The following is a 57671-nucleotide window of genomic DNA, read 5'->3' on the forward strand; positions in this document are numbered from 1 at the left end:
CCCCCCGGCCCGCCGCCCCCCCCCCCCCCCCCCCCCCCCCCCCGCCCCCCCCCCCCCCCCCCCCCCCGCGCGGGCCGGGGGGGGCCGTTCCCGTGGGTCCCCACCCGCGGACGCCGCCCACCGCCGCACGACGGGACCGCCGCCGGCCCTGGCGGTCCCCACGGGACGGCCCTCGAGGCCCCGCACGGTGCCAGCCCCCTCCCCACGCCGGGGCGGGTGCAGAGGCCCCGTCCCGGGGACGGCCGAGGGCGGCTCCCCGGCGCCCGCGCCCGGGGAGGCAGGGACGCCCCCGGGTCCCGGGCCGCGTCCGGTGTCGGCCGGAGCCGGCCCCCGGGGACGTCCGCCGGCGTGCACCGTGCCCGGGACGCCGACGACCCGTCCTCCGCAGGCGGAGGACGGGTCGTGGTGTGCGGTGGCCGGCGCACCGGCGGGTCCTACGCGGGGACCTCGGACTCCTCGGCGCGCAGCCGATCCCGGGAGCCGCCCTCCGCCAGCAGCGAGACCGCCGTGAACAGCAGGAACGCCACGCTCGCGTCGAACAGCCCGCTCTCCAGCACGCTGCGGCCGAGCAGGAAGACCAGCAGGCCGAGGAACAGGACGCGGTGCGCGCGCGGCGCCTCGAGCACCCCGCGCAGGCTCCAGAGCACCCAGCCGCCGCCGAGGAGGACGCCGACCCAGCCGGCCTGCACGAGCAGCGAGACCCAGCTGCTGTCCAGCGGCTGGGTGTCCCAGTACTGCCCCTGGACGCGGATGATCTTGACCGAGAGGCCGCCGCCGACGGCGGTCTGCCACTGGGAGTCGGCCCAGTCCAGCGCGGCCCGCCAGGCGATGAACCGCGAGCCGAGGGTGCTGGTGCCGTCACCGCCACGGGAGACGAACCCGGCCACGGCCCCGGTGGAGACCACCGTGACGGCCGCGGCCCCGGCCAGCACCAGGCCGCCGACGACGAGGCCGACCCGGGGGCGCCGGATGTGGAGCGCCATGGCGGCCACCCCGAGCACGAGCATGAGCAGGGCCGTGCGCGAGCCGGTCGCCCACACGACGCCGGACAGGACCGCCGCGGTGAGGGCGGCCCGCACCCCCGCCCGGCCGACGACCGTGCGCCAGGCGACGTACAGGACCCCGGTCGAGGCCAGCAGCGCCAGCTCGTTGGGGTCGATGGCGGGCACGCCGCCGGCCAGCCGCCCGTCGGTGTACGAGGGCAGCCCGGTGACGGCGGCGACCAGCGCCACTGCCACGCACGCCCGCACGACCGCCGTCAGCACGTCCACCGCGGACACCGCCCGCAGCAGGAGGAGGACGGTGGCGCCCAGCAGGGCGACGCGGACCGCCACGACTCCCCCGGCGACCAGGTGGCCCGCGGTGAGCGCGCCCAGGACCGTGCAGGCCAGCAGCAGGCCCAGCCACCACACCGTCCCGGTCCCCACCCGCCGGCGCGGGCCGGCCTGGGCGAGGAGGAAGGCCAGGGCCAGGGCCAGGACGCTGACGCACGCCTTCGCGACGACGACGGGGTCCAGCGACCCGGTGAAGTACTCGCCGCGGCGCCACCCGACGCTGCCGACGACCACGAGCAGCGCGGCGAGGGTCACCAGGGACCGCGACCGGGTGCGCGGCGGGACCGCGGGCGGCCGGTGGTCGGGCCGGACCGGCGCGGGGACGACCGCGGTCACCGGGCGACCGCCCCGGCTGCGGCCCGCGGCTCCGCAGAGGCGGCGCGTTCCGCGCGGACCTGCGGCACGAGCAGCGTCCGGCGCACGGCGACGGCGGCCAGCACCGGCCCGAGCGCCAGGGCCAGGGGGCTCCACGGCACGGCGCCGTCGGCGGTCGTCACCAGCAGCGCGACGGCGGCCAGCGACCCGAGCTCGACCGCGCGCAGCGCGAGCACCCGCCGCTGCCGCCCGTGGACCGACGCCAGGCTCGCGTACGGGAGCAACGCGGCTGCGGCCGCGGCGTGGACGCTCCAGGCGGCCACCGCGCCCACCGGCACGTCGTACCCCCCGCCGGTGAGCAGCGGTCCCGCCCACGGCAGCGCGACGACGGCGAGCACACCCAGCAGGCCGACCAGGACCGCGAGGCCGGCGGCGGCGCGGTCGGCGGCGTCCAGGCCGGCGCGCGCACCCCGCGGGCGCAGCGCGACGAAGTGCGGCAGCAGGAAGGACCCGAGCCCGGCGACGAGGACCATCGCCGGGGCGGTGTAGACCCGCGCGGCCTCCAGCGGGCCGTAGGCCGCGGCGCCGGCCACCCCGACGACGAGCAGCCGGAGCAGCGTGAGCTGCGCCGGGCGGATCGTCTGCGCCGCCGCCCGCCAGACGCCGAAGGCGGCGACGGCCCCGAGCGCCGGGCGCCGCCACGGACCGTGCGGCCGCTCCCCGGCCGGGAGCAGCGCCCAGGCGAGCAGCGCCGCGCCGGCCTGCCCGGCGAGCAGGGCGGCGACGAAGGACGCGAGGGTGAGCTCCCCGGCGGACCGGGCGAGCACGAGGGTGGCCAGCGACAGGACGAGGGCGGTGACGTCGACGGCCGGCAGCGACCAGAACCGGCCCGCGGCCATGAGCAGCCGGCGGAGCGCGTCCTCGACGACGAAGGCGACGACGGCGGGCCCGGCGAGCAGCGCCGCCCACAGCGGCAGGGCCCCGCTGACGACGGCGAGCAGGCACCCGGCCGCGCCGGCGGCGCCCGCGACGAGCACCGCGCCCACGTGCAGGCCCGCGCGGATCCCGGGGTCGTGCCGGTCCAGCACGGTGAGCGAGTCGCCGACCAGGCCGCTGGACACGGCGGTGGCCAGGACGAGCGCGCCGTAGGCGAGCGAGAAGACCGCCAGCCCCGCGGCGCCCAGCTCGCGGGCGGCCGCGACCTGCAGGACGAGGCCGGCCAGCGCCTGGGTGCCCTGTCCCACGAGGGCCCCGGCGGCCCGGCCGCGCGGTCCCACGCCGGCCACCTACGCGGTCCCGAGGACGGCCGCCCCCACCTCGGGGGCGATCCGCTCGGCGTACTCGGCGGTCATGTGCAGGCCGTCGGCGTAGACCGGGGTGGACCCGACGACGGCCGGGCACAGGTCGTCGACGCAGAACCAGCGCTCGGGGTCGACGAACGTGGCCCCGGTCGCCTCCGCCACGTCCTCCTCGACGGCCACCTGCTGCAGGAAGCGCCGCGGCGGCTCCTGCACGCAGTCCGCCGGGGTGCTGACCGTGGTCGCGCAGGTCTGCAGGTTCGCGCCCGAGGGCGGGCCGGTCAGCACGACGACGCGCGCGCCGGACCGCTGGACCCGCTGTACCACCGAGGTCATCCCCTGCTCCCAGACGGCCGCCTTGTCGGCGTCCGGGTCGGCGAGCCGGGTGTCGTAGGTGTGGCTGAGGACGACGAGCTCGGGCCGCGTGCGGTCGATGAGGTCCAGGGCCCACTCGCGGTGCTCGGCGCACTCGGTGAACGGCCGGCCCTGGTAGAGGGTCACCGCGTCCACGTTCGGGCACTGGCCCATGGTCAGCGTCCGGATCGACCAGCCCTGCGGCTCCACGGCCGCCCGGAGCGCGGGCAGCCACGCGCCGGCGACCGAGTCGCCGAGCAGCACCGCGGAGTGCGGCGCGCCGGGGTCGCCGAACACGCACCGGTCGGCGTTCCAGTCACCGACGTCGAAGCACCCGCCGCTCCACTGCTCCTCGAGGTAGCCGGGGAGCTCGTCGAGGGCCGGCTGCAGGTCCGCGGGCCAGGCCACGAGGGCGGCCGACGCCCGGAGCTCGCGGGTCAGCGGGTCGCCCTCGGTGGCCGCCTGCGCCGCCGCGCCGGCCGCGGCCACCGCCTGCGCGTCCAGCCGGCCGGGCGGGAAGGCGACGGTCAGCCCGGCGCCGCCGACGACGAGCACGGTCGCCGTCGCGGCGGCGACGAGCCGTCCCCGGCGGCGCACGACGGCGGCCCGGTGCTGCGGCCCCGGCGGCCGCCCGCCGGGCAGCAGCCAGCCCGAGTGCAGGACCGGCTGCTCGATCGCCGCGTACGAGACCGTGGCGAGGACCAGGGACACGACGATCGCGACGACCGCGGTGGTCGGCGTCCCGGCGCCGAGGACGGCGGCGGTGAGGACCACGACCGGCCAGTGCCACAGGTAGAGCGAGTACGAGATCCGGCCGAGGAACCGGGCCGGCGCGCTGCCCAGCACCCAGCGGGTGCCCGGCCCGCCGGGGGCGTCGCCGAACGCCACGAGCAGGACGGCCGAGAGGACCGGCAGGGCGGCGACGGAGCCCGGGAAGGGGTCGGCCGAGGTGATCACGGCCGCCGACGCCAGGACGCCGAGCAGCCCCGCCCAGGCCAGCGCGGCGCGGAGCACGCCGGGCAGCCGGCGCAGCTGCGTCGCCGTGACGGCGACCAGGGCGCCGGCCCGAGCTCCCAGGCGCGGGTGAACGTGGAGAAGTACGCGGTCGTCGGCGAGACGGCGCTGGCGTGCACCGACCACAGGAACGACGCGGCGACGACGGCGAGGAAGGCCACGGCCAGCAGCGGCCGCGCGGAGCGCCCCCGTCCGGCGACGGCCACCACGAGCAGGATCAGCAGCGGCCAGACCAGGTAGAACTGCTCCTCGACCGCCAGCGACCAGAAGTGCTGGACCGGCGAGGGGGCCGCCGTCTGCTGGAAGTAGTCGGTGCCCTGCTGCGCGAAGTGCACGTTGGCGCCGAACGCCAGCGCCCAGGCCGCGTCGGTCAGGGTCTCCTGGAGGCGGCCGCCGAGGAACAGCAGCCAGGCCGCCAGCGACGTCGCCGCGAGGGTCGCCACCGCGGCCGGCAGCAGCCGGCGGGCGCGCCGCACGTAGAAGGCGCGGAAGGAGATCCGCCCGGTCCGCTCGCGCTCCCGGACCAGCAGCCCGGTGATGAGGAAGCCGGAGATGACGAAGAAGACGTCGACCCCGATGAACCCGCCGGAGGGCCGGCCGAGGACGTGGTCGAGCAGCACCAGGCCGACGGCGACGGCGCGCAGGCCCTCGACGTCGGCGCGGAAGCGGTGCGGCGACGCCGCCGGGCGCTCCTCCCGCGGCTGCTGCCCGGTGGGCCGCTCGGCGGTGAGGGTCACCGGCCGGCCCCCGCGACCGGGGCGGCCGGGCGCGCGGCGTCGCGGGCGACGGCGCGGCGCAGCCGCACCGAGTGCCGGACCAGGCGGGCGACGAGGTGCGCCCGGGTGTCCCGCGGGGACACGTAGCAGCGCGGCAGGGTGACGCGGTCGCCGGGCTCGTAGTCGCCGGTGACGCAGGCGTTGTCGTAGCCCGCGGCCCGGACGGCGTCGGCCGCGGCGTCGTCGTAGGAGCCGTAGGGGTAGCAGAAGCCCGGCACCTCGGCCTGCAGGACGTCCTCGAGCACCCGCCGGCTCTCCCCGACCTCGGCGGCGAGCACCGCGGGGTCGGCCCCGGCGAGCCGGGCGTGGGTGAGGGTGTGGCTGCCGACCTCCTGGCCGGCCGCGGCCACCGCGCGGAGCTGCCCGGCGTCCATGATCCGGAACCGCGGGCCGGTGTCCCAGTCGTTGGTGCCGCCCAGCAGCCCCGCGACCGCGTAGACGGTGCCGGCCATGCCGTGCCGCCGCAGCACCGGGACGGCGTGGTCGAGGAAGTCGGTGTAGCCGTCGTCGAAGGTGAGGCCGACCAGGCCGGCGGCCGCGCCCCGCTCGGCGGCCCGCACCAGCTCGGTGAGCGGGACGCCGCGCAGGCCCAGCCGCCGCAGGAGGCCCAGGTGCCGGTCCAGCCGCGCGGGGTGGACGCGCAGGGCGTGCGGGTCGGGCTCGGCCGACGGGCTGATCGAGTGGTACATGAGGACCGGCGGCAGCGGCAGCCGGGAGCGGCCGCCGGTCACCGGAGGACGCCGCCGTCGACCGCCGTCTGGGCGTCGAGGGCCGCGAGCGCGCGCCGCAGCACCGTGCTCGAGGTGTGCATCGTGTACGGGAAGTAGCGGACCTCCACCCCGACGGCGGAGAAGTCGCGCTCGAGCCGGTCGCCCTTGGGGGTGCCGCGCCAGTCGTCGCCCTTGAAGATGACGTCGAACCCGACCTCGCGCCAGGTGTCGATCTTGTCCGGGACGACCTCGGCGTGCACGTCGTCGACACAGCGCAGGTTGCGCACGATCTCCAGGCGCTCGGGCAGCGGCACCACCGGCAGCCGGCCCTTGGTGAGCAACAGCATCTCGTCGGACACCACGCCCGCGATCAGCCGGTCACAGTGCGCCGCGGCGTGCCTGAGGATGTTCAGGTGCCCGATGTGGAACAGGTCGTAGGCGCCCGGCGCGTAGCCGATCACTGTCATGGCGAGATCCCCCTGGTGACGTTCTCTGCCCGGCGAGTGCACAGCGCGGGCTGACCGACCGTCATCACCCGTGCGGGTCCCGTCACCCGAAGGGAGGGGCGGCCACCGGCACCGGGACCGCCGCGGCGGGCACGCCGACCGCGGCCAGCAGCTCGGCGGTGAACCGCTCGGGGGTGTGCCGGCGGCGGGCCGCGGCGGCGCCGGCCAGCGCGGCCGTGCGGGCGGCGGGCCAGTCGGCCGCCACCCGGGCGACGGCGTCGGCCCACGCCTCCGGCCGGCCGGGGACGACGGCCTGCACGCCGGGGTAGCCGTCGACCGCCTCCCGCAACCCGCTGTGCGCGCTCACCACGAGCGGGCGGGCGGCGAGCACGGCCTCCACGGCCGTGTTGCCGAAGGACTCGTCCCCCACCGACGGCACGAGGACGACGTCGGCGTCGGCCAGGTGCGGCCACACGTCGGCGCGGAAGCCGGCGAAGGTGACCCGCTCCTCCAGCCCGGCCCCGGCCACGGTCGTCCGCAGCTCCGCCTCGAACCACTCGTAGCCGGGGAACACCGAACCGAGCAGCGTCAGGGAGGCGTCGACGCCGCGGTCGAGCAGGTCCCGCAGCGCGGCGACGGCGACCTGCGGGCCCTTGCGCGGCGACAGCCGGCCGACGTAGAGCAGCCGCACCGGGCCGTCGAGGGCCACCCGCGGGGGCACGACCTCCTCCGGCGCGCGGACGGCGTTGTGCACGACCGCGCCGCGCCGGGCCGGCCGCGGGGACACCTCGGCCAGCGTGTCCAGGGTGAACCGGCTGTTGGCGACCACGCGGTCGGACAGGGCCGGGCACAGCGCCATCCCCCGCCGCAGCAGCCGCGGCGCCGAGCGCTCGGCCTCGTGCACGTGGTCCACCGAGCGCCGGCCGGCCAGCCGCGCCAGCAGCGGCCACGACGGCAGGGTCAGCGTGCTGACGTACACGCCGGCGGGGTGCGCGCGCAGCAGCCTCAGCGCGGGCAGCGTGCCCCGGACGGCGTCGGCGACCAGCCGCAGGAACCCGCGCGGGCGCAGCGCGGAGTTGCGCAGCACCGGCATCGGGCACAGCTCGACCCGCAGCCCGCGGGCCTCCAGCTCGGCGACCAGCGGGCCGGGCCCGGGCAGGGCGACGGTGACGTCGAAGCGGGTGGCCAGCGCGGTCGCCGACTCCACCAGCATCCGGTCGGCCCCGTAGAGCTCCGCGCCGGGGTGCGCCACGAGCAGCCGCGGGCGGCTCATCGCGGCAGCCGGCCCATCTCCCGGAACCACTTCACCGAGGCCAGCGCGAGGAACCCGGCCGCGGCGAGGAAGAGGACCGTGTAGACCGGCACGAACACCGCGGTCCACCCGTAGAGCACGAAGGTGCAGGCCAGCAGGCCGTAGTCGGTCGGCAGCGTCAGCAGGGAGCGGCCGACGCCCACCCGCTGGGCGTTGGGCTGGGCGCGGGTGGCGACGCCGTGCTGCGCGCGCAGCGCCTCGTTGAGCATCGTGCCGAAGTAGGTGACCGCGTCGACGACGCAGTAGCCGAGCGGGACCAGGAGCAGCACCGGGTCGACGTCGGTGGACCGGTACAGCCCGACCAGCACGGCCAGGTGGAGGCCGGAGGCCTTGGCGGCGTCGACCATGTGGTCGAGCCACTCCCCCGCCGGCGAACCGCCGCCGCGCAGGCGGGCGAGCTGCCCGTCGGCGGCGTCGAGCGCGTAGCCGAGGACGAGGCAGGCGGCGACCGCCAGCGCCGTCGGCACCGACGGCGGCGCGAGCGCGAGCAGGACGATGCCGGTGGCGGTGGTCGCCCCGCTGACCGCGGTGACGGCGTTCGGGGTGAGCCCGGCGTGGAACGCCAGGGCGGCGAACACCCGGCCCAGCGGGCGGTTGACGAAGCGCGAGTAGGCCGGCGCGCCGGCCGCCCCCTTCTGCGCGGAGGACAGCCGGCGCAGCGTCGCGCGCAGGCTCTCGCCGCCGGGCCGTCCCGGGCGCGGGACGACGAGTGCGGCGCTGGAGTGGTCCACCCGGGGGCCTCCGTGGTTCTGCGACCGGGACCGGTCGGGGGACGCCGGCACGGGTGCGCGGCGTCGTGGCTGCCCAGCAGCATCGCCGGGCCGGCGGGGCCGCCGGGAGGGCTGCGCGGGTGCCCTCACCCGCAGGGGGCAGGGCCGCGCGGTCTCCCCCTCCGAGGAGCGAGGCCCGTCACCGTGGGTGACGGGCCTCTGGTCGGACGGAGGGTCGGTCCCGGGCGGGCCGTCGCAGGACGGCCCGCCCGGGAGGGTGCTCACTGCCCGGCGGTCACCGAGTAGGAGGTGAAGCGCACCACCTGGGCGGCGGTCGCGGCGGACGGCCGGTAGGCCGCCAGGCTCACCGACCCCGGGGCCTGCAGGGAGGCCGTGGTGTCGGTGCGGGTCAGCTGCGGCGCGGCCGGTTCGGCGGTGCCCGCACCCCACACCGTCGCGCGGACGGTCGTGGTGCCGGTGCCGCTCACCTGGACGCGCACGTTGAGCGCGTTCCCGGCCGTCCAGGTGCCCGCCGGGAGCAGGACCTCACCGCCCGGCCAGGCCTCCGTGCCGCCGGCCAGCCGCGACAGCGTCAGGCCGACCCGGCCGTCGGGCAGCACCCGGACGCCCACGCGGTACTCGTCGGCGCCGACCCGCCGGCCACCGACGTACACGTAGGTGCCGTTGCCGGTGGGGGTGGCGGCCAGGGTGAAGGCGGTCCGGACGTCGACCGCCGTGGCGGAGACGCCGGCCAGCTGCGCGCCGGTGTTGTTGCCGGCCGCCGGCAGGTTCAGCGCCGCCGCGCCGGGGGTGACGGACAGCCGGGTCGCCCCCGCCGTCGCCGTCCAGGCGCCACCGACGTCGGCGCTGCCCCAGCCGCCGTTCACCGTGCGGGTGAAGGTGTCACCGGCCAGCACCGCCGGGCCGGCCGGTGCGGTGACCGTGACCTCGCGGGTGGTGGTCGCCGTCGCGCCCCGGTCGTCGGTGACCGTGAGCCCGACCGTGTAGGTGCCGGCCGCCGCGTAGGTGTGCGTGGCGGAGACGCCGGTGCCGGTGGCCCCGTCACCCCACTGCCAGGCGTACCCGGTCAGCGTGCCGTCGGGGTCGCTGGAGTCCGCCGCGCTCGCCGCCGCGGTCAGGCCGGTCGCCGAGGCGGTGAACGCCGCGGTCGGCGGCTGGTTGGCCGCCGGCGCGGTGACCGTGATCGTCCGCTCGGTGGAGCCGGTCGCGCCGGCCGCGTCGGTGACGGTCAGCCGCACCGTGTAGGTGCCGCCGGCCGCGTAGGTGTGCTCGGCCGTGGCCCCGGTGCCGGTCGTCCCGTCGCCGAAGGTCCAGTCGTACCGGGCGATCGTGCCGTCCGGGTCGACCGAGGCGCGGCCGTCGAAGGACGCGGTCAGCCCGGTGGCGGCCGGGGTGAACGACGCCGTCGGGGCGGCGTTGGCGCCACCGGTGCCGGTCCGGCCCACGGTCCAGTGCCGCTGCACCTGCGCCGCGGTCAGCTGGGTCCCGTAGACGGCGACCTCGTCGAGCCGTCCGTTGAACCAGTCGGTGCTGCCGACCCAGCGGCCGTCACCGCCGACCCGCCACAGGCCGCGGAAGACCTGTCCGGAGCGGGTGTCCGCCTTGGTGCCGACCAGGGCGCCGTCGACGTACAGGGCCATCCCGGCCGGGCCCATGGTCGCGACGGCGTGGTGCCACGCGCCGTCGTTGTACGCCTGGGTGCTCGAGACGGTGGCGACCGACCCCGGCCACACCGAGAACAGCAGCCGGCCGGAGGGGTCCAGGTGGATCATCCGGTCGTGCGCGCCGCCGGTGCTGCCGGTCTCGACGTTGGTGAAGTCCATGAGCACGCCCCCGGTGGTCGACCGGGTGCTGAACCACAGCTCGGCGCTCATCGTGTCCGGCGCCTGGCTGCGGGTGGACTGGGCACCGGTGCCCTGCTCGGTGCCGTTGAAGGTCGCCGACGCCCCGGGCACGGCGCCGCCCAGCGCCCCGGCGCCACCCTGGGTCACGCCGGTGCCGAACAGCAGGTCGTCGGTGCCGGCCTGGTCGGCGGAGCGGCGCGCACCGGCGGCCTCGTCCAGCCGCCAGTAGTGCCGCGGCGCGTCGGCGAGGACGGTGCCGGCGTAGGCGCTGCCGGCCGGGGCGGCCGAGGCGACCGTGACGGTGGCGTTCGTGCCCGACGCGGTGTTGCCGAACGGGTCGACCGCGACGATCCGGTAGGTGTAGGTCTGCCCCGGGACGACGTCCCGGTCCACCCAGGCCAGCCCCGGCCGGTCCCACCACATCGAGGCGGCGGTGGTCGTGAACACCGGCGCGGTGCGGTCCGAGCGCATGACGCGGTAGGTCAGGTTCGCGTTGTCCGGGTCGGACGTCGCCCGCCAGGCCACGCGCACGGTGCCGACGGCCGGCGACGTGACGGCCGGGTTGAGCACGGGGCCGACCTCGGGACCGATCCGGTTCGGCGCCGACGACGGGAGCGCGAAGCGCACGAGACCCTGCTGCGCGACGCCGTTGACCCGCTGGAACTCACCGCCGTAGACGACGTACTGGCCGTTGCCGCTGACGCTCCAGCCGGCCTGGTACTGACCGGTGTACGTGCCGCTGGGCATGCTCGGGAACCAGGCGAGCTGCGCCGGCGCCGGCTTGCCGACCCAGGCACCGCCGTAGAGCCGGTGCGCGGCGCCGCCGCTGCTGGCCGGGGCCAGCGAGACGGCCATGGCGAACTTGTTGACCCGCGGCGCCTGCTCGGGGAACCCGTCGATCTCGGCGCAGTGGTGCGGGTGGGCGGCGTGGTACAGCGCGCCGTTCATCGGGAAGCTCGAGTACGAGTCGCCGAAGCAGGTGCTCACCCAGTTGATCGCACCGTCGGTGGCGCGGACCGAGAAGGACCCCTCGAGGTTGCCCGGACCCCAGTAGTCGTAGGCGGTGCCGTACACGTTGGCGCCGTCGGTCGACAGGCTGTAGACGGCCGAGTTGATCCCCTGGTTGGTCAGGATCGTGTTGATCTGGTAGCCGCGGTTGGCGCCGGTGACCGGGTCGAGCGCGGTGATCGCCGTGGCGCGCACCCCGCCCATCGTGTCCCAGCGGCCGGCGGCGACGACCTGCGAGCCGTTGCCGGTCACGACCAGTGCCATCGCCGCGTTGCTCGTGGCGGTGTTGCCGTCGCGGTTCCACGGCCGGCCGGTCGGGCCGACGCCCGGCGTCGGCGCCCAGGGCAGCAGGCCGCCGTCGGACGCGCGGACGGCGGCCAGCCGGGTCCGGCTGACGCTGCCGACCGCGGTGAGGCTGCCGCCGAAGTAGACGGTGGTGTCGGTGGCGGCGATCGCGCGCACCTGGGCGTTGACGCTGGGCCGGAACGTGTCGACCAGCGCGCCGGTGCGGGTGTCGAAGGCCGCGATGCGGTTGCGGGTCACGCCGTTGACGGTGGTGAAGTCACCGCCGACGTAGAGCCGGGTGCCGTCCGGGGAGGCGGCCACGACCATCGCCTGCGCGTTGAGGCTCGGTGCGAAGCCCGCGACGAGCTCGCCGGTCCGGATGTCGTAGGCGAGCAGGTTGTTGCGCACCGTCTCGTTGACGCCCGGCGCCGACCCGGCGGGACGGGCCCGGGTGAACTGCCCGGCCGCGTAGACCGTGTTGCCGACGACGACCTGTGACCAGACGACGCCGTTGATCTGCACCGTCGGCAGCCCGTCGGCCGACACCGTGGTCGGGTTCGTCGCCGCCACCGGCGCCGGCGCCGAGTCGGCGTGCGCGGCGCCCGGGACCACGAGGGCCCAGCTGGCTGCGGTCACCCCCAGCGCCGCCATCGCCGCCATGGCGCGCGTGCGCACGCCTCTCCCCACGACTCGCATGAGTCCCCCCGCTCAGTTCCGCTGCGACCACGTCCGATGGGACGGTCGGCGAATACTGTCCGTGACGATCACGGCGGCAGCAAGGGGTGAAGGTGACACCCGATACGGTGGTCAGCTGCGTCTTCGCAGCCGGGACCCTCCCGGCTCGTCACCGAACGTCACCGGAGCTGACCCCGTGGGGGGAGGTCCCGGGAACGCCGACGACCCGTCGCCGCGGGTGCGGCGACGGGTCGTCGGGGTCGTGCGGGAGGCGCGGGTCAGACCGCGCCGGTGAAGAGCAGCAGCGGGGCGCCGGCCTGGTAGCCGACCTCGACGGTGACGGAGTCGCGGACGTCGGCCGGCACGCTGAAGACGTACACGCCCTCACCGGCCGACCCCGGCTCCACCGACCCCACGAAGGGCACCTGGGAGGGGTCGTCCAGCGGGGAGGCCGGGGTGCGCTCGGGGCCGTACGAGAGGTTCACCGCGACACCGTCGAGCGACACGGCCTCGGCGGTGCCGTTCTCGATGCGCACGGTCACCCGCAGCGCCGGGCCGGCGATGTTGCCCGGGCCGACCGCGGTCCCGTCGATCGCCTCGATCGCGCCGATGGTGGCGACGATGCCGTTGCCCACCGCCGCCGGGGCGTCCAGCGGCACCTCCGGCGAGGACGGCGGTGGCTCGTCGACGTCCTCGGTCGGGCCGGTCGGTGTCGGCGTCGCGGGCGGCGGGGCGACCGTCTCCCCCGGTGCCGTCGTCGTCGGCGCGGCGGGTTCGGCCGTCGTCGAGGCGCCCGGTGTGGCGGCCGTGGCCGTGCCGTCGTCGCCCCCGCCGCCGGTCAGCACCAGCACCAGCGCCACCAGGGCGACCAGCACGGCGCCCCCGGCGCCGAGCAGCAGCCGCCGTCGCGACCGCGCGGTCCCCTTCCCTCCCGGGCCCGTCACGGCGTCCTCCCCCCTGCCCCGCCCGCGGCGGGCGTCGTCCCCGGTCACCGCTGCGCCGCCCGCAGCTCGTCCCACGCCGGCGACGGCGCCGGGACGGGGAGCGGCACCACGGTGCCGCGCGGCGGCTCGGGCGCCGGGCGCGCGAGCGGCCGGTCGGCGTCGGTCCCGGCCCGGCGGCCGCTGGGCCGGCGCGCCGGGAAGCGGCGGGCCGCCAGGTCCAGGGCCAGCCGCTCGTAGCCCTCGGCCACCAGGTCCCAGTCGTAGCCGGCGGCCAGCTCGCGGGAGCGGGCGCCGTCGCGCGCGACGCCGTCGGGGTCGGCCTCGGCGGCGGCCAGCTCGCGGGCGACGTCGGCCGGGGTCCGGAAGAAGCGGCCGGCGTCGGCGACGACCTCGCGGTTGAAGGACACGTCGAAGGCGGTGACCGCCGCGCCGGCGCCGATGGCGCGCAGCAGCGAGGGGTTGGTGCCGCCGACCGAGTGGCCGTGGAGGTAGGTCGCGCAGTTGGCGTAGAGCTGGTCGAGCAGCTCCTGGTCCCAGACGCCGCCGAGGAAGCGGACCCGCTCGTCGGCGAGTGCGTGCACCCGGCGCGTGTAGTCGTCGCTGTAGGGCGCCGAGCCGACGACGACCAGCGGCTTGGCGGCGTCGCTGGCGGCGTAGCCCTCGACGATGACGTCGACGTGGTTCTCCGGCTCGAACCGGGCCACCACCAGGTGGTAGCCGCCGGGCTCGAGGCCGACCTCGGCCAGCCGGTGCGCGCCCGGGGTGATCAGCGGGGCGCCGTAGGTGAGCAGCGTCGTCGGCGCGGCGAAGGCCTCGCGGTAGTACTCGGCGATGCCCTCGGCGTCGGCGATGAGGACGTCGGACCAGCGCACGGCCAGCGCCTCGGCGGTCCGGTAGTAGCGGCGGCCGGCGCCGCCCCACTTGGCGCGCTTCCACTCGAGGCCGTCGACGTGCGTGGCGACCGGGATGCGGGCGGCGCGCAGCAGCGGCAGCAGCGGGGCGTTGGCCGCGTTGAAGACGATCGCGGCGTCGGTGCGGTGGGCCAGCAGGTGCCGGACCGACAGGGCGGTGTGGCTGAGGGTCTCCAGCGACCGGCGGCGGGCGGCGGGCAGGTGCACCAGCTCCATGCCGAGGTGCCCGGCCGGCGGCGGCCCGGCAGCGCCGGGGACCGTGCGGCAGTAGACGACCACCCGGTGCCCGCGCTCGACGAGCCGGCGGCCCACCTCCTCGACCGCCGTCTCGAAGCCGCCGTAGCGGGCGGGGACGCCACGGGTCCCCACCATGGCGATGCTCGTGCGGGCCATCGGTCGGTCCTCCGGGGGTGCGGCGCCTCGCGGGCGCACGGTCGGTACGTCGGACCTCCGCAGGAGGTCCGACGTCGATGCTGGTGAGCGAGGGGGTCCGGGCTCGTCCCCCGGCCGGGTGGGCCGGGGGTGAGGCGGGGGTGAGGACGGCTCAGTAGGCGCCGGAGCTGGTGACGACCGCGCGGACGGTCTTGGCGAGGATCAGCGTGTCGAGGGCGAGCGACCAGTTCTCCACGTAGCGGAGGTCGAGGCGCACGGCCTCCTCCCAGGACAGGTCGCTGCGGCCGGAGACCTGCCACAGGCCGGTCAGGCCCGGCTTGACCAGCAGCCGGCGGCTCACCGAGGAGTCGTAGCGCTCGACCTCGGCCGGCAGCGGCGGCCGCGGCCCGACCAACGACATCGACCCGCCGAGCACGTTGAACAGCTGGGGCAGCTCGTCGAGGGAGAACCGCCGCAACCAGCGCCCGACGCGGGTGACGCGGGGGTCGTCCCGCATCTTGAACAGCAGCCCGTCGCCCTCGTTGCGCTCGAGCAGCTCGCCCAGCCGGCGGTCGGCGTCGACGGTCATGCTGCGGAACTTGAGGATGGTGAACCTGCGGCCGTTCACGCCCACCCGCTCCTGGCGGTAGAGGACCGGTCCCGCGCTGTCCAGCTTCACCGCCACGGCCAGTGCGAGCAGGACCGGCGCGAGGAGCAGCAGCGCGACCGCGGCGGCGGCGCGGTCGACGCCGCCCTTGACCAGCCGGCCCCAGCCGCGGAACCGCGGCTGCTCGACCGACAGCAGCGGGAGCCCCTCGAAGGGACGGATGTGCAGCCGCGGGCCGGCGACCTCGATGAGGCCGGGCGCGACGAGCAGCTCGATGCCGGTCCCCTCCAGCTGCCAGGACAGCCGGCGCAGGTACTCGGCGGCGGTCTCGCTGGCGGAGGTCACCGCGACGGTGTCGGCCCCCAGCCGGGCGGCGGTGGCGACGACGTCGTCGAGCCCCGCGACCGGGACGCCCAGGGTGCCGGCGACCCGCGCCCGGCTGTCCGGGGTGACGCAGGCGCCCACCACCTCGAGCCCGGCGAAGCCCTGACGACGCACCGCGGTGGCCAGCTCGACCACGGCGCCGCCGCGGCCGACGACGACGACCCGCTTGGTGCACGCGCCGCGGGCACGCAGCCGGCGCAGTCCGCACCGCGCGGCGTACCGCCCGGCGAGCGTGAGGACGGTGAGCCCCGGGACGCCCAGCAGCACCAGCGCGTGGCTGGGCTGCAGCTGCCCGAGGAACGAGACGACGCAGGTCAGGGCCAGGAGCAGGAAACCCGCGCGGCCGACGCGGCGGTACTCGTCGCTGCCCGTGCCGAACACCCGCTCCTCGTGCGCGCCGGTGCCCACCAGCAGGAGGGGCCAGGCGAGGACGAGCGTGGCGGCGGTGAGGACCACGGGAGACGCGGGCGACGTGCCGGCCGGGTGGGCCAGCACGACGGCGCCGGTGGCCAGGACCGCCGCGGTGAGGTCGAGCAGGTGCAGGACGGCGGAGTAGCGCCCGGCCCAGCGGCGGGTGACGGGACGCCCGACGGCGCGCAGGACCTGCCGCGGTTCGGCGGCGCGGCGCGGGACGGGCAGAGCCCCCGTGACGGTCCCCGACCCGGAACCGGAGTGGTCCAGCAGCACGTCTCCCCCTGTCACTCTGAGTGCACGGGGGAGACGACCGTCACTGACGGTGCATCGTCACGACGCCTTGAGCCGCATCGTGTCCCCCGATACCCAGAGGACACTCACAGAGCGTCATGGAAGGGTCAATGCGGAGAGTGACGATTCACTCGAAGGGGAGGGTCAGGTGCGCGGGTGGACGACGTTCTGCGCCGCCTCGAGACCGAGGGTGAGCAGCTCCTCGGTGGCGTCGGCCGCCTCGGCGACCAGCAGGTCGAGCTCCTTGCGCTCGGTGGCCGAGAAGTCGCGCAGCACGAAGTCCGCGGGGTCCTGGCGGCCCGGCGGCCGGCCGATGCCGACCCGCACGCGCAGGTAGTCCCTCGTCCCGGCGGAGCGGCTGATCGAGCGCAGCCCGTTGTGCCCGCCCTCCCCGCCGCCGCGTTTGAGGCGCACGGCGGCGAAGGGGATGTCGAGCTCGTCGTGCACGACGACGAGGTCGGTCACCGGCAGCTTGTGGTAGTCGAGCAGCCCTCGCACGGGGCCGCCGGACTCGTTCATGTACGTCGTCGGCCGGGCCAGGACGACGCGGCGGCCGGCCAGGCGCCCCTCACCGGCCAGCGCCCGGGCGCGGGCGCCCTTGCCGGCGGTGAGCTTCACGCCGGCCCGGGCGGCGAGCTCGTCGAGCACCATGGCGCCGACGTTGTGCCGGTTGCCGGCGTAGGAGGGGCCGGGGTTGCCCAGCCCCACGACGAGGAAGGGCCCCTCGGAGGGTGCGGACGCCGCAGGGGCGCCGGCGGTGCCGGCGCCCCTGCGGGTCGTGCTCTCGGTCAGCGGGGACCTCAGCTGTTCTCGGTCGACTCGATCGACTCGCCGCTGCCCTGCTCGAGCGGCTCGGGGACGACGTCGCCCTCGCCGGCGGCCTCCTGGGCCGGCGCGGACTCCTCGCGCTCGATGCCGGCCTCGGCCTCGGCCTCGCTGAGCTCGGCGTCGAGCTGCTCGGCGGTCGGGGCGCCCATGACGTTGACGACGAGGGCCTCGGGGTCGGTCAGCAGGGTGGCACCGGACGGCAGCGGGAGGTCGCCGGCGGTCACGCCCTCACCGGCACCGCGGCCGGTGACGTCGACCTCGATGGTCTCGGGGATGGCGGTGGCCTCGGCCTCGACGGAGACGGTGTTCAGCTCCACGCTGAGCAGGGTCTCGGGGCCGGACTCGCCGACGGTGACGACGGGGACGTCGACGGTGACGCGCTCGCCCCGGCGGACGACCAGCAGGTCGACGTGCTCGTGCTGGCGGGTCAGCGGGTCGCGCTGCACCGACTTGGTGAGCGCCAGCTGCTCCTGGCCGTCGAGGACGACGGTGATCAGGGCGTTGGTGCCGCCGTTGCGCAGCACCGCGGCGAACTCGCGGGCCGGCAGCGACAGGTGGACGACGTCCTGGCCGTGCCCGTACAGGACGGCCGGGACGCGGCCCGCGCGGCGGGTCCGGCGGGCGCTGCCCTTGCCGAACTCGGTGCGGGCCTCGGCGACGAGGCGGAAGTCAGCCACGGTGGTGTGCTCCTCAACAGCGGGTGGGCCTGGGGCCGGCGGCCGGGCGCGGCACACCTCGCAGGAGCACACGCACGTCGATCACGGAGTACGGGCGACCGTCTCCCTCGCCGGGCGCCGACCAGCGTACCCGGTGCTCAGCTGGCGCCGCCGAAGAGGCTGGTGACCGAGCCGTCCTCGAAGACCTCCTTGATCGCCCGGGCCAGCAGCGGGGCGATCGAGAGGACGGTGAGCTTGTCGAACTGACGGGCCGGCTCGATCGGCAGCGTGTTGGTCACGATGACCTCGCTGATCTTGCTGTTCTTCAGCCGGTCGACCGCGGCGCCGGAGAGGACGCCGTGGGTGGCACAGACGATGACGTCGGCGGCGCCGGCCTCGAACAGCGTCTCGGCGGCCTTCACGATCGTGCCACCGGTGTCGATCATGTCGTCGACCAGGATGCAGACGCGGCCCTCGACCTCGCCGACGACGCGGTTGGCGACGACCTCGTTGGGCCGCATCGGGTCGCGGGTCTTGTGGATGAAGGCCAGCGGGACGCCACCGAGCTTGTCGCTCCACCGCTCGGAGACGCGCACCCGCCCGGAGTCCGGCGACACGACGGTGATGTCGCGGTCGCCCCAGCGCTCCTTGACGTGGTCGACGAGCAGGTCGAGGGCGAAGAGGTGGTCGACCGGGCCGTCGAAGAAGCCCTGGATCTGCGCGGTGTGCAGGTCGACCGTCATCAGCCGGTCGGCGCCGGCGGTCTTGAACAGGTCGGCGACCAGGCGGGCGGAGATGGGCTCGCGGCCGCGGTGCTTCTTGTCCTGCCGGGCGTAGGGGAAGAACGGCGCGACGACGGTGATCCGCTTGGCCGAGGCGCGCTTGGCGGCGTCGACCATCAGCAGCTGCTCCATGAGCCAGGTGTTGATCGGTGCCGTGTGGCTCTGGACGATGAAGGCGTCGCAGCCGCGGACGGACTCCTCGAAGCGCACGAACAGCTCGCCGTTGGCGAACTCGTAGGACGCCGTCGGCGTCGGCGTGACCCCCAGGTGCCCGGCGATCTCGGCCGTCAGCTCGGGGTACGCCCGGCCGGAGAAGAGCATCAGGCTCTTGCTGGTGGTCTGCCGGATCGCACTCATCGGCTCACTGCCTCACTGCTCGTGGGTGGCCTCGGGGTCCGCCGGCCGGTCCGGTGCGTCGCCCGCGGGCCGGCTCCCGGCCGGGTCCTCGGCCGCTGCTGCTGTCGCTGCCGCCGCGGCCTGCGCGGCTGCGGAGCCCGGGCGACGGCGTCCCACCCAGCCTGCCACATTGCGCTGCTTGGCCCGCGCCACACCCATGGCCCCCGGCGGGACGTCCTGGGTGATCACCGAGCCCGCGGCCGTGTAGGCACCGTCCCCGACGGTGACCGGCGCGACCAGCATCGTGTCCGATCCCACACGGACGGCGTCGCCGATCGTCGTGTGGTGCTTGGCCACGCCGTCGTAGTTGACGAAGACGGTCGCCGCGCCGATGTTCGCCCCGCGGCCGATCGTGGCGTCGCCGACGTAGGACAGGTGCGGCACCTTCGACCCCTCGCCGACCACGGCGTTCTTCGTCTCGACGAAGGCGCCCACCTTGGACCGCGCCGCCAGCCGGGTGCCCGGCCGCAGGTAGCTGAACGGGCCGACCGCCGCCCCGGGCCCGATCTCGGCCCCGGTGGCGTGCGTGCGCACCACGGTGGCGCCCTCCCCCACCGTGCAGTCGGTCAGCGTGGTGTCCGGGCCGACGGCGGCGTCGGCCGCGACCGTCGTCGTCCCGTGCAGCTGGACGCCGGGCAGCAGCCGGGCCCCCGGCAGGACGGAGGCGGTGACGTCGACCCACGTGGTGGCCGGGTCGACGACGGTGACGCCCGCGACCATGAGCGCGTCGAGGACGCGGTCGTTGAGGGTGCGCCGCCGCGCGGCGAGCTCCCGCTGGTCGTTGCAGCCGAGGACGTCGACCGGGTCCTGCGCCGCGACGGCGGCCACCGGGGCGCCCCCCTCGACCAGCGGCGCCAGCGCGTCGGTCAGGTACTGCTCCCCCTGGGCGTTGTCGGTGGACAGCCCGGCGAGGACCCGCCGCAGCGTGGCGGCGTTCGCGACGTACACGCCGGCGTTGACCTCGCGGATCGCCCGCTGCTGCGCGGTCGCGTCCTTCTCCTCGACGATGGCCCGCGGCGCGCCGTCCTCCCCCCGGAGGATCCGGCCGAGGCCGGTGGGGTCCCCGACCTCGGCGGTCAGCACGGTGAAGACGCTGCCCGCCTCGTGGTGGGCCGCCACGAGCGCGGCCAGGGTGCCGGTGGTGAGCAGCGGCGAGTCGCCGTTGACGACGAGCACCGGGCCCTCGAGGTCGGGCACGGCCTCCAGCGCCACCTGCGCCGCGTGCCCCGACCCGCGCTGCTCCTCCTGCACGACGGCGCGGGCGTCCGGGGCGACGGCGGCCAGGTGCTCCTCGACCGCCTCGCGGCCGGACCCGACGACGACCAGCGTGGTGCCCGCCGCCAGTGGTGCGGTCGCGGCGAGGACGTGGCCGAGCATGCTGCGCCCGCCGAGCTCGTGCAGCACCTTCGGGGTGGTCGACCGCATCCGGGTCCCCTGACCGGCGGCGAGGACGACGACGGCGGCGACGGACTGCTGCGGGCTCACGGATCTCCTCGACGACGGGTGGGACCGGGTGGGACGTCGCTGGGGGACTCGGACTCGAACCGAGACCTCCCGGCTCCAAAGGCCGGCGGGCTGCCGATTACCCCATCCCCCACCGCGCGCCGTCTCCGCACGGCAGCGCGTGGGACGAGCCTAGGGGGCGCGTCCGAGGCGGGCACGGGAGCCGCCCGGACCGCGTCGTCCCCTCGGGGAGCGGCCCTCCCTACGGTGACGTAGGTTACGGCCCCGGAGCCGCCGGACGTCGAACCGCGGCCCGCGACGGACGACCCCTGGAGGCCACGTGTCCGCCCCTTCCCTCACCCGGCCGACGGCCTTCCGTCCCGCAGACCCGGACAAGGGCCTGCCGCCCAACGCGCTGGGCAAGGAGAAGGGGCACCTGGAGCAGGTCACGCTCTACGCGTTCGTCGTCGTGCCGTTCCTCGCGCTGGCGGCGGTCGTGCCGGCGGCATGGGGCTGGGGGCTGTCCTGGCTCGACGTCGGCCTGGCCGTCGGCTTCTACTTCCTCACCCTGCTCGGGGTGACCGTCGGCTACCACCGGTACTTCACGCACGGCTCGTTCAAGGCCCGCCGCCCGCTGCGGATCGCGCTGGCGGTCGTCGGCTGCATGGCCGTGCAGGGCCCGGTGGTGCAGTGGGTGGCCGACCACCGCCGCCACCACGCCTTCTCCGACCGCGAGGGCGACCCGCACTCGCCGTGGCGGTACGGCACCGACACCCGCGCGCTGCTCAAGGGCATGTGGCACGCCCACCTCGGCTGGCTGTTCGACCGGCGCCAGACCAACGCCGAGCGCTACGCCCCCGACCTGCTCAAGGACCGCGGCCTGCGGATCACCAGCCGGCTGTTCGTCCTCTGGGCGTTCCTCAGCCTGGCCGTGCCGACGGCGGTCGGCGGCCTGGTGACCGGCAGCTGGACCGGCGCCTGGACGGCGTTCTTCTGGGCCGGGCTGGTGCGCGTCGCGCTGCTGCACCACGTGACCTGGTCGATCAACTCGATCTGCCACGTGGTGGGCAGCCGGCCCTTCGCCTCCCGGGACCGCGCCACCAACTTCTGGCCGCTGGCGGTCCTGAGCGCGGGCGAGTCCTGGCACAACCTGCACCACGCCGACCCGACCTGCGCCCGGCACGGCGTGCTGCGCGGGCAGGTCGACATCAGTGCCCGGGTCATCTGGGTGTTCGAGAAGCTCGGGTGGGCGCACTCGGTCAAGTGGCCCGACCCGGTCCGGCTGGCGGCCAAGCGGCGGGTCCCGGCCGCCGGCGCCGTGTCGTCCTGACCGCCGGCGCGCCCCGGCGACGCGCGCGGATGGACCGCTCCCAGCGGCGCGAGCAGCTGGTGGCGGTCGGCCGGGAGGTGTTCGCGCAGCGCGGCTACGCGGCCACCTCGATCGAGGAGCTGGCCGCCCGCGCCGACGTGAGCAAGCCGGTCCTCTACGAGCACTTCGGCGGCAAGGAGCGGCTCTACGCCGCCGTCGTCGACCGGGAGATGGCGCGGGTGCTCGAGCGGTTCACCTCGGCCCTGGCCGCCGGCGGCAGCCCGCGGGCGCTGCTGGAGCGGGCGGCGCTGGCGCTGCTGGACTACGTCGAGGAGGACACCGACGGGTTCCGCGTGCTCTCCCGCGACTCCCCCGGTTCGTACTCGTCGCTGATCGGCGAGCTGGCCCGCCGGGTCGAGCACCCGCTCGGCGAGCAGTTCGGCGCGCGCGGCCACGACCCGCGGCTGGCCGAGCTCTACAGTCAGGCGCTGGTCGGGATGGTCGCGCAGGTGGGCCACTGGTGGCTGGAGACCCGCTCGCCGGGGAAGGCGGAGGTGGCCGCCCGGCTGGTGGACCTCGCCTACAACGGGCTCGCGCACCTGGACCCCGACCCGGCGCTGCGGCACCGGGGCGGCTGAGGCTCAGCCGACCAGGCGGGCCCCCGGCACCGGCCCGTGCACCACGCGGACGGTGCGGAACAGGCCCTCCCCCGCCAGGACGGCGGCCAGCCGCACCGCCGCGTCCTCGTCGGGGGCCAGCGCGGCCACGGTCGGGCCCGACCCGCTGACCACCGCGGCGGCGGCGCCGGCGTCGACGGCCCCCCGCAGGGCGCGGCGCAGCGCCGGGCGCAGCGAGACGGCGGGCGCCTGCAGGTCGTTGGCCAGGGCCGCGGCGAGGGCGTCCACGGGGCCGCTGCGCAGGGCGGCCACCACCGGCTCGGGCGAGGGGAACGCGGCGCCGTCGGGCACCCGGCCCTGGGCGCGCAGCCGGTCGAGCTCGGCGTAGACGGCCGGCGTCGACAGCCCGCCCTCGGCGATGCCGAGCACCCAGTGCGACGGCCGCCGGGCCAGGACGGGGGTGAGCCGCTCGCCGCGGCCACTGCCGAGCGCGACCCCGCCGGCCAGCGAGAACGGCACGTCGCTGCCCAGCTGCGCGGCCAGCGCGGTGAGGTCACCGCGGGTGGCCCGGGTCCCCCACAGCGCGTCGAGGGCCACCAGCGCGGCCGCGGCGTCGGCGCTGCCGCCGGCCAGCCCCGCGGCGGCAGGGATGGCCTTGTCGACGGCGATGGCGGCGTCGGCGGCGACCCCGGCGTGCTCGGCGAGCAGCTCGGCGGCCCGCCACACGAGGTTGCGCCGGTCGGTGGGCACCGGGTCGGGGCCACCGGCGCCCTCGCCGGTCACCGTCACCGACAGCCCCTCGCCGGGGCGCACCGTCACCGTGTCCAGCAGGGAGACGGCGAGGTAGACCGTCTGCAGGTCGTGGAAGCCGTCCTCGCGCAGCGGGCCGACCGCCAGCGACACGTTGACCTTGGCGGGGGCGTGCGCGGCCACGGAGCCGTCGCCGCGGGTGTGCCCGGGGCCGCCCGGGGAGGACCAGCTCACGGAGCGGTCGCCGCCAGCCGGGCGAAGTCGGCCACCGACAGCTGCTCGCCGCGGGTCGCGGGGTCGATGCCCGCCGCCCGCAGCCGGGCCTCGGCGGCGGCCGGGCTGCCGGCCCAGCGGGCCAGCGCCGCGCGCAGGCCCTTGCGGCGCATCGCGAACGCGGCGTCGACGACGGCGAAGGTGGCGGCCCGGTCGCCGGGCGGCGGGTCGTGCCGGTCCAGCGCGACGAGCCCGGAGTCCACGTTGGGCTCGGGCCAGAAGACGCGGCGGCCGACGTTGCCGGCCCGCCGGGCGGTGCCGTACCAGGCCGCCTTCACCGACGGCACGCCGTAGGCGGCGCCGCCCGGCGGGGCCGCCAGCCGCTCGGCGACCTCCGCCTGGACGAGCACCAGCGCCCGGCGCAGGGAGGGCAGTAGCTCGAGCAGGTGCAGCAGGACGGGCACGGCCACGTTGTACGGGAGGTTGGCCACCAGCGCCGTGGGAGGCGGCCCGGGCAGCTCGGTCACCCGCAGCGCGTCGGCCTCGACGACGGTCAGCCGGCCGGCGAGGTCGGGCCGGCGGGCGGCCACCGTGGCCGGCAGGAGGGCGGCCAGCCGCGGGTCGATCTCGACGGCGGTGACCGCGGCGGCGGCCGGCAGCAGCCCGAGGGTCAGCGAGCCCAGGCCCGGCCCGACCTCGAGGACGACGTCGTCGGGCCGCAGCTCGGCGGTGCGCACGATCCGGCGGATGGTGTTCGCGTCGTGCAGGAAGTTCTGCCCCAGCGTCTTGGTGGGGCGCAGGTCGAGCTGCTGGGCCAGCTCGCGGATCGCGGCCGGGCCCAGCAGCCCGTCGGCCTGCTCGTGAGGAGTGCTCAGCGGGGTGTTCTCCAGGGGTCAGAGGTGGCGACCGCAGTGCGGCCACGGCGAGGCGCCGCGGGCGGCGTAGAGCCGCTCCCCGATGTCGATCTGCTGCTCCCGGGTGGCCTGGTGCGGGTACTGGGCGTACTGGCCGCCGCCGTTGGACAGCCAGGTGCTCTGGTTGAACTGCAGGCCGCCGTAGTAGCCGTTGCCGGTGTTGATGGACCAGTTGCCGCCGGCCTCGCACCGCGCCAGCGCGTCCCAGTCCAGGCCGCTGGTGGAGGGCTCCGGGGCCGGGCGCTCCTTCGTGCCGATGCTGACCTGCTCGTCGACCGCCGGGCGGGTGACCGTGGTGTTCAGCTGCTCGCGGGCGGTCTCGACGCCGTCGGTGACGGTCACGCGGAAGGTGGTGGCCTGCTCCCCGTCGACGCCGGGCCGGGTGACGGTCTCGTCGCCCTCGAAGGCCTCCGGGTCGTCGGTGCGCACCGTCTGGTGCGGGATCGGGGCGGTGACCACCTGCTCGGTCACCTGCACACGGTAGACCTGCAGCCGCATGGCGTTGAGCAGCGGCTGGGTCGCGAACAGGCTCGTCCGGTCGTGCTCGCCGAGGGTCACGCCCTGCTCGGCGAGCAGGTCGCCGGCGGTGGCGGCGGTGGTGGTCACCACGCGGGTGGCGCCGTCGACGACGAGCGTGACGGCCTTCGGGGTGGTGATCGACAGGGCCATGCCGTCGAGCGGGAGCCGCTCGCTGCGGCTGGCCGACAGCACCATGTCCTCGGCGCGGTAGCCGAGCTGGTCGAGCGCCTCGTCCACCGACAGCGCGGTCACGTAGACCTCGCGGGTGACGCCGTCGACGGTGAGCTGCAGCGGACGGGCGCGGTTGACCACGACCGTGTCGCCGTCGGCCACCGCGGCCGCGGGGCGCGGGAGGACGACGTCGTGCGACTGCGTCCGCAGGCCCTCCTCCTCGAGGACCTCCCCGACGGTGTCGGCGTGGGTGCTGACCTCGCGGGCCTGCCCGTCGACGGTGAGCGTGAGCGACTTCTGCGCGGCGGACCAGGCCACGGAGCCGCCGACCAGCCCGAGCAGGACCAGGGCGAACAGGGCGAGCTTCAGCGTTCGGGGCACGACACTTCCACGGGGTCGAGGGACCGGGCAGGGGGTCGCACACCCGAGCGGCAGCCGACAGCACGGGGGCTCCCGGGACCGTCGGACGCCGTCCGGCGATCCCACCCCGGCTGTCAGTCACGACACGATAACGAGTGCGCCACGTCTAGCAACGGTGCGCAGGAAGTGAACCAGGGGGACGACACGTCGACATGCAGCCGCGCCGACACGAACCGTGAGGGACGCGCCGCGCGTGACAGCGGTGACGGATGCGGTGGGTGAGGTCAGCCGGTGACCGACGTCACGGTGTGACCGGCGCCCCGGCCGGGCAGCGCAGCAGGCCTCAGCCGGCGAGCGCCCGCTCGTTCGCCCGCACCGGGCGCAGCCAGGTGAGCAGGAAGCCGGCGACGGCGAGGCCCGCGGCCAGGCTCGCGAACCCACCGGCGACCAGCGCGACCGGCAGCAGGTCGACGTTCTCGGTCACCCGGTCGCCGAGGTCGATGCCGGCGACCAGCAGCAGGGTGCCGAGGGGCAGCAGCGCGAGCACGCTCGTCGCCGCGGTGACCAGGTGCGCGGTCCAGGTGCGCAGCGCCTCGTCGACCGGCACGTCGGCGCCCTCGGCCGGCAGCGGGCGGACGAGGACCCGCAGCAGCGCCGTCTCGGCCAGCAGCCACGCCACGAGCGGGACCAGGAGCGCGACCCAGGCGACGGTGTCGGCGAGCTCGCCGCGCCGCCACATCAGGACGGTCACGACGACCTCCGCGAGCACGACGGCGCGCGTGGTCCACAGCAGCCACGGCGAGACCTGCTCGCCGCGCCGCGGCCGGCGGGCGGGGTCGGACAGCCGCCAGCGCGGCCGCGGACGGGTCGCCTCCGCGAGCAGCACGCCGGTGAGCAGGCCGACGACGAGAGCGGGCAGCCAGAGGAACACCGACGCCTCGGCGAACATCACGACGCTGGCGACGATCCCCACGACGCCGAGCAGCAACCCCAGCCGGCGGACGCGGCGGCCGTGCTGGGCCTGCCGCTGCAGCGTCGCCACACCCCCGGGGGTGGGCGTGGCGAAGTCGATCGCCGCCGACGCGACGGCGCGGCGGCCGGCGGCCAGGGCCCACGCGCGGGCGAGCAGCACGCCGGGCACCAGGACGGCGATGAACAGCACGACGGCGATGAGGCGACCCACGCAGACCAGTGTGCAACGCCGACGGGGTCAGTCGCCCCGGCCGGTCTCCCAGGTCCCGAAGATCCGCTCGGCGTTCCGGGTCAGGGCGTCGCAGAGCTGCGCGACCTCCACGCCGGTGACCTCGGCCAGCGCCCGGACGGTGTGCGGCACCAGGCGCGAGGCGTTGGGCCGGCCACGGTGCGGCACCGGCGTGAGGAAGGGCGAGTCGGTCTCGACGAGCAGCTGGTCCAGCGGCGTGAGGGCGGCGGCCTCGCGGAGGTAGCCGGCGTTGCCGAAGGTGAGCGTCCCGGCGAAGGACAGCACGAAGCCGCGCTCGACGCACGCCGTCGCGAACGCGGCGTCGCCGGAGAAGCAGTGCATGACCACGTGCTCCGGCGCGCCCTCGTCGTCGACGACCCGCAGCACCTCCTCGTGCGCGTCGCGGTCGTGGACGACCAGCGCGACCCCGTGCTCCTTGGCGATCCGGACGTGCGCCCGGAAGGAGGCCTCCTGCGCCGCCCAGCCCTCGGGGCCGGTGCGGAAGCGGTCCAGCCCGGTCTCCCCCACCGCCCGCACCCGTGGCAGCGCCGCCAGGCGGTCGATCTCGGCCAGCGCGTCGTCGTCGGCGGCGCCCTCCCCGGCCTCGTTGGGGTGGACGGCGACGGCGGCCAGCACACCCGGGTGCCGGGCCGCCAGCTCCGCCGACCACCGCGAGGACGGCACGTCGACGCCGACCTGCACCAGCCGCGGGACCCCCACGGCGGCCGCGGCGGCGATCTCGGCGTCCACCGCGTCGTCGTCCGCGGGCTCGTCGGTGCGGAAGCCGTTCAGGACGATGTCGAGGTGGGTGTGGCTGTCGACCGCCGGGGCCGGCAGCGGGTCCGGGGACGGCGGCGGCTCGCCCCGCCGGTTGGCGCGGGACGCGGCGGAGCGACTCACTTCGTCCCGTCCTCCAGGCGCGCCAGCTCCTCGGCCACGATCGACTCGTCGAGCTTGCGGAACACCGGGGTGGGCGGGGACAGCGGCGTGCCCGACGGCAGCGGGCGGGAGGCCCACACCGCCTGCGCGTCGCCGTAGTCGCCGGTGATGACCGGGTACGGCGAGCCGTCGTCGAGGTCGGTGACCTCCTCGACGCGCGGCGCCGGCGACCACACGCCGGTGCCGCCGAGCAGCTCGTGCACCTTCTGCGCCGAGTGCGGGAGGAACGGCGTGAGCAGCGCGTTGCAGTCGCTGACCGCCTGCAGCGCGGTGTGCAGCACGGTGTCCCGGCGGGCCGGGTCCTCCTTGAGCTTCCACGGCGCCTGGTCGGACAGGTACTTGTTCGCCTCGCCGACCACCCGCATCGCCTCGGTGGCCGCCGCCTTCTGCCGGTTGCGGGCCAGCAGGTCGCCGATCGGCCCGAACGCCGACGACGTCGAGGCCAGCAGGGCGCGGTCGGCGTCGGTCAGCTCCCCCGGCGTCGGGACGGCGCCGACGTTCTTCGCCGCCATCGACACCGTCCGGTTGACCAGGTTGCCCCAGCCGGCGACCAGCTCGTCGTTGTTCCGCCGGAGGAACTCCGCCCAGGTGAAGTCGGTGTCCTGCGTCTCGGGGCCGGCGACGGCGACGAAGTAGCGCAGCGCGTCGGCGTCGTAGCGGGCGAGGAAGTCGCGGACGTAGATGACCACCTGCCGCGACGAGGAGAACTTGCGGCCCTCCATGGTCAGGAACTCGCTGGAGACCACCTCGGTGGGCAGCGCCAGCCGGCCCAGCGAGCCGGGGCTGCCGCCCCTGTCACCCTCGCCGTTGTAGCCCTGCAGCTGCGCGGGCCAGATCTCGGCGTGGAAGACGATGTTGTCCTTGCCCATGAAGTAGTAGGCGTCGGCGTCGGGCGACTGCCACCACTGGCGCCAGGCGTCGGGGTCCCCGGACCGGCGGGCCCACTCGATGGACGCCGACAGGTAGCCGACGACGGCGTCGAACCAGACGTAGATGCGCTTGTCGGGCCGGTCGCGCCAGCCGTCGAGCGGGATCGGCACGCCCCAGTCGATGTCGCGGGTGTAGCTGCGCGGCTTGAGGTCCTCGAGCAGGTTCTTGGCGAAGTTGAGCACGTTGGGCCGCCAGCCCCGGCGGCTGTCGAGCCAGTCGCCGAGGGACCGGGTGAAGGCGGGCAGGTCGAGGAAGTAGTGCTCGCTCTCGACGAAGCGCGGCGTCTCGCCGTTGATCCGGCTGACCGGGTTGATCAGGTCGGTGGGGTCGAGCTGGTTGCCGCAGTTGTCGCACTGGTCGCCGCGGGCGCCGTCGTAGCCGCAGATCGGGCAGGTGCCCTCGATGTAGCGGTCGGGCAGCGTGCGGCCGGTGGACGGGCTGATCGCGCCGAGCGTCGTCTGCGGGAAGACGTACCCGTTCTTGAGCAGGCCGAGGAAGATCTCCTGGCTGACCCGGGCGTGGTTGACCGTGGTGGTGCGGGTGAACAGGTCGTAGGACAGGCCGAGGGCCTGCAGGTCGCCCACGATCAGCCGGTTGTTCCGGTCGGCGATCTCGCGTGGGCTCACCCCCTCCGCGTCGGCGGCGACGGTGATCGGCGTGCCGTGCTCGTCGGTGCCGCTGACCATGAGGACGCGGTCCCCGGCCATGCGGTGGTAGCGGCTGAAGACGTCGGAGGGGACGCCGAAGCCGGAGACGTGGCCGATGTGCCGCGGGCCGTTGGCGTAGGGCCAGGCCACGGCGGTCAGGATGTGCCGATCACTCACGACACCGAGCGTAGTGAGCGGCGGCCACCCGCCCGGTCAGTGACCGGCGACGGTGCTCGCGGGCGGGAGCTCGCCGGCGACGGGCGTGCTCAGCGCGACGGCGCCGAGGGCGACGCCGATCACCGCGACGGTGGCCACGCGCAGCCGCGGGTGGCGCGCCGGGGCGGCCGGGCGGGTGCGCGGCGGGACCGCGGCGGCCCAGGCGAGGGTGGCCGGCGCCGAGGTGAGCAGCAGCTTGCCGACCGGCACCGCCAGCGCGAGCAGCGCGACGGCCGGCAGCGGCAGCGTCGTCGGCAGGTCGCCGACCAGCGGGGTGACCAGGCTGACGGCGAACAGGGCCGCCACGCCCACGATCTCCGCGCAGGCCAGGCCGTTCGCGAGACGCCGTCCGCCCTCGAGGGCCGCCAGGCCGCTGCCCGCGCACAGCACGATCCAGCCGGCCAGCCCGCCGAGCACCGCGACGACGACCGGCGCCGGCGGCCGCGACGCGGCGGCGAACAGCCCGTCGAGCCCGGTCAGCCCGGCCGCGAGCAGCGCCGCGGCCTCCAGCCCGCAGACGGCGGCCAGCGCGAGCACGGCCGCCGGCCACCGCCGGGGCGCGGACGGTGCGGGTGCGGGGAGGGGTGCGTCGAGGACGCTGGTCGCCACGGGTCTGCTCCTGGCCGGGGACGTCGGTCACCGGTCAGGTCGTCCCGCGCGGGCCGGCGCAGGAGGGACGGCGGAGCGCTTCTCACCCCCCGGGGTGAGCGTCAGAGGCGCTTGCCGGTCCCCGCCCGTGCCGAGCCGGTGGCGAAGCGGCTGCGCTGCCGTCCGTAGACGAAGTACATGACGACGCCGACGGCCATCCACACGAGGAACCGCAGCCAGGTCTCGGTGGGCAGGTTGGCCATGAGCCACAGGCTGGCCAGCGCCGAGACGATCGGCAGCAGCGGCACCAGGGGCACGCGGAACGAGCGGGGCAGCTCCGGGCGGGTGCGCCGCAGGATCCACACGCCGATGGAGACGAGGAAGAAGGCGAACAGGGTCCCGATGTTCACCAGCTCGGCCAGCTCGGAGAGCGGCACCAGCCCGGCCAGGACGGCGACGACGATCCCGGTGCCGACGGTGATCTTGTAGGGCGTGCCGTACCGCGGGTGCACGGTGCCGATCGAACGCGGCAGCAGCGCGTCGCGGCTCATCGCGAACAGCACCCGCGACTGGCCGAGCATCAGGATCATCACCACGGACGTCAGCCCGGCGAGCGCACCCAGCGAGATGATGCTGGAGAAGAAGGTGAGCCCGTTCGCGGCGAACGCCCCGGCGAGCGGCGCGCTCTCGCTGAGCTCCGTGTAGTTCTGCATGCCGACGACCACCAGCGACACGGCGACGTAGAGCAGCGTGCAGATGGCCAGCGAGCCGATGATGCCGCGGGGCAGGTCGCGCGCCGGGTTGCGGGTCTCCTCGGCGGCGGTGGCCACGATGTCGAAGCCGATGAAGGCGAAGAACACGATGGCCGCGCCGGCCAGGACGCCGCCCCAGCCGAAGGTGCCCTGGCTGAAGCCGGTGAGCACCGAGATCAGCGGGGTGTCCAGCCAGCTCTCGCCGCCGTCGGCCGCGTTCTCGGCGGGCGGCACGAACGGCGAGTAGTTGTCGGCGACGAGGTAGAACGCGCCGACCACGATCACCAGCAGGACGACGGCCAGCTTGATGGCCACGATCACCGCGGTGACCCGCGAGGACAGCTTGATGCCGAGCACCAGGACGGCGGTCATCGCCAGCACGATCACGATCGCCGGGACGTTGAACGACGCCGTCTCCCCCGCGATCGACGTCGGGAGCGCCAGGCCGACGTCGTCCAGGAGCTGGTTGAGGTACCCCGACCACCCCACGGCCACCGTGGCCGCTCCCAGCGCCAGCTCGAGGACGAGGTCCCAGCCGATGATCCAGGCGACGAACTCGCCGAAGGTCGCGTAGGAGAAGGTGTACGCCGAGCCGGCCACCGGGACGGTGGAGGCGAACTCGGCGTAGCAGAGCGCGGCCAGCCCGCAGACGACGCCCGCGACGACGAAGGAGACCGCCACCGCGGGTCCGGCCTGGTTGCGCGCGACCACACCGGTGAGCACGAAGATACCCGTGCCGATGATCACCCCGACGCCGAAGACCGCCAGGTCCAGGCCGGAGAGGTTCTTCTTGAGCCGGTGTTCGGGTTCGTCGGTGTCGCGGATGGACTCCTCGACGGACTTGACCCGGCGCGAGTCTGCGGCCACGGCGTCCTCCTCGGGTGGTACCGGCGGCGGCCCCACGGGCAGCGTGGCACGAGGGCCGCGAGCCCGCACGCCTACGCTTCTGTCGCCCCGTCGCGGCGGCGGGACGGGAGGAGGCCCACCGGTGACCGACCAGCGGGAGGACGCCCCTCCCGGGCCGTTCGTGCCGACCACGCGGCCGCGGCCGGCCGGGGCGCCGCGGCCGGTGACGACGCGGTCGGCGGGCGTCGACGCGATCGTCGACTGCGCCGTCTACGTGCAGGGACGCCGGGAGCCGCCGGTGGACCCGATGGTGGCGCTGGAGGCCGCCGTCGAGCGGGGCGGCTTCGTCTGGCTCGGGCTGTTCGAGCCGACCGAGGCGGAGCTCGGCGCGATCGCCGAGCGCTACGGGCTGCACCCGCTCGCCGTCGAGGACGCCGTCTACGCCCACCAGCGGCCCAAGCTGGAGCGCTACGACGACGACCTGTTCATGGTGCTCAAGACGGCGCGCTACGTGGAGCACGAGCAGCTGACCGCGACCAGCGAGGTGGTCGACACCGGCGAGGTCATGGTGTTCGTCGGCCCGCGCCACGTGATCACCGTGCGGCACGGCGACCACAACGACCTGACCGAGCTGCGGCAGCGGCTGGAGGAGCAGCGCGACCTGCTGTGCCTGGGCCCGTCGGCGGTGCTGTACGCGGTGGCCGACCACGTCGTCGACACCTTCGTCGACGTCGCCGAGCAGGTGCAGGACGACGTCGACGAGCTGGAGGCGTCGGTGTTCAGCCCCGAGCGCACCGACGACATCGGCCGGCTGTACCAGCTCAAGCGCGAGCTCATGTCGCTGCGGCGGGCGGTCGGGCCGCTGGAGGTGCCGCTGCACAAGCTGGCCGAGCGGCAGGTCGAGTCGGTCCCGCAGCCGATGCGGTCCTACTTCCGCGACGTCCTCGACCACGCGATCCGGGTGCGCGACCAGGTGGCCGGGCTCGACGAGCTGCTGTCGTCGATCCTGCAGGCCTCGCTCGCGCGGACGTCGATGGCCGACAACGAGGACATGCGGAAGATCTCGGCGTGGGCGGCCATCGTGGCGGTCCCGACCGCGATCGCCGGGATCTACGGGATGAACTTCGAGCACATGCCGGAGCTGCACTGGCGCTGGGGCTACGCGATGGTCTGGCTGGTCATCCTCGTGACCTGCTCCCTGCTCTACCGCGGCTTCAAGCGCAACGGCTGGCTCTAGCGCTCCTGGTCGCGCCGGGTGCACACGGCGCGGGAACGACCGCGCCGGGAGCGCGTCGTGTGCACGTCCTGCTCATCGCCGCAGCGCCGCCCGGATCGTCGCGAGCAGCCGGACGGGATCCCGCAGGTCGGCCGCGGTCACGAAGACGACGGTCCACCCCGCTGCCTGCAGGGCGTTGAGCCGCCGCCGGTCGCGGGCGAACCGGCCGGGCTCGGCGTGCCACGCGCCGTCGTACTCGACCGCGACCCGCGGTGCCGGCCAGGCGAGGTGCCTGGGCGCCTCAGGACCCGCGGTGTGTGCACACGGCGCGGGTCAGCCCGTCAGGGCTTGGCGGCGACGACGGCGTCGTAGACGGTGCGGCGGGGCAGGCCGGTGCGGGTGACGACGGCGCGGATGGCGTCCTTGCGGGTGGCGCCCGCGGCCTCCTCCCCCGCCACCAGCGCGGCCAGCTCGGCGGGCGACAGCGACACCGGCTCCGGCGTGGCTCCCGCGACGACGAGGGTGATCTCCCCGCGCACGCCGTCGGCGGCCCACTCCGCCAGCGCGGACAGCGGCCCGCGCCGGACCTCCTCGTGCGTCTTGGTCAGCTCCCGGCACACCGCGGCCGGCCGGGAGTCGCCGAACGCGGCCGCGCAGTCGGTCAGCGCCTCGGCCAGCCGGTGCGGCGACTCGAAGAAGACCATCGTGCGGCGCTCGTCGGCCAGCGAGGCCAGGCGCGACCGCCGCTCCCCCGCCTTCCGCGGCAGGAACCCCTCGAAGCAGAACCGGTCGACCGGCAACCCCGACACGGCCAGCGCCGTCGTCACCGCGGACGGCCCGGGCACCGAGGTGACCTCCACGCCGGCGTCGATCGCGGCCCGCACCAGCGTGTACCCGGGGTCGGAGACCGAGGGCATGCCGGCGTCGGTGAGCAGCAGGACGGTCGCGCCGTCGGCGAGCGCCGCCATGAGCCCGGGCAGCCGCTGGCGCTCCACCGACTCGTGGAAGGTGACCACCCGGCCGGTGAGCGTGACCTCGAGGTCGGTGGCCAGCCGGTGTAGCCGGCGGGTGTCCTCGACGGCGAGCACGTCGGCCTCGGCCATGACCCGCCGCAGCCGCGGGCCGACGTCGCCGGGCTGGCCGAGGGGCGCACCACCGAGCACGAGCCGTCCGGTCACGACGACGAGCCTGTCACGCCGGGGCGCACCGCCGTCCCACATACCCTGAGGCGCATGGCGGTCCTGGCTCCCGAGCGCACGGGCGCCGGGGACCCGCCGGACGACGTCCCCGCCCGTCCCGCGCGCCGCTGGCCGGCACCCCGGCCGCGGGTGGACCGCGTCCCGCCGCTGCCCGGCGACCGGCTGCTGTCGTGGGTCCTGGCCGCGGTGCTCGGCGTCGCGACGCTGGTCAGCCGGCTGGTCGGCATCAGCTACCCCGACACGCTGCTGTTCGACGAGGCCTACTACCCGCCCGAGGCGCACGACCTGCTGGTCTGGGGCCACGAGTACAACCGCGGCTACACGTTCATCGTCCACCCGCCGCTGGGCAAGTGGCTGATCGCCGCCGGCGAGCAGGTGTTCGGCTACACGAGCCTGGGCTGGCGGTTCCCCTCGGCGGTGGCAGGCGCGCTCGCCGTCGTCCTGCTCACCCGGCTGGCCCGGCGGCTGACCGGCTCCACGCTGCTCGGCCTGGTCGCCGGGCTGCTGCTGGCGCTGGACGGCTTCGCGTTCACCGTCTCCCGCATCGGCCTGCTCGACGTCTTCCTGCAGGTGCTCGTGCTGGCCGCGGTCGCCTGCCTGGTGGTCGACCGCGAGCGGGTGCGCGCCCGGGTCGCCGGTTCGCGGCCGGTCCCGGCCACCGGGTTCCGCCTCGGTCCGCGAGGCTGGCGGATCGCGGCCGGGTTCCTCTTCGGCTGCGCCTGCTCGGTGAAGTGGAGCGGCATCTGGTTCCTGGCGTTCTGCGCCGTGCTGTCGCTGTGGTGGGACCGGCAGGCGTGGCGGGAGGCCGGGGTCCCGAGGCCGACGGCGACGGCGCTGCGCCGCGGCCTGCCCGGCGCGACCTGGGCGCTGGCCGCCGTCCCGGTGCTCACCTACGTCGCGAGCTTCGCCGGGTGGTTCCTCGGCGAGACGGCGCAGGGGCGCTGGTGGGCGCAGCGCAACCCGGAGACTGCGTTCCCGTGGATCCCCGACGTGCTGCGCTCCTGGTGGCACATGCACGCCGAGTGGTGGACCTTCCACAACGGCCTGTCCACGCCGCACCCGTGGGAGTCGGGCCCCTGGACCTGGCTGGTGAACGGCCGGCCGATCCTGCTGTGGAACCCGCAGGGCCTCACCGACGCCGCGGGCGACCAGGTGGTCCGCTACATCCTCATGGTCGGGACGCCGACGCTGTGGCTGGCGTTCGCGCCAGCGCTGGCCTGGACGCTCTGGCGGGTCGTCGCCCGCCGCGACCCGGCCGCGCTGCTGGTCGCCGTCACGGTCGCCGCCGGCTGGGGCACCTGGTTCCTCAACCCCGAGCGCACGATGTTCGTCTTCTACATGGCGCCGGTGCTGCCGTTCTTCGTGCTGGCCGTGACCCTGGTGCTGCAGGACGTCCTCGGCCGCCCGGGCGCTCCGGAGTGGCGGCGCAGCGCCGGTCTGGCCGCGGTCAGCGGCTACGTCGCCGTGGTGGCCGGCACCTTCGTCTTCTTCTACCCGGTGCTCACCGGGCGCCCGCTGTCGCACGCCGACTGGCTGCTGCGGATGTGGTTCCCGTCGTGGTTCTGAGGTGCCCGCACCGCGACAGATAGTTGGGGCGTACAACTGAATGCGTGAGCGCCCCGACCCTCGACGACCGGCTCGCCGACGTCGTCCTGCGGCTCGGCGTCCTCACCGACCCCGACGACGGCCTGTCCCGCACCGCCGCGGCGGCGCTGTCGCGCCTCGAGCGCCGGGGCCCCACCCGGGTCACCGAGCCCGCCGCCGCCGAGGGCGTCACCCAGCCCTCGATGAGCGCCCTCGCCGCGCGCCCGGCCGCGCAGGGCCTGGTGCGCCGCGGCGGTGACCCCGCCGACGCACGGGTCGTCCTGCTCGGCCTCACCGCCGAGGGTGCCCACCGCCTGGCGCAGCGCCGTGCCCGGCGGGCCCGTCGCGTGGACGCCGCCCTGGCCGCCCTCTCCCCCGACGAGGTCCGCCGCGTCGCCGACGCGCTGCCGGCCCTCGACCGTCTCGCCGGAGCACTGCGCCGGCACGAACCCACCCCGGAGGTGACCCGGTGAGCTCCGCCGCCGGATCCAGCACCTGGAGGCAGCCGAAGGCGGTCTACGCCGTCGCCTCCGCCTGCGTCGTGAGCTTCATGGGCATCGGCCTGGTCGACCCGATCCTGCCGGCGCTGTCCGAGCAGCTCGACGCGACGCCGAGCCAGGTCAGCCTGCTGTTCACCAGCTACCTGGTGGTGACCGCGGTGGCCATGCTCGGCACCGGCTGGGTGTCCAGCCGGATCGGCGCCAAGAGGACGCTGATCACCGGCCTCGCGATCATCGTGGTCTTCGCGGCCCTGGCCGGGCTGTCGGACTCCATCGACGGGATCGTCGGCTTCCGCGCCGGCTGGGGCCTGGGCAACGCCCTGTTCATCGCCACCTCGCTGGCGGTCATCGTCGCCTCGGCCACCGGCGGCTTCGCCGGCGCGATCGTGCTCTACGAGGCGGCGCTCGGCCTCGGCATCGCGGCCGGCCCGCTCGTCGGCGGGCTGCTCGGGAACGTGAGCTGGCGCGGTCCGTTCTTCGGCGTCGCCGTCCTCATGGCGGTCGCCCTGCTGGCCACCGTCGTGCTGCTCGACGAGACGCCGGGGCCCGCGCGGCGGACCCCGCTGTCCGCGCCGCTCAGGGCGCTGCGGCACCGCAGCCTGCTGACCATGAGCCTCACCGCGGTCCTCTACAACTGGGGCTTCTTCACGATGCTGGGCTACGCGCCCTACCCGATGGAGCTCGGCGCCATCGACCTGGGCTGGGTGTTCTTCGCCTGGGGCTCGCTCGTCGCGCTGTTCTCCGTGGTGGCCGCCCCCAGGCTGCAGGCCCGCTTCGGGACCGCCCCCTCGCTCTACGGCGCGCTGGGCTCCTTCGCCGTCCTGCTCCTGCTCATCGGCCTGTTCACCGACGTCCGCTGGGCGCTGATCACCTGCGTGATCGCCTCGGGCGCGGTCGTCGGCATCAACAACACACTGACCACCCAGGCGGTCATGCTCGTGGCGCCCTTGGAGCGGCCGGTCGCCTCGGCCGCCTACGGCTTCGTGCGGTTCATCGGCGGCGGGCTCGCCCCCTTCGTCGCCGGCGAGATGGTCGACGCCTGGGACATCCACGTGCCGTTCCTCGTCGGCGCGGGTGCCGTGGCCCTCGGCGTCGGCGTCCTGGCCACCGGCCACCGGATGCTGGCCGCCGCCGACGCCGGCCCGGTCGGGGACGCGCACGGCCCGGTCGACGACGTCGCCGGCGAGCTGGCCGACGAGTTCGGCGGCGCCCCGGCCGCGGTCGAACGCGAGGTCACCGCGGAGCGGGCCCGCGCCTGAGCGCCCCGGCGTCCGTGCGCGTTGACACGTGCAGGTAGATGCCTGCACGATCGGCGGCGTGCAGCCCGGAGGCGAGGACGCCGTCTTCAAGGCGCTGGCCGACCGCACCCGGCGACTCCTGCTGGACCGCCTGCGGGAGCGTGACGGGCAGACGCTCGGCGAGCTGTGCGCGGGCACCGGCATGGCGCGCCAGTCGGCCACGCAGCACCTCGACGTCCTCGTCTCCGCGGGGCTGGTCACCGCCGTCCGCCGCGGCCGGGAGCGGCTGCACTTCCTCAACCCGGTCCCGATCGCCGAGATCGAGCGGCGGTGGATCGCGGCTTTCGACCGGCCGCGCCTGCAGGCGCTGTCCGCCATCCGCACCGCAGCAGAGGAGCACGCCATGAGCGAGCGGGTCCCCACCTACGTCTACGTCACGTACGTCCGCGCCTCGGCCGCGCAGGTCTGGCGCGCCCTGACCGACGCCGACCTCACGGCCCGCTTCTGGGGCCACGCGAACGTCTCGGACTGGCAGCCCGGCTCGCGCTGGGAGCACCGGCGCACCGACGGATCGGGGATCGCCGACGCCGGCGGCCGGGTGCTCGAGACCGATCCCCCGCGGCGCCTGGTGATGACCTTCGGGGAGGCCGACGGGGTGGAGCCGCCGGGCGGGGACTCGGTCGTGACGTTCCTCGTCGAGGAGCACGGCGGCATCGTCCGGCTGACGGTGACGCACGAGAACCTCGCCGGGGAGACCGAGCTGGGCCAGGTCTCCCAGGGCTGGCCGGCCGTGTGCGCCAACCTCAAGTCGCTGCTGGAGACCGGCGAGGTGCTGCCCGAGGCGCCGTGGGAGATGGCGCCGACGCCCGCCTGACCGTCGTCCGGGTCCCGGAACGGCGGACGCCGCCGGGGCGGGTGCCCCGACGGCGTCGGCGGTGGTGCGGTCTGGGTGGAGCTGAGGGGATTTGAACCCCTGACCCCCTCGATGCGAACGAGGTGCGCTACCGGACTGCGCTACAGCCCCTGACTGCGGGCCCAAGACTACCGCCCGCGACCCCGGGCGCCACCAGCGGGGTGGCACCCGGGGGGTCGGCGCCTCAGCCGTTGACCACGCGCGGCTGGTACAGGTCGATGTCGGCGAAGCCGATGTCGTCGTCGTCCAGGCCGACGACGGCGCTGTCCTGCCAGCCGGCCGGCACCGGGCGGGCGGCCACCACGCGGGCCGGGCGCAGCGGGTGCACCGGCGCGAGCGGCAGGCTCGGGTGCGGCAGGCCGACCGTCGGGTGCAGCGGCTCGTCGGCCAGCACCGGCTCGGCGACCAGCGGCTCGACCACCCGGGGCGCCGGCCTCGGCGCGGGCCGGGGGGCCGGCCGCACGGCCGAGCGGGCGGCGGTGCGGGCGGCCCGGCGGGCGGCGGCCCGCTCCCGGCGCACGGCGGCGCGCAGCACCACGAGGTAGCCGACCAGCGCGACGTCGAGCACCCCCTGGGCCACCCACAGCCACGGGGTGAGGGTCAGCGCGCCGACCAGCGCCAGCAGCGTCAGCGCCAGCAGCCCGGCCAGCGTGCGCCGCCGCACGGCGTGCACGTCGATCCGCAGCTCGCCGGTCTGCCGCAGCAGGTCGCGGTCCACCGCCACCCGCTCGGTCTCCGCCGAGCGGACCGGGTCACCCACGCGCCGGCGCTGCAGCGTCCGGCCCCGGGTGACCTCCGCGCGCGTCGCCGAGGAGTCGCCGCGGGTCACCACCATCGGCACCAGCACGACGAACCACAGCACGACCAGCGCGGCGAGAAGCACGCCTGACCCCATCGAGAACACCACCCGTCACACGAGTCACTTGCCGCGGCAGGTTATGCACGCGAATCCCCAGCTAGAGGGAGGTTCCTGGGCGTGTCGCGCGAGTGGTCGTGTGACGGAAGGGATTCGCCAAGCGGCGCGTCGATTCGTGGTCGACTGCTCACGAAGCGTGAATGGAATGTCGACGCGTCAGCGAGGTGCGCGGGAGGCCCAGAGCCCGAGCACGCCCTGCGGCACGTCCTCGACCAGCAGCGCGTACGCGAGGTGGTCGCGCCAGTCGCCGTCGATGTCGAGGTACCGGCGCAGCAGCCCCTCCCGGCGGAACCCCAGCCGCTCGACCAGCCGCTGGCTCGGCCCGTTCTCCGGGCGGATGTCGGCCTGCAGCCGGTGCAGCCCGCCGGGGCCGAACGCGTGGTCGCAGACCAGCGCCACGGCGAGCGAGGCCACGCCCCGCCCGGCCACCTCCCGGTCGATCCAGTAGCCCAGCGACCCCGACCGCAGCGCGCCGCGCACGACGTTGTCCACGGTGACCTGCCCGGCCAGCTGCCCGTCCACCCGGACGGCGAACGGCATCGCCGCCCCGGCCCGGGCGCGGCGGGCGACCGAGCGGCGCATCGCGCGGTAGGCCGCCGGGGTGTGCCGCACCGACCAGGCCACCCCCGCCGAGGGCTCCCAGGGCCGCAGCCAGGACTCGTTGGCCAGCCGCAGCCGGCTCCACTCGGCGGCGTCGCCGCGGCGGAGCGGGTGGAGCTCGACCGGGCCGTGGGCGAGGCGGGCGGGCCAGCCCGGGTGCTGCGCCGGGTCCAGCTCAGCCGCCCAGCAGCAGCGGCATGACCGTCACGAGCCCGCCCTCGGCGACCTCGGTGACGTCCTCGTCGACGACGACGAGGCAGTTGGCCCGCGCCATCCGGGCGAGCATCGCCTCGTCGCCGTCGCCGAGCGGCTCGACGACGTAGCCGCCGTCGGGGTGGCGCATGACCTGGCCGTGCAGGTACTGCCGGTACCCCAGCGGCGAGACCAGCCGCTCGGCCGAGATCGCCTGCACGGTGCGGCGGAACAGCTGCCGCTTGCCCAGCATCGAGCGGATTGCCGGGCGCACGAAGACCTCGAAGGACACCAGCGCGGCCACCGGCTCGCCGGGCACGCAGATGACCGGGACCTCGTCCCGGCCCAGCCGGCCGAAGCCCTGCACCGGTCCCGGGTGCATCGTCACCTGACGGAAGCGCATCGGGCCCAGCTCCGCGAGGACCTCCTGCACCAGGTCGCCCTCGGCGGCGAAGGTGCCGGCGATGAGCACCAGGTCGCTGCGCAGCAGCTGGCTCTCGAGCACCTCGGTCAGCCGGCGCCGGTCGGTGGGCAGGATCCCCCAGCGGTAGGCGGCCGCCCCGGCGTCGCGGGCGGCCGCGGCCAGGGCATAGGTGTTGACGTCGACCACCTGACCGGGCGTGGGCTGGGCGGTGATGTCGACCAGCTCGCTGCCGGCGGACAGGACGGCGACCCGCGGCCGGGGCCGGACCTGCACCCGGTCGCGCCCGACGGCGGCGAGCAGGCTGATCTGCGCCGGGCCGATCGGGGTGCCGGTGCGGACGGCGACGGTGCCGGGCGAGACGTCGTCGCCGGCCCGCCGGACGTAGCTGCCGGCCTCGGGCGCGCCGTGCACCTGCACCCGGACCAGCCCGCCGTCGGTCCACACGGCCGGGACGACGACGTCGGCACCGGTGGGCAGCATCGCGCCGGCGCCCACCTTCTGCGCCAGCCCCGGCGCGAGCGCGGTCGGGCCCGCGGCGCCGGCGACGGTCTCCCCCACCACGGCCAGCTCCACCGGCACGTCCGGGGTGGCCGCGGCGACGTCCTCGGCCCGGACGGCGTAGCCGTCGAGCGCGGCCTGGTCGAAGGCGGGCAGCGCGCGGGCACTGACCACCTCCTCGGCGCAGAGCAGGCCCTGGGCGTCGAGGACGGCCAGCTCGATCGGCTCCGGCTGCGGCACCGCGGCGAGGATCTCGTCCAGGTGCGTCTCGACGGTGCGCAGCGCCGGCGTCTCGGGCTCGGCGGCCGCCGGCGGGGCCGGGAGCGCCGCGTCGGGGCCGATCGCGGCGGTGGTGTGCACCGGCAACCGCGAGGACGTCGGCGGGTCGAGGGTGGCCCCGCTGCGGAGGTCCAGCGCCGTGGTGTCCCGCGCCCCGGGCGTGCCGTTCTCGCTCATCGCTGTGATCGTCCCCCCTGCGGGGAGCGGGTCAGGCCTGCGACGCGCCCTCGGCGGGCAGGTCGGCGACGAACTCGGTGAGCCAGGAGCGCAGCGCGGGACCGAGGTCCTCGCGCTCGGCGGCCAGCCGGATGACCGCCTTGAGGTAGTCGAGCTTGTCGCCGGTGTCGTAGCGGCGGCCGTCGAAGACCACGCCGTGCAGCGGCTCGCCGCGCTCGACCAGCGTGGCCAGCGCGTCGGTCAGCTGGATCTCCCCGCCGCGGCCGGGCGCGGTCTCGCGCAGCACCTCGAACACCTCGGGGGCGAGCACGTAGCGGCCGATGATCGCCAGGCTGCTCGGCGCCTCGTCGACCGGCGGCTTCTCCACCAGGCCGGTCACGGTCACCACGCCGTCGGACGAGCCCGGCTCGACCGCGACCGCGCCGTACTTGTCGATGTTCTCCCGGCCGACGTCGAGCAGGGCGATCACCGAGCCGCCGTGCTCGGCCTGGACGGCGAGCATCTGCTCGAGCAGGTGGTCGCGGGCGTCGATCAGGTCGTCGCCGAGCAGGACGGCGAAGGGCTCGTCGCCGACGAAGGCGGCCGCCTGGAGCACCGCGTGGCCCAGCCCGCGCGCCTCGCCCTGCCGGACGAAGTGCACCTGGGCGACCTCGGTGGACTCGTGGACGGCGGCCAGCCGGTCGGCGTCGCCCTTCTTCTCCAGCGCGGTCTCGAGCTCGGGGGTGCGGTCGAAGAAGTCCTCGATCGCCGCCTTGTTGCGGCCGGTGACCATGAGCACCTCGGCGAGGCCGGCCCGGGCGGCCTCCTCGACGATGTACTGCAGCGCCGGCCGGTCCACGACGGGCAGCAGCTCCTTGGGCACCGCCTTGGTGGCGGGGAGGAACCTGGTCCCCATCCCCGCGACGGGGATGACGGCCTTGCGCGCCGGACGCGGCGTCGGGGTCGACATGGGGTGGGAGCCTATCCAGCCGGCCGCGGCCCGGTCCCCCGCCTCTAACCTTCGCGGGTGACCTCCGCGCAGGACGGCGACGCGACCAAGGCCGCGCTGCGCGAGGCGGTCGCCGCCCGCCGCCGGGCCCGTCCCGCCGCCGAGCGCGCCGCCGCGGCCGCCGCGGTCGCCGCGGCGCTCCTCCAGCGCCTGGCCGGGGTCCGGCTGCTGGCCGCCTTCGTGCCCGACGAGACCGAGCCCGGCCACGGGCGGCTGCCCGCGGTGTTCACCCAGCTCGGGACCCGGGTGCTCCTGCCGGTGGTCCCGGACAGCGGCGCCGAGCTGCGCTGGGCGGTCGACACCGGCCGGCTGGCGCCCGGCCGCTTCGGGCTGCTGGAGCCGGTGGGGCCGCGGCTGGGGCCGACGGCGCTGGGGACGGCGGAGGTGGTCGTCGTCCCGGCCCTGGCGGTGGACCGCACCGGCGTGCGGCTGGGCCGGGGCGGCGGCTACTACGACCGCGCGCTGCAGCACGCCCGCCCCGGCGCGGTCGTCGCGGCGCTGGTCTTCGACGACGAGCTGGTCGACCGGCTGCCGGCCCTGGAGCACGACCGCCCGGTGACCGCCGTCGTCACCCCCTCCGGCGGCTGGCAGGAGATACCGGCCGGTAGGTGACACGGTGGGTCGACCCGTCAGCGCCGACGTCGAGGAGCTCCCCGTGTCCCCGGAGATCGTCACGATCCTGGCGCTGGTCGCCATCTTCGCGATCGCCACGTTCCTGCCCATCAACATGGGAGCGCTGGCGTTCGTCGCGGCCTTCCTCGTGGGCACGCTGTCGGTCGGGCTGACCACCGACGACATCCTCGCCGGCTTCCCGGCCGAGCTCGTCGTCACGCTGATCGGCGTCACCTACCTGTTTGCGATCGCGCAGAACAACGGCACGGTCGACCTGCTGGTGCGCGGGGCCGTGCGGCTGGTCGGCGGCTACGTGGCGGCCATCCCGTGGATCATGTTCGCCGTCACCGCGCTGCTCACCGCGATCGGCGCGCTCTCCCCCGCCGCGGTGGCGATCGTCGCGCCGATCGCGCTGGGGTTCGCCTCGCGCTACGACATCAACCCGCTGCTCATGGGGATGATGGTCGTCCACGGCGCGCAGGGCGGCGGCTTCTCGCCGATCAGCGTCTACGGCGTCACCGTCAACGAGATCGTCGACGCCGAGGGGCTGCCCTCCAGCCCCGGCGCGGTCTTCCTGGGCAGCCTGTTCTTCAACCTCGCGATCGGCGTGGTGCTCTTCCTCGTGTTCGGCGGGCGCCGGCTGCTCGGCCGCCGGGTGGGTACGGCGGTGCCCACGCACGCCGAGCGCGCCGAGGAGCCGGTGGCCAGCGGGCACGGCGCTCCCCCCGGCCCCGCCGTCGGCCCCGACACCACCGGCGGCGGCGACGGCACCGGCGAGGGTCCGGAAGACGGCGCGACCGCCCCGCAGCCGGTCACCTTCGACCAGGTGCTCACGCTGGTCGGGCTGGTGACCGTCGCCGTCCTCGCGCTGGTGTTCGACCTCGACATCGGCTTCGTGTCGATCACCGTGGCCACCGTGCTCGCGCTGTTCGCCGCCGCCCGGCACAAGGGCGCGGTCAGCCAGATCAGCTGGTCGACGGTGCTGCTGATCGCCGGCGTGCTCACCTTCGTGTTCGTGCTGCAGGAGGCCGGCACGATCGACTACGTCGGCGAGGCCGTCATCGGCCTCGGGATCCCGCTGCTGATCGCGCTGCTGCTCTGCTACATCGGAGGGGTGGTGTCGGCGTTCGCGTCGTCGACCGCGATCATCGGCGTCGCCATCGCACTGGCGGTGCCGTTCCTGCAGTCGGGGGACATCGGCGCCGTCGGGGTCGTGGTGGCGCTGTCCGTGTCGTCGACGATCGTCGACGTCAGCCCGTTCTCGACCAACGGCGCGCTGGTCCTGGCCAACGCGCAGGGGGTGGACCGGGACCGCTTCTACAAGCAGATGCTGGCCTACGCCGGGATCGTCGTGGCCGCCGGGCCGTTCCTCGCCTGGCTGGTCTTCGTGGTCCCCGGCTGGCTCTAGACCCCGACGGGAGAGGGCTCGTGACCGGACCACTGGACGGCGTGCTCGTCGTCGACCTGACGCGCGCGCTGGCCGGGCCGCACGCCGCGATGATGCTCGGCGACCTCGGCGCCCGGGTGATCAAGGTGGAGAACCCCGGCGGCGGGGACGACACCCGCGGGTGGGGGCCGCCGTTCGTGCAGCCCGAGGCCGGTGAGCGGGAGTCGACGTACTTCCTGTCGGCCAACCGCAACAAGGAGTCGGTGACCCTCGACCTGAAGGACGAGGGCGACAAGGAGCTGCTGCGCGAGCTCGTCCGCCGGGCCGACGTGCTGATGGAGAACTTCCGCCCCGGCACGCTCGAGCGCCTCGGCTTCGGCACCGCCGTGCTCGCCGAGCTCAACCCGCGGCTGGTCACCCTGTCGATCTCGGGCTTCGGCCACGACGGCCCCGAGGGCGGCCGCGCCGGCTACGACCAGATCGCGCAGGGCGAGGCCGGGCTGATGTCGCTGACCGGCCCCGGCCCGGACGACCCGCAGCGCGTCGGCGTCCCGATCGGCGACCTGCTGGCCGGCATGTACGGCGCCTACGGCGTGCTCGCCGCGCTGCACGAGCGGGAGCGGACCGGCCGCGGCCAGGTGGTGCGCACGTCGCTGCTGGCCGCCGTCGTCGGCGTGCACGCCTTCCAGGGGACGGCGTGGACGGTGGGCGGGCAGGTCGGCCGCGCGCAGGGCAACCACCACCCCTCGATCGCCCCGTACGGCCTGTTCCACTGCAAGGGCGGCAGCGTCCAGCTGTCCTGCGGGTCGGAGTCGCTGTGGCGGCGGCTGTGCGCCGAGTTCGACCTGGACCCCGAGGCGCCGGGCCTGGCCACCAACGGCGAGCGGGTGGGCAACCGGCAGCAGGTCATCGAGCTGCTCGAGCGCGCCTTCGCCGACGTCGACGCCGCGACGCTGCTGGCCCGGCTGGCCGCCGCCGGCGTCCCGGCGGGCAAGGTGCGCACGATCGACGAGGTCTACGGCTGGGAGCAGACCCTCTCGCAGGGCCTGCTGGTCGACGTCGAGCACGCCACCCTCGGCCGGCTGCAGCTGCCCGGCCCGCCGCTGCGCTTCTTCGCCGCGGGTCCCGACGGCGAGACCGAGACCACCCGCCGCGACCACGCCGCTCCCCCGGTGCTCGGCGGGTCGGACGAGGCGGTCCGCGCCTGGCTCGCGCAGTGACGCGGAGGCTGGACGCCCGCTCCCTGCGCGACCTGGTCCTCGACCCCGGCTCCTGGACGAGCTGGGACGCGCCGATCGGCCCCCGCGACGTCGACCCGCGGTACGCCGCCGAGCTGCGCGCCGCGGCCGAGCGCAGCCGCCAGGACGAGGCCGTCGTCACCGGCGAGGGCCGGCTGCGCGGCCGGCGGGTGGCCGTCCTCGCCGGGGAGTTCGGCTTCCTCGCCGGCTCGATCGGGGTGGCCACGGCCGAGCGGCTGGTCGCCGGGATCGAGCGGGCCACCGAGGAGGGCCTGCCGCTGCTGGCCGCGCCGGTGTCCGGCGGCACCCGGATGCAGGAGGGCACCGTCGCGTTCCTGCAGATGGTCGGCATCACCGCGGCGATCGCCCGGCACAAGGCCGCGGGCCTGCCCTACCTGGTCTACCTGCGCGACCCCACCTTCGGCGGGGTGCTCGCCTCGTGGGGGTCGCTGGGGCACGTGACCATCGCCGAGCCCGGCGCGGCGGTCGGCTTCCTCGGCCCGCGGGTGTACGAGGCGCTCTACGGCGAGCCGTTCCCGTCGGGCGTGCAGACCGCCGACCACCTCGCCCGGCGCGGGCTCATCGACGCCGTCGTGCCGCACGAGGACGTCGCCGACCTCGCCGACCGGGCGCTGTCGGTGCTGTCGGCCCGGCGCACCTGGCACGCCGACGTGCGGGAGGCGGAGCGCCCGACACCGGAGGACGGCACCGAGGACGACGACCCGGAGGACGGCCGCAGCGCGTGGGACGTCGTCACCGCGTCCCGGCGGCCCGACCGGCCGGGCGTGCGGCGGCTGCTGCGGACGGCGGCCACCGACGTCGTCGGGCTCTCGGGCACCGGTGCCGGCGAGAAGGACCCCGGCCTGCTGCTGGCGCTGGGCCGCTTCGGCGGCGCGCCGTGCGTCGTCCTCGGGCAGGACCGGCGCGGGCAGTCGCTGTCGGCGCCGCTGGGTCCGGCGGCGCTGCGCGAGGCCCGGCGCGGCATGCGGCTGGCCGCCGAGCTGCACCTGCCGCTGGTGACGCTCATCGACACGCCGGGCGCGGCGCTGTCGGTGGAGGCCGAGGAGGGCGGGCTGGCCGCGGAGATCGCCCGCTGCCTCGAGGACCTGGTGACGCTCAAGGCCCCGACGCTCGCGGTGCTGCTCGGCCAGGGCACCGGCGGCGGCGCGCTGGCGCTGGTGCCCGCCGACCGGGTGCTCGCCGCGGCCAACGGCTGGCTGGGCCCGCTGCCGCCGGAGGGCGCCGCGGCGATCGTGCACCGCACCGTCGACCGGGCGCCGGAGATGGCCGCCGCGCAGGGCGTGCGGGCGACCGACCTGTGGCGGGCCGGGATCGTCGACCGCGTGGTGCCCGAGCGGCCCGACGCCGCCGACGAGCCGGTCGAGTTCTGCCGCCGGCTGGGCCGGGTGCTCGGCGAGGAGCTGGCCGGGCTGCTCGGCCGCGACGACGCCGAGCGGCACCGCAGCCGCCTGCACCGCTACCGCCGGCTGGGGCGCTGACGACCTACCCCGTGAGGCCGGGGGCGTAGGTGCCGAAGCTCCACTCCTGGCCGCCGGGGTCGACCAGCCGCGCGCGCCGGGTGCCCCACTCGGTGTCCTCCGGGGCGATGACCGGTGTCGCGCCGGCGGCGACGCCGCGGGCGAAGCGGTCGTCGACGTCGGCGGGGTCGTCGAGCACCAGGTACAGCCCCGACCCGGTGGACCGGCCGCGCAGCGGCGGGCGCACGTAGCCGGCGTCGTCGCTGGCGACCATCAGGACGACGTCGTCGCAGCGGACCTCCGCGTGCGCCACGGTGCCGTCGCCGGCGTCGGCCCGCCGGACGACGGTGAAGCCGAGCGCCGCCATCCAGGCCAGGGCGGCCGGTGCGTCGCGGTAGCTGAGGTAGGCGGCCAGGCGCGCTCCCATGGCGGGACGCTAGGCCGCGGTGGCCTCCGGGACCAGCCCCCGGGCCGCCGCGACCAGCTCCAGGCTGCGGACCCGCTCCGCGACGCCGTGGGTGGACGCCGACAGCATCAGCGCGTCGGCGCCGGTGGCCGCGGCCAGCTCCCGCAGCTGCGCGGCGACCTGCGCCGGGTCGCCGACGACGGCGTTGCTCGGCGTGCTCTCCGCCGCGGCGCGCTCGGGGGCGGTCCGCGCCTCCTCCGGGGTGGGCACCGGGCGCGGCCGGTCGGTGCGGATCGCCGGCCGCAGGAGCTGCCCGGGCAGCGCGAGCCGGTCGGCGGCCTGCGCCACGCGGGTGGTGGCGGCCAGGGGATCGGCGGTGGACCGCCCCGAGCCGACGGTGGCCGGCTCGAGGACGGACAGCGGCAGGGACGCGGTCCCGGACACCACCGCGCGCAACGCCGCCGGGACCGGCCGGCTCCCTGCGCTCAGCCGGGGGTGTCCGCGCCGTGCGGCACCCGGCGGGAGCGGTCGGGGTCGAGGTGCTCGACGACGGTCTCGAGCACCTCGCGCAGCACCTCCGTCTGCTCGGCGGTGAGCGGGTCGAACAGCGCACCCCGGACGGCGGCCACGTGCCCGGGCGCGACGCTGCGCACGAGGTCCCAGCCGGCGTCGGTGAGCACGGCGACGTTCCCGCGGCCGTCCTCGGGCGAGCGCTCGCGGCGGACCCAGCCGCGGTCCTCCAGCCGCGCCACGGTGTGCGAGAGCCGGCTCTGCGACTGGTTGGCCCGCCGCGCGAGGTCGCTCATCCGCCGGCTGCGGCCCGGTGCCTCGGACAGCATCGCGAGCACGACGTAGGCGGCGTGCGAGAGGCCGGCGTCGCGCTGCAGCTGCGCGTCGAGCTCGCGCGGGAGCAGCTCGGCGAGGGTGAGCCAGGCACGCCAGGCCCGCTGCTGCGTGTCGTCGAGCCAGCGCGCGGTCACGGCGGCGACGGTACCGGCGCGTCGTCACCCGGATGATCCTCCCGCCACCGGATCCGGTGGTACGCACTGTGAGCGGCCGACCACCGCATGACGCCTGGCCGGGGGACGGGTGTCACCCGCCCGGACTGTGAGCTGATGCACCGTTGACGGAGAGTCACCGGCCACCGAGGGTGGGCAGCGGCCGGCGGACCGGCCGGTTCCTGAACGGCACCACGTGAACGGAGACCTCGTGCCCCACGGCGAGAAGCCCGCACCGACCCCCGCGACCGGGCGGCGCGACGCCTTCGCCCCCCTCCTCGGCAACCCGCTCGCCGCCCTGCTGCGGGAGCACGACCGCGCCGGGGTGGGCACCCACGGCGTCCCGACGGCGGGCGCCCCGGAGCCGGTCACCGTCTACGACGACGGCGTCCCGCGGGTGAACCTGGGCAGCAACAACTACCTCGGCCTGGCCGGTGACCCGCGGGTCGTCGAGGCGGCCGTGGCCGCGGTCCGCCGGTTCGGCACGAGCACCTCGGGCAGCCGCGTCCTCAACGGCACCACCCGGCTGCACCTGCAGCTGGAGGAGGAGCTCGCCGACCACTACGGCGTCGAGGCGGCCGTGCTGACCTCCTCCGGGGTCAACGCCAACGTCGCGCTGCTGTCCACCGCCTGCGGTTCCGACGACGCGCTGCTGGTCGACGCGCACGCGCACGCCAGCGTGCACGCCGGGGCGGCCGCCAGCCGCGGCACCGTGACCCGGTTCCGGCACAACGACCTCGAGTCGCTGGCCCGGCGGCTGGACCGGCTCGACCCGCGGGCCGGCGCGGTCGTCGTCGTCGACGGCGTGTACTCGATGACCGGCGAGACCGCGCCGCTGGCCGGCCTCGCCGACCTCTGCGCCGCGTACGGCGCGCGCCTGGTGGTCGACGAGGCGCACGGCCTCGGCGTCCTCGGCGAGCACGGCCGCGGCGCGGCCGAGCTCTGCGGCGTCCTGGACCGGGTCGACGCCGTGACGCTGGCCTTCAGCAAGTCGCTGGCCAGCGTGGGCGGGGCCGTGCTGACGTCGAGGGCGGTGGCCGACGGCATCCGGGCCAGCGCCGTGCCCTACGTCTTCAGCGCCGCCAACGAGCCGGCCGGCGTCGGCGCGGCACTGGCCGCGCTGCGCATCCTCCGCGAGGAGCCCGAACGCCGGGACCGGCTGCAGGAGAACGGCGCCCGCCTGCGCGTGGAGCTGTCCGTCGCCGGCACCCCGCCCCTGCCCGGCAGCGGCGCGGTCATCGCGGTCCCGACCGGCAGCGAGGAGGCGACCGCCGCCGCGTGGCGGGCCGCCTACGAGGCGGGGGTCTACTGCAACGCCGTCGCCTACCCCGCCGTCCCGCGCGGCAAGGGGGTGCTGCGGCTGTCGGTGATGGCCACGCACACCGCCGAGCAGTTGCAGGCCGCCGCGGGCTCGGTGGCCGCCGCCGTCCGGTCCACCCGGGACGTCGGGACCGCGGGCCGGGAGCTCGGCGGGGAGCTCGCCGTCGCCTGACCCGGCGCCCGCCGACCGGTCGCGACGATCACCCCTACCGCTCCGGCCGCGCACCTGCCAGGGTCGTGCACGAGGCTGCCTCCGTCGAACCAGGCGCGCGGGGCCCCTCCACTGGTCGGAGGCCGGGATGACGCGCCTGCCCGTGCCCTGGCGGCTCGTCCTCGCCGTCGCTGCGGGGTACACCGCCGGGTCGCTCACCTCGTTCCTGCTGTTCGAGGCGTCGAGCACCGGCGCCGTCCTGTTCCTGCCGGCCGGGGTCACCCTCTCCGCGCTGGTGCTGAGCGACCGGCGCCGGTGGCCCTGGGTCCTGGCCACGGCCGCGCTGGTCGAGGTGGTGATCGACCGGGCCATGGGCATCGGCCCGGTCGCCGCGTGGGGGTTCGCCCTGGCCAACACCGCCGAGCCCCTCGTCGGCGCCCTCCTGCTGCGCCGGTTCGCGCCGGTCCCGGACCTGGGCCGCCGCCGCCACCTGACGGCGTTCCTGCTCTGCGGCGTGCTCGCGGGCCCGCTGGTCGGCGGGCTGGTCGGCTCGCTGACGATCCACCTGTCGCAGGGGCCCGCGGTGCTCGACGGCCTCGTCCCGTTCTGGGCCGGCGACGGGCTCGGCGCGCTGACCGTGGGCGGGGCCGTGCTGACCTGGCGGCTGGGCCGGGGCCGGCCGGCCCCGGCCCGGCGGGCGGCGCTGCTGCTCCTGACCGCCGCGGTGACGGCGGCCGTCTTCTGGCCGGTCGGCGTGCCGGTGGCCTGGCTGACCATCCCCTGGCTCACCTGGCTGGCGGTCCGGTACGGGGTCGCCGTCGTCACCGAGGCCGGGCTGGTGGTCGCGGTCACCGCCAACGTCATGACCGTGGTCGGGCGCGGGCCGTGGGCCCCGTTCCACGACACCCCGCAGGTGGAGGCCGCCGTCCTGCAGGCGTTCATCGCCGTCGCGGTCCTCGGCGCCTGGCTGCTGGCCGTGGAGATCGGCGAGCGGGACCGGGCACGGTCGGTGTCCCGCCGCGAGGCCGCCGCCCGCCGCCGGGTGGAGGCGCTGCAGCGGGTGACCGCCGGGCTCGCGACCGCCGCGACGACCGACGCGATCGCCGCGGTGCTGGTCCGCTCCGGTCTCGCGCTGCTCGCCGACTCGGGCACCGTCGGGGTGGTCGACCGGGAGGGCGGCCGGCTGCGCGTGTGGACCACGGACGGGGACGGGGAGGCCGGGCTGCCGCTCGCCGACCCGTCCCCGCTGGCCACCGCCGCCCGCCGCGGCGCCGCCGTCCGGACCCGCTCCCCCGCCGGGCTGGCGGTGCCGGCGCGGGTCGCCGGCACGACGTTCGGGGCCCTCGGCTTCCGCTTCGCCGACGACGAGGTCGACGACGACGTCGAGGCGATGGCGCGCACGCTGGCCGAGCTCATGGGCCCCGCCCTGCACCGGGCCCGGCTGTACGAGGAGGAGCGGGACGCCGCCCACCAGCTCCAGCGGGCCTTCCTGCCCGCCGTGCCCGACGAGCTGCCCGGCGCGGTGCTCGCCGGCCGCTACCGCCCCGCCGACCAGCAGCACGACATCGGCGGCGACTGGTACGACGCCTTCCCGCTGCCCTTCGGCCGGGTCGGGTTCGCCGTCGGCGACGTCGTCGGCCACGACCTGCGGGCCGCGGCGGCGATGGGCCGGCTGCACTCGGCGCTGAGCGTCCTGGCCGCCGCGCCGCACGACGGGCCCGCCGCGGTCCTCGAGGCGCTGGACCGGGCGTCGGCGGCCGTCCCGGGCGCGGCGCTCACCACGATCGGCTACGGCGAGTACGACCCGGTCACCTGCCGGCTGCGCTACGCCTGCGCGGGCCACCCGCCCCCGCTGCTGGTGACCGGCCGCCAGGCCCGGTACCTCACCGGCGGGCGGTCGCGGCCGCTGTCGGCCGCCGCCGGGCCGCGCGCGGAGGACGAGGTCGAGGTCCCGCCCGGCTCGACGCTGCTCTGGTACTCCGACGGCCTCGTCGAGCGGCGCGACGCCGACCTCGACGCCGGCCTCGCCCGCCTGGCGTCGGTCGCCGCCGGGCTCGACGGCGTCCACCCCCGGGGCTGGTGCGACGCGGTGATGGCCGAGCTCACCGGCGGCCAGCGGCTGCACGACGACGTCGTGCTGCTCTGTCTGCGGCTGCAGCCGGCCGTGCCCGTGCCGGCACCGGGGACGCCCCGCCCGTCCGCGGTGGTGGAGCCGCAGCCGGCGACGTAGCGTCGCGCCGGCGCGAGGAGGACGCGGTGCCCGGGTGGGCGTGGACGCTGGTCGGGATCGGCGGGGGCCTGCTCCTGTGCTGGCTGGCGCTGGTCGCGGCGCTCTGGGTGGCCCGGCCCGACGAGCTGCGGGCGCGGGAGCTGGTGCGGCTGCTGCCCGACGTGCTGCGGCTGGTCCGCCGGCTGGCCGCCGACCGGTCCCTCCCCCGCGGGGTCCGCGTGCGGCTGTGGCTGCTGCTGGGCTACCTGGCGCTCCCGGTCGACCTCGTGCCCGACGTCGTCCCGGTGATCGGGTACGCCGACGACGCGGTCGCCGTGGCCCTCGTGCTGCGCTCCGTGGTCCGCCGCGCCGGCGCCGACGCGGTGCGCCGGCACTGGCCGGGCACCGACGCCGGCCTGGCCGCGGTGCGCCGGGTGGCGCGGCTGCCCGGCTGAGCCGCGGTCGCGCCGGTTGCCCCCCGGACCGGCCGGCGAGGACGCTGGGCTGCCCGCGGGACCGAGGAGCGGGCATGGTCGGGATCCAGGCACCGGGCAGCGGGTTCGGGACGCTGCGGCACGTGACGGTCGACGGGGCGTCGCTGGCATACCGGGAGGTGGGCACCGGCGAGCCGGTGGTCCTCGTCCACGGCGGCCTCGGTGACCTGCGCACCTGGGCCGCCCAGCTCGGGCCGCTCGGCGCGCGGTGCCGGGTCCTCGCCTACAGCCGCCGCTTCGCCCGCCCCAACGCGCCTCTGCCCGCCGGCGCGCCGGACCCGATGCCGGTGCACGTCACGGACCTCGTCGCGCTGCTGCGGGCGCTGGACGCCTCGCCGGCGCACCTGGTCGGCAACTCGTGGGGCGCGTACGTCTGCCTGCTCACCGCGCTGCAGCACCCGGACGTCGTCCGCAGCCTGGTCCTCGAGGAGCCGCCGCTGCTGCCGCTGGTGCTCGGCCCGGGAGCCCGCCCGCGGGCGGCCGACCTGGCGCGCGCCCTGCGCCGCCGGCCCCGCGCGACGCTCGCGGTGCTCGGGTTCGGGCTGCGCACCTCCGCACCCGTGGCCTGGGCGTACCGGCGCGGCGACCCGGAGCGGGCGCTGGAGCTGTTCGCCCGCGGCGTGCTCGGCCGGCGGGCCCTGGCCGCCATGACACCCGAGCGCCGGCAGCAGATGCGGGAGAGCGCGGACACGCTGCAGGCCGAGTTCCGCGCGGGGTTCCCGCCGGTGACCGAGGCGGAGCTGCGCACCGTGCGCGCCCCGGCCCTGCTGCTCACCGGCGAGCGGAGCCCGGCGGTGAACCGGGCACTCGGCGACTGGCTCGCCGACCTGCTGCCCTCCGCCGAGCAGGTGGTCGTGCCGGGCGCCTCCCACCTGGTGCACGAGGACGCCCCCGCGGTCGTGAACGACGCCGTCCTGCGCTTCGTCGGCCGCTGAGCGCCGAGCGCGTCAGGACCGCTCCGCCGCGGCGGCGAGGTCGGCCAGGTCCGCCTCCAGCGCCCGGGTCACCGCGCGCCGGCCCATGGGGCCGGTGACCGCCCCGAGGACCCGCGTCACCGTGGACGTCGGCCGGGCCCCGAACGTCATCACCAGGTCGCTGCCGCCGTCGCCGGCCGGCGTCACGGCGACCGTCGACAGGTACCGGACGCCCGGCCGCACCGCCTCGGTGGTGTACGACCGCTGCGGCTCCACGGCGGTGACCGTCATCTCCTCGGTGGCCGAGCGCCCCAGCACCGTGCGGGTCTCCCGCCACCGCGTCCCGACGCCGAACTCCCCCGGTGTCAGGACCTCCACCGCGTGGATGCCCCGGACCACCTGCGGCGAGCCCGCGAGGTCGGTGACCACCGCCCACACCCGCTCCGCCGGCGCCGCCACGTGCCGGCGGACCTCCACGTCCCGCATGCCGCCTCGCCCCCTCGCGTTGCTGCCGCCACCCCGGCGGCACCGGCACCCTGCCACCGGGGGACGACGGATCGGCCCGCCGCGCACCCACGCGGACGTGACGCTCGCCGACATCCGTTGTCGGCGAGCGTCACCTTCGCGTACGCGATGAGGACGACCGCAATCGGTGTGTGCCTCCGGTGTGCGGTCGTGAGTGCGGGATCGCGGTTGCACGAGTGCTCGCTCTGCGTCGGGGAGTGTCAGATGGCGGCCAGTTCGGCGATGGGCGTCTGACCCGGCGGCCGCGAACGCGGATGGCCGTCACACTGCTGCGCCCCTGCCCACGGGAGGCCGGGGACGCAGCCGGCCGCCGCTGCTCAAGGCGGAGGTTCAGCCCGGCACAGGACCGTCAGGCCTTGCTGCTGCCCGGGTCCTCCGAGACAGTCTGATCGGACCAGGCACCGACTCCTGGCAGGTCAGACGGGGGAGCATGTCGACATTCACGCCTGAACGGGCCACCGCCGTCCGGCCACCGCCGGCGTTTCGCCGAAGCCTGGCCGCCACGAGGCTGCCTGGCCGGCCGGCGACCGCCGCCCCGGTGACCGAGGACGACTTGGCCGGGCTGCTACCGGTGGTCGCGCGGTACCTGCGGGCGATGGGCGTGGTCGGCCGGCCGCGCAGCTGGTCGCTACGGGCCCACTTCATCGGCCGCTTCCGTCGCGGACCGGATCAGCCGTGGCTGCCGCTGAACGCCTGGCAGTACAACTCCGGCGTTGAGGTGGCCCGGCTGTTCCGGATGCGACTGCTGGTCGCCCGCGTGCTACCGATGTGGGGCTGGGACACCTACCGGGCGGGCGCGGGGCGGATGATGGGCAAGGCGCTGGGCCTGGTGACCGTCGCCGACGGGTCCGGACCGGAGTTCGACATCGGCGAGCTGACCACCTGGCTCAACGACGCGGTGCTCCTCGCCCCGGGCATGCTGCTGCACCCGCGCACCGCCTGGGAGGCCGCCGGCGACCACAGCTTCCGGGTCGCGGTGACCGACGCCGGCCACACGGTCAGCGCGGAGGTGTTCCTCGACGAGGCGGGCCGGCCGCGGGACTTCCGCAGCGAGGACCGTTGGGCCGACCTGCCCGGCGGCCCGGTACGGGCGTCGTGGAGCACTCCCGTGGCCGGCTGGACCGTTGTCGACGGCCGGCCGCAGATGACCGGCGGAGCGGCGGTGTGGCACCTGCCCGACGGGGAGTACCGCTACGCCGAGATGGCCCTGCAGAACCTCGACCTCGACGTGTCGCCGTAGAGGTGACCCGCATGCTGCGTCCGCTTCTCCTCGCCGCCGGCGCGGCGGCGGTCGGCCTGCAGGTCGTGCACGCCCGCCGGCACTGGGGCGCGACCGCCGACGAGGTGGCCGCGGTGCTGCCCGGCGACGAGCTCGTGCCCCCTCCGGCCGAGAACACGACGCTGGCGGTGACCGTCGCCGCCCCTCCCGTGCAGGTGTGGGCCTGGTTGGTGCAGATGGGCCAGAACCGCGGCGGCATGTACAGCTACGACTGGCTGGAGAACCTCATCGGGCTGCACATCCACAGCGCCGAGGAGATCCGCGGGGAGTGGCAGCACCTGGCCGCCGGCGACCGCGTCGTGGTCGTTCCCGAGGGCTACGGCCCGATGCCGGCCGGGTACGCCTTCACCGTCGCGCGGGTCGACCCGCCGCGGGCGCTGGTGTTGCGTCAGGCGCCGCCGGAGCACCCATGGAACGGCGTGTGGTCGTTCCACATCGTTCCGGTCGGCGACGGGCGGTGCCGGCTGCTGGCCCGCTCCCGCACCGAGGTCGCCCCGCAGCCAGGGCTGCGCATCGCCACCCGGATCGGTGAGCCGGTGACGTTGGTCATGACCCGGCGGATGCTGCACGGCATCCGGCAGCGGGCCGAACGGCGGACCGCCACCGCCGGCTCGCGGGTGCGGAGCAGGCCGGAGCAGGCCGGCACGTGACCCGGCTGCAACTGTCGGGCAGGTCGACGTGATGCCCGGTCCGGTGACCGGCCCCGGCCGCTCCCGTGGCGTGGAGGTGCTGCCGTTCCCGTCCAGCCGGCGGGCGGTCACCGCCGCGGTTCGGGCCGGGCGGCGGAGGGGTCGTTCCCGGCGATGGACGCGGTGATGCGCCGCTCGGTGCAGGCCCACCAGCTCACCGGCACCGTGCAGGTGACCGAGGTAGGCATCTTCGCCGGCGCCGGGGCCTTCGCCCTCGCGCCCCCATGCTCGCGTCGGTGCTGGTCGTCGTCGGCGGCCTGAGCAGGCGCCCCCGGGTCGTCGGCGAGCAGATCGCCGTACGCGACGTCCTCGACCTCACGGTGACCGTCGACCACAACTTCGTCGACGGCGCCCCCGCCACCCGGTTCGGCGCCGACCTCCGCCGCCGCCTGGAGAGCCCGGCCACGGAGGTCGGGCTTGAGGCCGGCCCCTGATCAACTCGTGGAGGGGCGCCGCCCCGGCCAGCGTGTGACGCTGACCCGCGGACCGCGCCGGACGACGCCGGAGGTACACCGTGGAAGCACTCCACCCCCCCGGCGCCACCGACGGGCACCCGTCCCAGGAAGCGGCGGCGTTCGCGCCGCCCCACGAGCGGGACGCCGCCCCACCGACCGCAGGAGGCCAGCGCTTGCAGCCACCCACCCTGACCTTCGCCTGTGAGCTGGACGTCACCCGGCTCACGGCCCTGTTCGACGAGCCCGCGGTGCTCGCCGATCTGCAGGCTCTGCGGGCCCGCGTCGTGCTCATGCTGTCCGACTACCACCCCAAGCGGGCCGAGGTCGTGACGCAGTTGAACGACGCCGGGATCCCGGTCGTCGGCGTGCCGCTGCTCCCGGCCGATCAGGGCTACTACTTCACGCCGGACAACGTGCCGCAGGCCCGGGCCAGCTACGCCCGGTTCACCGCCTGGACGAAGGAGCACGGCCTGGCCTGGGATGCCGTCGGCCTCGACATCGAACCCGACGCCTCCTTCTACCAGCAGCTGATGCGCAATCCCTGGGGGGTGATCCCGCTGCTGGCCCCGCGGCTGACCGACCGCTCCCGGCCGGCCCGGGCGGGGGCCGACTACGCCGCCCTGGTCGAGCGCATCCACGCCGACGGCTGGCCGGTGGAGAACTACCAGTTCCCGCCGATCGCCGACGAGCGCCGGGCCGGCTCCACCCTGCTGCAACGCCTCCTCGGCCTGGTCGACGTGCGCACCGACCGCGAGGTGTACATGCAGTACACCTCGTTCATGCGCGGGATCGGGCCTGGGCTGCTGTGGAGCTACGGACCCGAGGCGGCCGCCATCGCAGTCGGCACCACCGGCGGTGGCCCGGACATCCCCGGGCATCCGCAGATGCCCACCCAGAGTTGGGACGAGTTCGCCCGCGATCTGCGTCTGGCCCGGCGCTTCACCGACCAGATCTACGTGCACAGCCTCGAGGGCTGCGTCTGGCAGGGCTTCCTCGCGCGGCTGCGGACCTTCGACTGGACGCCGGCGGACGCACCGCCCGCCTCGGCGCGCCAGGCCGACCTGCTGCGCCGTGCCCTGCGCGCCGCCCTCTGGGCCAGCGCCCACCCGTGGCTGGTGGCCGGCGCCGCCGGCGGCGCGGCGCTGCTCCGCCGTCGTGGTGCTTCGCGGGGCGCAGCCGACGGGTGACGCCGGACCTGTGCGGAGTTCGGTTCGTGCTGCAGCGGGGTCCGGTCGGGTGAGGATGACCGGCGATGAGCGGGTGGATGCGGCGGCGGCCGGTGACCGCGTACGTGGTGTCGGCGGTGGGGTTGTCCTGGGCGGTGTGGCTGCCGCTGCTCGCCCAGACGCAGGGCTGGATCGGCGGCGGTCCGTGGCCGGTGCTGCACCTGCTGGGGAGCCTGGGACCGGCCGTCGCGGCGGTCGTGGTCACCGCCGCGGTCACCGGCCGCACGGGGCTAGCCGCTCTGGGGCGGCGCCTGGTCGCGTGGCGCGGCCGGGGCCGGGCGTGGGCCTTCGCGGTCGGCGTGCCGCCGGCGCTGCTGCTGGTCTGCGGCAGCGCCGCGGCGTGGGCGACCAGTCAGTCCCCGACGGACTTGAACTGGGCGGCGTTCGGGCGGTCGGAGGAGTTCGCCGCGCTGCCGGTGGGCGTGTTCTGGGTCGCGAACCTGGTGTTCTTCGGCTTCGGTGAG

General features: G+C 76.1%; 54 protein-coding genes, 2 tRNA genes and 1 pseudogene (1 of these 57 running past the window's edge). 21 read left to right on the top strand and 36 right to left on the bottom strand.

Annotated elements, in window-relative coordinates:
- Positions 1–434: 434 nt before the first annotated feature.
- The 17 genes from ACI8AK_RS20145 to ACI8AK_RS20225 form a co-directional block, all read right to left on the bottom strand.
- On the bottom strand, positions 435–1670 hold the full coding sequence (locus ACI8AK_RS20145) for an O-antigen ligase family protein (RefSeq protein ID WP_456957706.1): 1236 nt from the start codon (positions 1668–1670) through the stop codon (positions 435–437).
- A complete protein-coding gene (locus tag ACI8AK_RS20150; protein WP_456903349.1) occupies positions 1667–2926 on the bottom strand; it encodes a hypothetical protein in 1260 nt (419 codons plus the stop codon). Before ACI8AK_RS20150 ends, ACI8AK_RS20145 begins: the two co-directional genes overlap by 4 nt.
- Positions 2927–2935: 9 nt before the next feature.
- Positions 2936–4315, bottom strand: coding sequence for an acyltransferase family protein (locus tag ACI8AK_RS20155; RefSeq protein ID WP_456957708.1), 1380 nt, complete (start codon positions 4313–4315; stop codon positions 2936–2938).
- A complete protein-coding gene (locus tag ACI8AK_RS20160) occupies positions 4255–5052 on the bottom strand; it encodes an acyltransferase family protein (protein WP_456957710.1) in 798 nt (265 codons plus the stop codon). Before ACI8AK_RS20160 ends, ACI8AK_RS20155 begins: the two co-directional genes overlap by 61 nt.
- Positions 5049–5822: a polysaccharide deacetylase family protein gene (locus tag ACI8AK_RS20165; protein WP_387987913.1), complete on the bottom strand. Its 774-nt coding sequence runs from the start codon at positions 5820–5822 to the stop codon at positions 5049–5051. Before ACI8AK_RS20165 ends, ACI8AK_RS20160 begins: the two co-directional genes overlap by 4 nt.
- The gene (locus ACI8AK_RS20170) at positions 5819–6268 is read right to left on the bottom strand and encodes an adenylyltransferase/cytidyltransferase family protein (RefSeq protein ID WP_387987914.1); all 450 of its coding nucleotides are present in this window, start codon (positions 6266–6268) and stop codon (positions 5819–5821) included. The genes ACI8AK_RS20165 and ACI8AK_RS20170 overlap by 4 nt, the downstream gene beginning before the upstream one ends.
- An 82-nt stretch (positions 6269–6350) precedes the next feature.
- Entirely contained in the window at positions 6351–7520 is a 1170-nt protein-coding gene (locus tag ACI8AK_RS20175; protein WP_456957712.1) for a glycosyltransferase, read from the bottom strand.
- Positions 7517–8290, bottom strand: a complete 774-nt coding sequence (locus ACI8AK_RS20180) for a CDP-alcohol phosphatidyltransferase family protein (protein ID WP_456957714.1) — start codon at positions 8288–8290, stop codon at positions 7517–7519. Before ACI8AK_RS20180 ends, ACI8AK_RS20175 begins: the two co-directional genes overlap by 4 nt.
- A gap of 260 nt (positions 8291–8550) precedes the next feature.
- On the bottom strand, positions 8551–12102 hold the full coding sequence (locus tag ACI8AK_RS20185) for a PKD domain-containing protein (protein ID WP_456957716.1): 3552 nt from the start codon (positions 12100–12102) through the stop codon (positions 8551–8553).
- Positions 12103–12380: 278 nt separating this feature from the next.
- Positions 12381–13046, bottom strand: a complete 666-nt coding sequence (locus tag ACI8AK_RS20190; RefSeq protein ID WP_456957718.1) for a hypothetical protein — start codon at positions 13044–13046, stop codon at positions 12381–12383.
- Between the two features lie 44 nt (positions 13047–13090).
- Positions 13091–14350: a DUF1972 domain-containing protein gene (locus ACI8AK_RS20195; RefSeq protein ID WP_456957720.1), complete on the bottom strand. Its 1260-nt coding sequence runs from the start codon at positions 14348–14350 to the stop codon at positions 13091–13093.
- A gap of 151 nt (positions 14351–14501) precedes the next feature.
- A complete protein-coding gene (locus ACI8AK_RS20200) occupies positions 14502–16007 on the bottom strand; it encodes a sugar transferase (protein WP_387987920.1) in 1506 nt (501 codons plus the stop codon).
- Between the two features lie 162 nt (positions 16008–16169).
- On the bottom strand, positions 16170–16733 hold the full coding sequence (gene pth / locus ACI8AK_RS20205; RefSeq protein ID WP_456901644.1) for an aminoacyl-tRNA hydrolase: 564 nt from the start codon (positions 16731–16733) through the stop codon (positions 16170–16172).
- A 92-nt stretch (positions 16734–16825) separates the two neighbouring features.
- Positions 16826–17530 (bottom strand): 50S ribosomal protein L25/general stress protein Ctc, encoded by a 705-nt coding sequence (locus ACI8AK_RS20210; RefSeq protein ID WP_456948770.1) that lies wholly within the window; start codon positions 17528–17530, stop codon positions 16826–16828.
- A 137-nt stretch (positions 17531–17667) separates the two neighbouring features.
- The gene (locus ACI8AK_RS20215; protein WP_387987923.1) at positions 17668–18648 is read right to left on the bottom strand and encodes a ribose-phosphate diphosphokinase; all 981 of its coding nucleotides are present in this window, start codon (positions 18646–18648) and stop codon (positions 17668–17670) included.
- Positions 18649–18660: 12 nt separating this feature from the next.
- The gene (gene glmU, locus ACI8AK_RS20220) at positions 18661–20172 is read right to left on the bottom strand and encodes a bifunctional UDP-N-acetylglucosamine diphosphorylase/glucosamine-1-phosphate N-acetyltransferase GlmU (protein ID WP_456957722.1); all 1512 of its coding nucleotides are present in this window, start codon (positions 20170–20172) and stop codon (positions 18661–18663) included.
- Positions 20173–20211: 39 nt separating this feature from the next.
- A tRNA-Gln gene (locus ACI8AK_RS20225) sits at positions 20212–20284 on the bottom strand.
- Between the two features lie 186 nt (positions 20285–20470).
- Here ACI8AK_RS20225 and ACI8AK_RS20230 point away from each other — a divergent pair.
- Both ACI8AK_RS20230 and ACI8AK_RS20235 read left to right on the top strand, forming a co-directional pair.
- Positions 20471–21460 carry an acyl-CoA desaturase gene (locus tag ACI8AK_RS20230; protein WP_387987925.1) on the top strand — a complete coding sequence of 330 codons (990 nt, stop codon included), beginning with the start codon at positions 20471–20473 and terminating at the stop codon, positions 21458–21460.
- A gap of 29 nt (positions 21461–21489) precedes the next feature.
- On the top strand, positions 21490–22077 hold the full coding sequence (locus ACI8AK_RS20235) for a TetR family transcriptional regulator (protein ID WP_456957724.1): 588 nt from the start codon (positions 21490–21492) through the stop codon (positions 22075–22077).
- A 3-nt stretch (positions 22078–22080) separates the two neighbouring features.
- Here the strand turns inward: ACI8AK_RS20235 and ACI8AK_RS20240 are convergent, their stop codons facing one another.
- The 8 genes from ACI8AK_RS20240 to ACI8AK_RS20275 all read right to left on the bottom strand — a co-directional run bounded on the left by ACI8AK_RS20240 (position 22081) and on the right by ACI8AK_RS20275 (position 31123).
- A complete protein-coding gene (locus ACI8AK_RS20240) occupies positions 22081–23040 on the bottom strand; it encodes a 4-(cytidine 5'-diphospho)-2-C-methyl-D-erythritol kinase (RefSeq protein WP_456948773.1) in 960 nt (319 codons plus the stop codon).
- Positions 23037–23756 (bottom strand): 16S rRNA (adenine(1518)-N(6)/adenine(1519)-N(6))-dimethyltransferase RsmA, encoded by a 720-nt coding sequence (rsmA, locus tag ACI8AK_RS20245; protein ID WP_456901646.1) that lies wholly within the window; start codon positions 23754–23756, stop codon positions 23037–23039. The genes ACI8AK_RS20240 and rsmA overlap by 4 nt, the downstream gene beginning before the upstream one ends.
- 156 nt (positions 23757–23912) lie before the next feature.
- The gene (locus ACI8AK_RS20250) at positions 23913–25004 is read right to left on the bottom strand and encodes a transglycosylase family protein (protein ID WP_387987929.1); all 1092 of its coding nucleotides are present in this window, start codon (positions 25002–25004) and stop codon (positions 23913–23915) included.
- A 322-nt stretch (positions 25005–25326) separates the two neighbouring features.
- A complete protein-coding gene (locus tag ACI8AK_RS20255; protein ID WP_456957726.1) occupies positions 25327–26166 on the bottom strand; it encodes a hypothetical protein in 840 nt (279 codons plus the stop codon).
- Between the two features lie 27 nt (positions 26167–26193).
- Complete coding sequence (locus ACI8AK_RS20260) at positions 26194–27084, bottom strand: TatD family hydrolase (RefSeq protein ID WP_456957728.1); 891 nt, start codon at positions 27082–27084, stop codon at positions 26194–26196.
- Positions 27081–28877, bottom strand: a complete 1797-nt coding sequence (metG, locus tag ACI8AK_RS20265; RefSeq protein ID WP_387987932.1) for a methionine--tRNA ligase — start codon at positions 28875–28877, stop codon at positions 27081–27083. The genes ACI8AK_RS20260 and metG overlap by 4 nt, the downstream gene beginning before the upstream one ends.
- A gap of 36 nt (positions 28878–28913) precedes the next feature.
- The gene (locus ACI8AK_RS20270) at positions 28914–29525 is read right to left on the bottom strand and encodes a hypothetical protein (RefSeq protein WP_456957730.1); all 612 of its coding nucleotides are present in this window, start codon (positions 29523–29525) and stop codon (positions 28914–28916) included.
- 101 nt (positions 29526–29626) lie between these two features.
- Positions 29627–31123 carry an amino acid permease gene (locus ACI8AK_RS20275; protein WP_456901652.1) on the bottom strand — a complete coding sequence of 499 codons (1497 nt, stop codon included), beginning with the start codon at positions 31121–31123 and terminating at the stop codon, positions 29627–29629.
- 121 nt (positions 31124–31244) lie between these two features.
- Here ACI8AK_RS20275 and corA point away from each other — a divergent pair, with 121 nt between their 5' ends.
- Complete coding sequence (gene corA / locus ACI8AK_RS20280; RefSeq protein ID WP_387987935.1) at positions 31245–32339, top strand: magnesium/cobalt transporter CorA; 1095 nt, start codon at positions 31245–31247, stop codon at positions 32337–32339.
- A 72-nt stretch (positions 32340–32411) separates the two neighbouring features.
- Here the strand turns inward: corA and ACI8AK_RS20285 are convergent.
- Positions 32412–32579: pseudogene (locus ACI8AK_RS20285) on the bottom strand (endonuclease domain-containing protein); the annotation flags it as partial.
- An 80-nt stretch (positions 32580–32659) separates the two neighbouring features.
- Entirely contained in the window at positions 32660–33496 is an 837-nt protein-coding gene (gene rsmI / locus ACI8AK_RS20290) for a 16S rRNA (cytidine(1402)-2'-O)-methyltransferase (protein ID WP_387987936.1), read from the bottom strand.
- Between the two features lie 54 nt (positions 33497–33550).
- Between rsmI and ACI8AK_RS20295 the strand changes: the two genes are divergently transcribed.
- From ACI8AK_RS20295 to ACI8AK_RS20310, 4 genes are read left to right on the top strand one after another with little or no spacing between them, the layout of a single operon-like run.
- Complete coding sequence (locus ACI8AK_RS20295; protein WP_387987937.1) at positions 33551–35083, top strand: dolichyl-phosphate-mannose--protein mannosyltransferase; 1533 nt, start codon at positions 33551–33553, stop codon at positions 35081–35083.
- Between the two features lie 44 nt (positions 35084–35127).
- On the top strand, positions 35128–35574 hold the full coding sequence (locus ACI8AK_RS20300) for a MarR family winged helix-turn-helix transcriptional regulator (protein ID WP_387987938.1): 447 nt from the start codon (positions 35128–35130) through the stop codon (positions 35572–35574).
- On the top strand, positions 35571–36860 hold the full coding sequence (locus ACI8AK_RS20305) for an MFS transporter (RefSeq protein WP_456957732.1): 1290 nt from the start codon (positions 35571–35573) through the stop codon (positions 36858–36860). Before ACI8AK_RS20300 ends, ACI8AK_RS20305 begins: the two co-directional genes overlap by 4 nt.
- A 58-nt stretch (positions 36861–36918) precedes the next feature.
- Positions 36919–37713: an ArsR/SmtB family transcription factor gene (locus ACI8AK_RS20310; RefSeq protein WP_387987940.1), complete on the top strand. Its 795-nt coding sequence runs from the start codon at positions 36919–36921 to the stop codon at positions 37711–37713.
- Positions 37714–37789: 76 nt separating this feature from the next.
- Here the strand turns inward: ACI8AK_RS20310 and ACI8AK_RS20315 are convergent.
- From ACI8AK_RS20315 to galU, 5 genes are all read right to left on the bottom strand, one after another.
- A tRNA-Ala gene (locus tag ACI8AK_RS20315) sits at positions 37790–37863 on the bottom strand.
- 73 nt (positions 37864–37936) lie between these two features.
- Positions 37937–38635: a divisome protein SepX/GlpR gene (gene sepX, locus ACI8AK_RS20320; protein ID WP_456957734.1), complete on the bottom strand. Its 699-nt coding sequence runs from the start codon at positions 38633–38635 to the stop codon at positions 37937–37939.
- A 189-nt stretch (positions 38636–38824) separates the two neighbouring features.
- Positions 38825–39442 carry a GNAT family N-acetyltransferase gene (locus tag ACI8AK_RS20325; RefSeq protein WP_456948935.1) on the bottom strand — a complete coding sequence of 206 codons (618 nt, stop codon included), beginning with the start codon at positions 39440–39442 and terminating at the stop codon, positions 38825–38827.
- Between the two features lies 1 nt (position 39443).
- Entirely contained in the window at positions 39444–40838 is a 1395-nt protein-coding gene (glp, locus tag ACI8AK_RS20330) for a molybdotransferase-like divisome protein Glp (protein ID WP_456957736.1), read from the bottom strand.
- 31 nt (positions 40839–40869) lie between these two features.
- Positions 40870–41787, bottom strand: coding sequence for a UTP--glucose-1-phosphate uridylyltransferase GalU (gene galU / locus ACI8AK_RS20335; RefSeq protein WP_387987943.1), 918 nt, complete (start codon positions 41785–41787; stop codon positions 40870–40872).
- 57 nt (positions 41788–41844) lie between these two features.
- On the opposite strand from galU, the gene ACI8AK_RS20340 reads away from it, so the two are divergent.
- Genes ACI8AK_RS20340 through ACI8AK_RS20355 form a run of 4 tightly spaced genes read left to right on the top strand, consistent with a single transcriptional unit; the run spans position 41845 to position 46562 of the window.
- Complete coding sequence (locus ACI8AK_RS20340; protein ID WP_456901655.1) at positions 41845–42438, top strand: 5-formyltetrahydrofolate cyclo-ligase; 594 nt, start codon at positions 41845–41847, stop codon at positions 42436–42438.
- 4 nt (positions 42439–42442) lie between these two features.
- Positions 42443–43846, top strand: coding sequence for an SLC13 family permease (locus ACI8AK_RS20345; protein WP_456957738.1), 1404 nt, complete (start codon positions 42443–42445; stop codon positions 43844–43846).
- A 20-nt stretch (positions 43847–43866) separates the two neighbouring features.
- On the top strand, positions 43867–45045 hold the full coding sequence (locus ACI8AK_RS20350) for a CaiB/BaiF CoA transferase family protein (RefSeq protein WP_456957740.1): 1179 nt from the start codon (positions 43867–43869) through the stop codon (positions 45043–45045).
- A complete protein-coding gene (locus ACI8AK_RS20355; protein ID WP_456948788.1) occupies positions 45042–46562 on the top strand; it encodes a carboxyl transferase domain-containing protein in 1521 nt (506 codons plus the stop codon). Before ACI8AK_RS20350 ends, ACI8AK_RS20355 begins: the two co-directional genes overlap by 4 nt.
- Before the next feature lie 4 nt (positions 46563–46566).
- Here the strand turns inward: ACI8AK_RS20355 and ACI8AK_RS20360 are convergent, their stop codons facing one another.
- From ACI8AK_RS20360 to ACI8AK_RS20370, 3 genes are read right to left on the bottom strand one after another with little or no spacing between them, the layout of a single operon-like run.
- Complete coding sequence (locus ACI8AK_RS20360; protein ID WP_456948789.1) at positions 46567–46968, bottom strand: VOC family protein; 402 nt, start codon at positions 46966–46968, stop codon at positions 46567–46569.
- Positions 46969–46977: 9 nt separating this feature from the next.
- Positions 46978–47391, bottom strand: a complete 414-nt coding sequence (locus tag ACI8AK_RS20365) for a hypothetical protein (RefSeq protein WP_456948790.1) — start codon at positions 47389–47391, stop codon at positions 46978–46980.
- 41 nt (positions 47392–47432) lie between these two features.
- A complete protein-coding gene (locus ACI8AK_RS20370) occupies positions 47433–47927 on the bottom strand; it encodes a MarR family winged helix-turn-helix transcriptional regulator (protein ID WP_456957742.1) in 495 nt (164 codons plus the stop codon).
- A 229-nt stretch (positions 47928–48156) separates the two neighbouring features.
- Here ACI8AK_RS20370 and ACI8AK_RS20375 point away from each other — a divergent pair, with 229 nt between their 5' ends.
- The 4 genes from ACI8AK_RS20375 to ACI8AK_RS20390 all read left to right on the top strand — a co-directional run bounded on the left by ACI8AK_RS20375 (position 48157) and on the right by ACI8AK_RS20390 (position 53054).
- Positions 48157–49437 (top strand): aminotransferase class I/II-fold pyridoxal phosphate-dependent enzyme, encoded by a 1281-nt coding sequence (locus ACI8AK_RS20375; protein ID WP_456957743.1) that lies wholly within the window; start codon positions 48157–48159, stop codon positions 49435–49437.
- A gap of 127 nt (positions 49438–49564) precedes the next feature.
- Positions 49565–51646, top strand: a complete 2082-nt coding sequence (locus ACI8AK_RS20380; protein ID WP_456957745.1) for a SpoIIE family protein phosphatase — start codon at positions 49565–49567, stop codon at positions 51644–51646.
- 26 nt (positions 51647–51672) lie between these two features.
- Entirely contained in the window at positions 51673–52080 is a 408-nt protein-coding gene (locus ACI8AK_RS20385; protein ID WP_456901659.1) for a DUF1232 domain-containing protein, read from the top strand.
- A 74-nt stretch (positions 52081–52154) separates the two neighbouring features.
- On the top strand, positions 52155–53054 hold the full coding sequence (locus tag ACI8AK_RS20390; RefSeq protein WP_456957746.1) for an alpha/beta fold hydrolase: 900 nt from the start codon (positions 52155–52157) through the stop codon (positions 53052–53054).
- A 12-nt stretch (positions 53055–53066) separates the two neighbouring features.
- On the opposite strand, the gene ACI8AK_RS20395 is transcribed toward ACI8AK_RS20390, so the two are convergent.
- Positions 53067–53519 (bottom strand): SRPBCC family protein, encoded by a 453-nt coding sequence (locus ACI8AK_RS20395; protein ID WP_456957748.1) that lies wholly within the window; start codon positions 53517–53519, stop codon positions 53067–53069.
- 577 nt (positions 53520–54096) lie between these two features.
- On the opposite strand from ACI8AK_RS20395, the gene ACI8AK_RS20400 reads away from it, so the two are divergent.
- The 6 genes from ACI8AK_RS20400 to ACI8AK_RS20425 form a co-directional block, all read left to right on the top strand.
- Positions 54097–54798, top strand: coding sequence for a DUF6544 family protein (locus ACI8AK_RS20400; protein ID WP_456957749.1), 702 nt, complete (start codon positions 54097–54099; stop codon positions 54796–54798).
- 11 nt (positions 54799–54809) lie between these two features.
- The gene (locus tag ACI8AK_RS20405) at positions 54810–55487 is read left to right on the top strand and encodes a hypothetical protein (protein ID WP_456957751.1); all 678 of its coding nucleotides are present in this window, start codon (positions 54810–54812) and stop codon (positions 55485–55487) included.
- Positions 55488–55640: 153 nt separating this feature from the next.
- Complete coding sequence (locus ACI8AK_RS20410; protein ID WP_456957752.1) at positions 55641–55787, top strand: hypothetical protein; 147 nt, start codon at positions 55641–55643, stop codon at positions 55785–55787.
- On the top strand, positions 55763–55960 hold the full coding sequence (locus ACI8AK_RS20415; protein ID WP_387987957.1) for a 2-oxo acid dehydrogenase subunit E2: 198 nt from the start codon (positions 55763–55765) through the stop codon (positions 55958–55960). Before ACI8AK_RS20410 ends, ACI8AK_RS20415 begins: the two co-directional genes overlap by 25 nt.
- Positions 55961–56154: 194 nt before the next feature.
- The gene (locus tag ACI8AK_RS20420) at positions 56155–57168 is read left to right on the top strand and encodes a hypothetical protein (RefSeq protein ID WP_456957753.1); all 1014 of its coding nucleotides are present in this window, start codon (positions 56155–56157) and stop codon (positions 57166–57168) included.
- 65 nt (positions 57169–57233) lie between these two features.
- Positions 57234–57671 carry the 5' end (the start) of a CPBP family intramembrane glutamic endopeptidase gene (locus tag ACI8AK_RS20425; protein WP_456957755.1) on the top strand. 447 nt of this gene lie beyond the right edge of the window, so the window shows 438 of its 885 coding nt (coding positions 1–438); the start codon lies at positions 57234–57236; its stop codon lies beyond the right edge, outside the window.

The organism is Geodermatophilus sp. SYSU D00867, from assembly GCF_054050315.1.

Bases quoted from the DNA above. Each gene is read 5' to 3' on its own strand.
- ACI8AK_RS20175 (WP_456957712.1), bottom strand. From the start codon at position 7,520: ATGAGCCGCCCGCGGCTGCTCGTGGCGCACCCCGGCGCGGAGCTCTAC.
- ACI8AK_RS20395 (WP_456957748.1), bottom strand. From the start codon at position 53,519: ATGCGGGACGTGGAGGTCCGCCGGCACGTGGCGGCGCCGGCGGAGCGG.
- ACI8AK_RS20295 (WP_387987937.1), top strand. From the start codon at position 33,551: ATGGCGGTCCTGGCTCCCGAGCGCACGGGCGCCGGGGACCCGCCGGAC.
- ACI8AK_RS20195 (WP_456957720.1), bottom strand. From the start codon at position 14,350: ATGGCCCGCACGAGCATCGCCATGGTGGGGACCCGTGGCGTCCCCGCC.
- ACI8AK_RS20215 (WP_387987923.1), bottom strand. From the start codon at position 18,648: ATGAGTGCGATCCGGCAGACCACCAGCAAGAGCCTGATGCTCTTCTCC.
- ACI8AK_RS20360 (WP_456948789.1), bottom strand. From the start codon at position 46,968: ATGGGAGCGCGCCTGGCCGCCTACCTCAGCTACCGCGACGCACCGGCC.
- ACI8AK_RS20380 (WP_456957745.1), top strand. From the start codon at position 49,565: ATGACGCGCCTGCCCGTGCCCTGGCGGCTCGTCCTCGCCGTCGCTGCG.
- ACI8AK_RS20405 (WP_456957751.1), top strand. From the start codon at position 54,810: ATGCTGCGTCCGCTTCTCCTCGCCGCCGGCGCGGCGGCGGTCGGCCTG.
- ACI8AK_RS20410 (WP_456957752.1), top strand. From the start codon at position 55,641: ATGGACGCGGTGATGCGCCGCTCGGTGCAGGCCCACCAGCTCACCGGC.
- ACI8AK_RS20390 (WP_456957746.1), top strand. From the start codon at position 52,155: ATGGTCGGGATCCAGGCACCGGGCAGCGGGTTCGGGACGCTGCGGCAC.
- galU (WP_387987943.1), bottom strand. From the start codon at position 41,787: ATGTCGACCCCGACGCCGCGTCCGGCGCGCAAGGCCGTCATCCCCGTC.
- ACI8AK_RS20170 (WP_387987914.1), bottom strand. From the start codon at position 6,268: ATGACAGTGATCGGCTACGCGCCGGGCGCCTACGACCTGTTCCACATC.
- ACI8AK_RS20235 (WP_456957724.1), top strand. From the start codon at position 21,490: ATGGACCGCTCCCAGCGGCGCGAGCAGCTGGTGGCGGTCGGCCGGGAG.
- glp (WP_456957736.1), bottom strand. From the start codon at position 40,838: ATGAGCGAGAACGGCACGCCCGGGGCGCGGGACACCACGGCGCTGGAC.